Raw genomic sequence first — 55,510 nt, 5'->3', positions numbered from 1 at the left:
ACTTCCACCAGGGCGCTGCGTGAACAGGCCACCGGCCGATCAACCGCGCCGCCCCACCAGTCGCTCATCGTCCGAATCCCGCCACGACCGACATGCTCCCAGAGCTTCAACGACTCATACGTGGGGCGGCTCGCGGAGGCCGACGCAGTCGTGGTCCCAGAAGGTGGCCGAGTAGACGAACGTGCCGGTCATCCAGGGCTCGTAGGCGGACAGTCGCACGACCTGGAAGCCCTGGTCGGGGATGCGCAGGGACGGCTTGCGGAAGCCGTGGTCGCCGGCGGGGGCGAAGCCGGCGCGGGAGTAGTAGCCGGGGTCGCCCTCCAGGAACACCAGCGGGACGCCGCGCTCGTCGAGCCGGCGCAGGCCGGCCTGGATGAGGGCGGCGCCGATCCCGCGGCGCTGCCGGTGCGGCGCGACGGCGAGCGGGCTCAGCGACTGCACCGCGACCAGCCGGTGCGGGGCGTCCAGCAGGCAGCGGCTGAACATGACGTGCCCCGCGATCTCGCCGTCCTCCTCGGCCACCAGCGAGAGGGTGGCGGGGTCGTCGCGGCGGAGGGCGTCCACCAGGCCGGCCACCGTGCCGCCGTGCCCGCCGCCGAAGGCGGCCCGGTGCAGCGCACCGACGGCGGCATGGTCGCTGGGCTGCTCGGTGCGGATCGGCATGGTCGGCAACGTAGCGGCCCGCACCCCACCACGCCTACGGATTTTCAGCGCAGCTCGACCTGCACGCCGTCGTCGGTGAGCCAGGAGACCAGGCGGTCGAAGGTGATGGCCTCCCTCCAGGCCTTGCGGTCGTAGCCGGGGACCAGGTGGGTGCGGGCGACCTCGGCGTCGTGCCAGACGAGGCGGAAGCCGGGGGTGGCGCCGGCGTCGCCGGTGACGCACTCGTGCAGCAAGAAGGCGTCGCCGCCGAACCAGCCGCCGGGGCCGTTGATCGCCTCGCCGATCGCGCAGTAGAAGGCGTCGTAGTCGGTGACGTGCCGGCCGTCCAGGTGGTACACCGTGCCGTCGGGCTTGTCCGGGCGTGGATCCGGTGCGCCAGGGCGGCCCGCACCCAGAGGTAACGGTCGCTGCGCTCCAGTCCGGCCCACTCGTTGGGCCCGGCCGGACCACCGGCGCGCCACATGTCGTAGAGCGGCCGTTGATTGGCCGCCAGGGGTGCCTCGAGCCGCGCGTCCAGCTCGACGTCGACCAGGCCGTCGCCCAGCGCGGACGGGCGCGTCGCCACGACGTCGCCGTACACCCACTGGTCCAGCACGTGGACCGTGCCGTCGACGCGGACGTGCGCGAGCTTGGCGTTGAGCAGGCCGGAGGGGGCGGCGCGGCAGCCCAGCAGGGTCAACGGCGGACCCGGCGGGCAGGGGTCGGGCCGCTCGTGGAACACGCCCGCGACGTCACGGCAGTCGCCGGCCGGCAGAAGCTCCTCCGAGCCGTCCGGCGCGGGCCAGACGGTGAGCCGGTAGCCGGAGACGGCCGGCGCGCGGGTGCCGCGGTCGTTGTTGAGCTCGTCGCTGCGATGACCCTCGAGCTCGACGTCGAGGAGCCCGTCGGCGGCCGGCGTGTGGCCGACGACCCGGACGTCCAGCAGTTCCTCACCGGTGTTGTAGCAGGTCGTGCAGTTGGCGAGCCCGGAGCACAGGGCGTGGGCGCCTTGGAGGTAGACGTTGCCGAGCCAGGCGGGGCCCGTGCCGTCGACCGCGGCGCGCAGCGGGCCTTCCGGCGCGCAGCCCAGCAGCGTGTACCGCTCGTACACCGGCGGCACGGGAAACACGCGATCGGTGAACAGCCCGTCGATGTCGCCGCACTCGGCGATGACGGCGTCGGTGTCGTAGTCGAGCAGGCGCCAGCGGGAGGGGGTCGGCACGTCGTCACCCTATCCGGTGGCCCGCAGATGAAATCTTCGTGCATCCATTGATATCAGTGGATCGGATGGATAGCCTCGACGGACTCACGCCGACGGGGGAGGGCGACCGGATGATGCGGCCCAGGGTTGCACCCTGCTGCGGTGGTGACGAGCAGCCGGCCGGCGGTCTCAGCCGCCGCGGTGTGCTGCGCGGGGCGGCGCTCGCGGCGGGCGGCGGCGTGATCGTCGGCCTGCCCGGCACCGCGTACGCGGCGCCGGTGATCGACAATCCGTTCGCCGGGTACACCATCACGCAGACGTGGGCGCAGCACCGCGCGAACGGGTCGCTCGGCGGGATCGACTTCGCCATGGCGGTCGGCACCGGACTGCCCGCCTGCGGCGCCGGCACGGTCACGAACATCCCGAACAACGGCACCGGCGGGCACACCGTGACGATCGCCCACGCCGACGGGTACAAGAGCCAGTATCTGCACCTGTCGGCGTTCGTCCTCGCGAACGGCGCGCCGGTGGCCCGCGGTGCGATCGTCGGCCGGTCCGGCGGCGCGGTCGGCGCGCCCGGGTCCGGCTCCTCGACCGGCCCGCACCTGCACTGGCACATGATCGAACCGGGCGGCACCCGGATCAACCCGCTCGAATACGTCGCGCAGCATCCGCCGGCGGGTGCGCTGCCGAAGACCGCCACCGAGACGACCGGCACGCCGGACGTGACGTGCTACAAGCGGATGCAGCACTGGCTCCGCCTCACGAACGGCTACACCGGCCCGATCGACGGCGTCCCCGGCACCGCCACGTACGCCGCCCTGCAGCGGGCGATGCGCGGCTACGGGTACACCGGACCCGTCGACGGCGTCATGGGCGCCAACTCGTGGCGTGCCGTGCAGAACCTCGCCGCCGGCTACGGGTACACCGGTCCGCTCGACGGCGTGATGGGCCCCAACTCGTGGCGCGGCTTCGCCCGGTTCCTCAACCAGGACGCCTGGGACTGATCAACCGGCGTGCTGCCGCAGGAACGACGTGATCAGGTCGTCGACCTTCGAGGCCTGGCCGCCGCCGAGCAGCCCCGTGCCGTGCTCCGCGCCGATCGGCAGGAACGCCTCGTGCGCGACGGACTGCGGGGCGGTGGCGGCGAACTGCTGGGCGGCCTCGGCGAACGGGTGGTCGTTCTCCGCCGCGAGGAACAGCGCCGGCGACTTCAGCCGCGGCACCGCATCCGCGGCCGAGATGCCCGCGAACAGCTGCGGTGCCGACAACGTGATCACCGCGGCCGGCGCCGGCGTCAGCGCGACCGCGGCCGCCAGGGATGCGGTGCCGCCCTTGGAGGCCCCCATCAGCACGATGGTGTTCGCGCCTCTGGTACGCAGGTGCGCCGCGGCCGCGGTCACGTCGTCGTCGAGGCGGTCGTCGCCGGCGTGCGGGCCGGATCCGCCGTCGCCGGCGAAGTCGAACGCGAGGACCCGGTATCCCCGTTCGGCGAGGCGCTTGCCGTACGGCAGCCACTCGCACAACGACGACTCGTTCTGGTGCGCGAGGACGATGCCCTTCGCCCCGGTGCCGAGCTCGACACCCACCAGCTGCGTGCCCGCCGGCGTGGCGAACCGCACCTGCTTCCCGGCCGCCGCGAGGTCGGCGCAGTCCGCCCCGGCCTTGATCTCGGCAGCGGACGGCGCCGCCGCGGGCGAACCGTCGGAGCACGCGGTGACCAGCAGCAGGCCGAGCAGCGGCAGCGCGAAGCGGCGCATGGAAGACCTCCTTGGGAGCGCTCCCGGAGATGGTACCGGCGGCGCCGGCGCCACGATGCCCCGTATTGGATACTGCCGGGCTTCGACGGAAGAATTCGACGGACCCAACTTCGGCGGCATGACGACAGGGATCGATCGCCGCACCGTCCTGCGCGGGCTGGCCTGCTGCTGGAGCGGGAGTTCGGCGCGGGCCTCGGCGGCCGCACGGTCCTGGCGCCCGCGCCGGAGAGCCGGGCGGGCACGGTGCAGGCGGCGGGCGGCGTGCTGGCCGTCGAGCGGTTCGCCGTCCGCCGCCGATGAGTCTGCGCACGCTGTTCGGTCACAACCCGACGGTGTTCGAGGCGCGCGCCGTCGGCGACGTCGTCGTCAACGGCGCGCAGCTCCCGGCGGTCGGCTACTGCTGAGCGAGATTGTGAGCAAGGTCGGCGAACGGGCCCGGCACGGCGGCCAGCGCGTGGTGGGTGCCGGACTGGACGAGGCGGCCCGCGGAGAAGACCAGGATGCGGTCTGCCGTCTCCGCGGTGAGCATCCGGTGGGCGATGGAGATCGTCGTCCGGCCCTGGGTCAGGACCGCCAGCGCCCGCTGCACCGCGACGTCGGTCGCGGGGTCGACGCCGGACGTCGCCTCGTCCAGGATGACGAGGTCCGGGTCGACGAGCGCGGTGCGGGCCAGCGCGACCAGCTGCCGCTCGCCCACGGAGAGCCGCTCGCCGCGCAGGCCGACCGGGGTGTCCAGGCCCTGGGGCAGGGTGGCGGACCAGTCGCCCAGGCCCAGGTCGTGCAGGACCCGCAGGGCGTCGGCCGGCGAGGCGGTGGGCCTGCCGATGGTGATGTTGTGCCCGACGGTGCCGTCGAACAGGAACGGGTCCTGCGGGACGATGACGACCCGGCCGGCCAGGGAACCGAGCCGGTCGAGCGGCACGCCGTTGAGCAGGATCGCGCCCGCCGCCGGCTCGAGGCGGCGGGTGAGGAGCTTCGCGAACGTGGACTTGCCGGAGCCCGTGCGCCCGACGACCGCGACGTGCGAGCCGCGCTCGACGGTGACGGTCAGGTCGTGCAGGACGAGCGGGCCGTCGCCGTAGCGGGCCGAGACGTGCGAGACGCGGACGTCGACGGGGCCGGGCGGGAGCGGGGCGCCGTCGGAGACGGCGGCGCTCGGCGTGGTTGCCAGCGCCGTGGCGCGGCGCCAGCCGGTGAGGGCGTTCTGCGCCTCGCCGAGGCTCTGCACCAGAAACTGCAGCGGGCGGACGAAGAACCCGACAAGGAACACCATCGCGACGACCTGCCCCGGAGTGAGCGGGCCGCCCGACAGCGCCCACCACACGCCGCCGAGCAGGACCGTGACGGTCATCGTGGAGATCGCGAGCTCGCCGAGCGCGTTGTTGGAGTGCAGCGGCGCGAGGGTGCGGATCAGGCTGTCCCGGGCCCGGTCGACGGCGGTGTCGAGCTGCCCGCGGGTGCGGGCGGCGGTGCCGGTGGAGCGGATGACCGGCGCGCCCAGGACCGCCTCCGTCACCGCGCCCTGCAGGTCGGCCAGGTCGCGGCGGGCCCGGTCGTACCGGCGGGCGATGACCCGGTGCATGCCGAGCAGACCGGCGAAGGCGATGGCCGCGATGACGAGCACGGGCACCGCGAGCTGCCAGCTGTACGCGAGCATGATCACGGTGGCGATGACCAGCTGGGCGACGTTGCTGAGCAGCTGGATGCCGCCGCCCTGCGCGAACGTGGTCACCTGGTCCACGTCGCTGGTCAGCCGCGCGGTCAGGTCCGCGCTCGACCTCGTGTCCGCGTCGGCGGCCGCCATGTCGTGGACCCGGCGCAGCCCCGCGCGGCGCAGCTCGGCGAGGGTCCGGCCGATGTGGTCGTGCAGGCGCCGGTTGAGCACGATCGACGCGGCACCCGCGACGACGACGGCCGCGGCGCCGACGGCGACAGCGGGCACGACGGTCGCGGGGGAGAGGCCGGCGTCGACGGCGTGCTGGACGCTCAGCGGCGCGATCACCCGGCCGGCGCCGGCGAGCAGCGCCAGCGCGCCGAACCCCAGCAGGCGTCGACGGTCAGCCGCGGTCACCGCCGACCACCTCCTCGTCGTGGTCGTAGGCGTTGACGATCCGCCGGAAGTCCTCGACGTCGTGGAGCTCGGCGGGGGTACCGGCGGCGACGACCCGGCCGCCGTGCAGCAGCACCACCTGGTCGGCGATGTCCACGGCCCGCGGGCGGCTGGTCGCCAGCAGCACGGTCGGGCCGCCGGCGGCGATCGCGCGGAGGACGGCGGCCTCGACGCGTGGGTCGAGCGCGGAGGTGACGTCGTCCAGGACGAGCAGCCGGGGCCGGCGCAGGACCGCGCGGGCGAGGCAGACGCGCTGTCGCTGGCCGCCGGACAGGGTGGCGCCGCGCTCGCCGACGACGGTGTCGAGCCCGTCGGGCAGCTCCCGGACGGCGTCGTCGACGGCGGCGTAGCGCAGCGCCTGCCAGAGCTCGTCGTCGGTGAACGGGGCGCCGAGGCTGAGATTGTCGCGGATGGACTCGGCGAACAGGAACGACGTCTGCGACACGACGGCCACGTGCCGCGGGACGGTGCCCGGGGCGAGGTCGCGCACGTCCACGCCGTCGAGGCACACCGTGCCGCGGGTCGGGTGGTCCTGCCCGCCGGCGAGGTCCAGCAGCGTCGTCTTGCCCGCGCCGACGGTGCCGACGACGGCCGTCACCGTGCCCGGCCGCAGGGTCAGGTCGACGCCGTCGAGCAGCGTCTGGCCGTCGCGGACCACCGCGGCGCCGCGGATCTCCACACCCAGCGGGTGCGGGCCGGCCAGCGTGCGGGTGCCGCCGCCGATGGAGGAAGGGTTGTCGAGGACGGCGTCGACCCGGGCACGGCCCGCCTCCGACATCGGCAGCATCGACAGGAACCGGCTGATGACGTTCAGCGGGATGGCGACGGTGATCAACAGGTACACCACGCCGACGAGGTCGCCCACGGTGAAGCCGGTCCCGACCCGCGGCGCGCCGACGGCGAGGACGGCGAGCACCGCGGCGGTCGGCAGCAGCTCCAGCAGCGGGTCGAACACGGAGCTGACCGTCGCCATCCGCAGGTCCGCGATCCGCAGCCGCTCGACGGCGACGCCGAAGCGGGCGTCCTCGGCGGCACCGAGCCCGAGGCTGCGGACCACCGGCCCGCCCTCGATCGACTCGTGCGCGACCCCGCCGACCGTGCCGCGGGCCGCCTGCGCCTCCCTGGCCCGCGGCGCGAGCAGCCGCTGGTACACGACGTTGAGCGCGAGGACCAGCACGACCAGCACCAGCCCGACGAGCCCGAGGGCGGGGTCGCGGACGAACAGCTCGGTGAGGGCGAGCAGCAGCATGAACACCATGCCGAGCGCGAAGTACGCGAACTGCGTCGGCGACCACAGCGCGTCCACATCGGACATGGCGCGCGAGAGCAGCTCGCCGGGGGAGCGTCGCCGGAACCAGGCGGCCTCGCGCTCCAGGTAGCGGTGCACGACGGCACGCCGGGTCTCGGCCTGTGCGTGGTACTGGACCCGGCCGGTGGCGAGCCCCCGCACAAGGATGGTGCCCCACCGGACCAGCGAGACGCCCATGATGAGGCCCGCGCTGGTCCACCAGACCCGCGCGGGGACCGGCTCGTGCGCCAGGGCGGGCACCACGAGGCGGTCGGTGGACCACCCGACCGCGGCGGCGGCCACCACCATCGTCGCGCCGTTGAGCAGCCCGGTCGCGGTGGCGAGTGCGGCGGCCGCGGGGTTGGCCCGGGCGCCGGCGATCTGGGCGAGGAGGGCGGAGCCGCGCCGAATGTCCGGAAGCGTCATGCGCGCAGGAGGGGCAGCAGCTGCTCGCCCTGCCGCTTGATCTCCGGCAGGTACGGCGTGTCCGACAGCACGAAGTGCGTGATGCCGAGGTTCGCGTACCGGCGCAACGACTTCGCGACGTCCTCGGCGGAGCCGACGAGCCAGGTCGTGCCGGCACCACCGCCGCCGTACCGTCCGGGCGCGGTGTACAGGTTGTCGTCGAGGATGTCGCCGCGGGCGGCGAGGTCCAGCAGTCGCTGCTGGCCGACGGCCGGGTGCCGGTTCGGGTCGGCGACGCCGCCGTCCGCCGCCATCTGCGCGACCTTCGCCTCGGCGTCCGCCCACGCCTGCTCGGTGGTGTCGCGGACCAGGGTGGTGATCCGCAGCCCGTACTGCAGCGGCGCGTGCTCCCGGCCCAGGCGCTCGGCGAGCCCGTTGAGCCGGTCGATCCGTTCGGCGACGCCGTCCAGCGGCTCGCCCCAGAACAGCTGCACGTCCGCCTCGGTGGCGGCGACGGCCTCCGCCGCGGGGGAGGCACCGCCGAAGTACAGCCGGGGGTGACGCGCGAGCGGGCGGGGCACCACGGTGGCGTCGGTGACGGTGAAGTGCTCGCCGTGGTAGGTGACGCGCTCCTCGGTCCACAGCCGTCGGACGATCTGGAGGAACTCCTTCGTTCGGCTGTAGCGGTGCGCCTGGTCGCCCTCGCTGTCCCCGTACGCGGCGAGGTTGTCCTTGCCCGACACGATGTTGACGAGCACCCTGCCGCTGCTGAGGTGGTCGAGGGTCGCGGCGGCGGAGGCGAAGTTCGCCGGTCGCCAGTAGCCGGGGCGGACCGCGATGAGCGGCCGGAACGTGGTGGTGCGCGCGGCGAGCGCGGTCGCGACGGTGAACGTGTCGGGCCGCCCCCATCCGGTGCCGATGAGCGCTCCGCCCCACCCGTGCGCCTCGAGCGCGAGGGCGTGGCCGGTCAGGGTCTCGAGGCTGTTGTGGCCGGCGCCGGCGTCGTCGCCGCGGTGACCTGGGCGGACCTCGTTCGGGATGTACCAGAGGAACTCGGCGGCGGTCGCTGTCATCGATCTCCTTCAGGTGCACCTGTGGCCCGCGTCACGATGCAAATCCTATCAATCCCATAGGTACAGTAGAGTCGACATGGGAGTGAGGCCGGTCTCGATTTCCCGACATTCATGGAGGGATCACCGATGACCTACACCGCCGCCGACGACCGGTACGCCACCGCGGAGTTCCGCAGGGCCGGCCACTCCGGCCTGGACCTGCCGGTGTTCTCCTTCGGGCTGTGGCAGAAGTTCGGCACCGACCACCCGTTCCAGACCCAGCGCGACATCGTGCTGCGCGCCTTCGACCTGGGCATCACCCACTTCGACAACGCCGACCGGTACGGCCCGCCGCCCCGCGCCGCGCAGCAGCTCTTCGGCCGGATTCTGCAACGCGACCTCGCCCCGTACCGCGACGAGCTGATCCTGTCGACGAAGGCCGGCAACCCGATCGGGGCGAGCCCGTACCTGCGCGGCGCTTCCCGCAAGTCGCTGCTCACGTCGCTGGAGCACAGCCTGCGCGACCTCGGCACCGACCACGTCGACATCTTCTACAGCCACAGCCCCGACCTCAGCACCCCGCTCGAGGAGACCGTCGGCGCCCTCGTCCGCGCTGTCGAGCAGGGCAAGGCGCTCTACGTCGGCGTGTCGAACTACGCCCCAGAGCGCGCCCACGAGGCCGCACTACTGCTGCGGCAGGCCGGCGTGCCGCTGCTGGTCCACCAGCCGCGCTACTCGATCTTCGACCGCCGGCCCGAGCTCAACGGCCTGCTGAAGCTCGCCGCGGAGGACGGCTTCGGCCTGGTCGTGTACTCGCCGCTGGCGCAGGGCCTGCTCACGGACAAGTACCTCGACGGCATCCCGGCCGGGGCGCGCGCCCAGGACGGCGCCTTCCTGTCACCGGGCGACATCGACGACACGTACCGGCGCCGCGCCGCCGCACTCAACCAGCTGGCCGTCGAACGTGGACAGTCGCTGGCGCAGCTCGCGCTGCAGTGGGTGCTGCGCCAGCCACAGGTCACCTCCGCGCTGATCGGCGCCAGCTCCACCTGGCAGCTGGAGCACAACGTGAAGGCGCTGGACTTCCCGGCGCTGACCGAACAGGAGCTCGCGCTCATCGACGAGCACGGCGTCCACGGCACGGGACTGCGGCTGTGATCAGCGCCGGCAACGGCCCGCACCTGCCTACGTCCGAGGAGATCCCGGTATGACGAGTGCCGCCATCCGATACGCCGACCCCGCCGCGACCCTCGGCGCGCTCAACGACGTCATCAACCTCCAGCTCGCGCACCGCTCCGTCCGGAGGTTCCAGCCGGTCGACGTCTCCGGCGAGACGCTCGCCGCGCTCGTCGCCGCCGCCCAGTCCGCGCCCACGTCGTCGAACCTGCAGCCGTGGAGCGTCGTCGCCATCCGCGACCCCGCGCGCAAAGCGAGGCTGGCCGTGCTCGCCGGCAATCAGGCGTTCATCGAGCAGGCGCCGCTGTTCCTCGTCTGGGTCGCCGACCTCGACCGCGCCCGCCGCCTCGCGGTGCGGGCCGGCACGGTCGTCGCCGCCACCGACTACCTGGAGACCACCGTCATCGGCTTCGTCGACACCGCGCTCGCCGCGCAGAACGCGGTCGTCGCTGCCGCGTCGCTCGGTCTGGGCACCGTCTTCGTCGGCGGGATCCGCAACCATCCCGCCGAGGTCGCCGCCGAGCTGGGCCTGCCGCCGCACGCGGTCGCGGCCTTCGGCCTCGCCGTCGGCGTCCCCGACCCGACGGAGCCGGCGGGCGTCAAGCCGCGCCTGCCGCAGGAGGCGGTGCTGCACCACGAGCGGTACGACGCCGACGCCGCGGACAAGCACATCCCCGTCTACGACGAGCGGCTCGCGGCGTACAACACCCGCTTCGGCCTGACGGGGGACTGGAGCAGCCGGGTGCTGGACCGCCTGCGCGGCCCCGAGTCGATGGCCGGCCGTCACCGGCTCCGGCAGGTCCTGGAGCGCCTGGGCCTGCCGTCCCGCTGACGCGCCGGTAGCATGCGCCGGGTGATCGAAGACCTGATCCGGAGGACGGCCGCCGATGACGAGGACGCGGCCGAGGAGCTGACCGCGATCGCGGCCGCCGACCCGCGGCGCCTGGTGCCGCACCACCCCCTGATGCTGGACCTCGACCTGCTGTGGCCGCCCACGCTGTACCGGGGAGCCGACGCCGGCGTCGTGGGCCGCGTCGTCGAGCGGGTCGACGGCGGGCAGACCCCTGACGCGCTCAACCATCTCCTGCTCGTCCTCGCGCACAGCGGTCATCCGCTCGCGGAGCAGGCGATGCGCCGCTGGGAGACCGCTCCGCCGGCCGGCTCGGCCGGGCTGCACACCGGTCCGCTGCGCTACGCGGAGCAGGCCGGCTGGACCGTCGCCCCTGACGGCACCCGGCGCTCGTTGTGCGGCGACGTCGCCTACGAGTGGCACCTGAGCCCGGCCCCGCCCGCGGCCGACGACGCGACCTGCCCGTGGTGCACGTCGCCGCTGTGGACGGCCGCCGACCTCGCCGAAGCCGGTGCCGCCCTGGCGCACACCGGCTGGGCCGGCCGCCTCGCCGTCCGGACCTGCCACTTCTGCTCCTGCTACACGACGCTCTACAGCGCCGTCACCCCCGACGGCGGTAGCACGTGGTGGACCGGCAACCAGCGCCCGGACCACATCGGCGCCGACGCCGGCCCGGAGGACCCGCCGGCGCTGCTGCCGGTCATGGGCCCGCAGCGGCAGAGCCCGTTCCAGGCGAGCGCGTGGAACGACGGCGGCTCGACGCTCGGCGGCCACCCCGAGTGGATCCAGGACGCCAACCACCCGGCCTGCCCCGGCTGCGGCGAGGTGATGGACTACGTCGGCCAGCTGTACGGCGGGGACCTCGACGAGTACGGGGAAGGCGCCTACTACCTGCACCTGCACGCGCCGTGCGGGTTCGCCGCGGTCAACTACCAGCAGAGCTGACGTCAGATCGGCTGCTCCCACGGCACCAGCTGGTGGAAGGCCCGGCCGAGGAGGAGCCGCAGGCCGGTCGCCTGCGCCGTCAGGTGCGGCAGTAGGGGTGTGGCCGGGTCGCGGGGAGCGGGCAGGTCCGCCGGGTCCAGCCCGCACAGCTCCAGCAGCGGCCCGGGGCGGTCTCCATCGAAGGCGGCGAGCGCCGAACGCAGCGCGGCCGGGTCTGGCGGGCACGGCTGATCGTCGCACCACCACTCGATCGTCAGCCAGTCCCCTGGAGACCACTGCAGCCCCTGGCGGAGCAGGTCGGTGTGGGTCGTCACGGGCGGGCCGAACATCCGGCCGAGCGCCGGGACCGCCGCCGCGAGGTTGGCCACGCCGCGCTCACGCCCCACCACCGGCGCGCAGACCGGCCCCCACGGTGTGTCGCCCACGCTGACGTCACCCGCGCGGAACAGGGCGAGCCACAGCAACGGCACCGCGTCGTCGGCCATCGCCGCGACCTGCTCGGCCTCGAAGTCCGTGTCCTGCTCCATCGGGTAGATCCCGGGCCGGCCGGCGGCGCACAGGTACACGGTCGTCGCGCTCACCAGGTGTACGCTACCGACCTGTGCAGCCGCCCGGGGATCGCGCCGCTGTTCGAGGCGAAGTTCCGGCAGACCTGCCTCTGGCTGCTCGGCACCGACCTGTTCGGCGGGGGAGGCGGATTCCCGATCCACCCGAACCTCCTGGCGCGGGCGCTGTCGGTCCCCGGTGTCGCCACGGCGCTCACGGCCGAGGTCGACGCGCACACCGCTGCTGCCGGCTCATCGTCCACGGACCGGTCCCCGACCGCCCCGGCCTGCGGGTGGTGGAGCGGACGCCGCTCGGCGGCTGGGGCACCGCCGGCACGGTGCGCCGGTTCGTCGACGTGCTCGCCGAGCGCGGGCCGGTCACCTGGCGACCCGAGTGGGCCGCGTCGTTCCCCTACCTCCCTGCCGAGACGGCGACGGTCCTGCTCACCGGGGCGACGTACTGCGCCGCCGCCGATGAGGTCACCGTGCCGCCCTCGTACCTGGAGGTGACGGGCCTGAGCGCGCCGGCCGCTCGTACGGCATCGGACGCCATCGCGGCGCTGCCGAAGGGCCGGCTGCTCCACCTGCTCAACGCCGCGATGCCGCTGGAGCCCGCTGCGCTGTGGGAGTCCGGCCCCGACACCGCCCGCCTCGCGTCCGCGTGGAGCGAGCCGTCCCCGACGCCCTACGAGTTCCAACCCTGGCTGGAGTGACCGATGCCGACCACCCCGCTACCACCCGTCGACGTCACGGCGCTGGTGCCCGCGCTCGCGGCGTACGCGCGGCAGGCCGTCCGCCTGCACCCGCGCCCCGGCGCCCCGACCGTCGCCGACAGCTCGCTCGGCGGCCCGCTCGCGTGGCCCCTCGGCGAGCCCTGGCCGTACTGTCACCCCGGCCGGTGGGACCACACCTTCGACGGCGCCCCGCACGCTCCGGTGCCGTACGTCCCGGTCCTGCAGATCTACGCCCGCGACGTCCCGCAACTGCCGTACCCGCCGGGGACGGACGTGCTGCAGGTCGCGTGGTGCCCGTTCGACCACGACCCGTACAGCGCCCCGGTTCCGCGCGTCGACTGGCGCGACAGCGCCGGGCTCGACCTGCTCGCGGCGATCCCCGCGCCGCACCACGCCAGCCCCCGTGCCACTGTGCCGAGCCCGTGCGTCGTCAGTCCCGAGCCGGTCCTCGAATACCCGAACTGGGACCTGCCCCGCGACCTGTACTACGCCATCCGGTCGGCCACCCGCCACGACTTCGACGCCGAGCTGTCCGTCGCCCCCGGCACGAAGCTCGGCGGCTACCCCAGCTGGTGCCAGCTCCCGGAGTGGCCGGCCTGCCCGTCCTGCGCCACCACCATGACCCACCTGGCGACGCTGGCGAGCTTGGAGCACGACCCCGGTCAGGAGCGCTGGCTGCCGGTCGAGGACCGCTCACCGACTTCGACGGCGGACCGCCTCCGCCAGCCGGCCGGCCTCATGCTCGGCGACGTCGGCAGCATCCACGTCTTCACCTGTACCGCCTGCCCGCACCGCCCGTACGAATCGGTCTTCCAGAACTCGTGAGGCACGCTTCAAGGGCGCGGCCCCGTCCAGGTAGGACGGGACCGCGCCTTACACCCCGCGACGGGTGGATTCGCGCGCCTCAGCTGCCTCAGCTGCTTCAGTTGACTCAGCTGACTCAGTTGACGAACACCAGCGGGCTGCCGGCGACGGTGGTGTCCTTCACCGGGCCGTAGGCGGCGCTGAAGTAGCCGTTCGGGAAGCACGCCGACGGGCCCGAGAAGCGGTTGAACTTCTGGTTCGTGAACGTGATGGACTGCCCGACGTTGTTCGCCACGCCCAGCACCTGGTTGAGGTCGGCACGGTAGACGCAGGTGATGGTGCCGAGGCCCGACGTGAGCTTCATGGTCGTCTGGATCGGGAATGTCGCGGTGCCCGTCACCTTGACCTGGTTGCTCGGCGGCGAGGTCACGGTCGTGGCGTACGGCAGGTTGTTCACCACGATGCTCTGCACCGCGGTGACGGTCGGGATGCCCGTAGGCGTGCACGACGAGAAGTTCTGCAGGGTCAGCGACTCGCCGGCGGTGCCGGGCGCGGGCACGTTGCTCGTCACGGTGGCGCCGAAGTTCGACACCGTGCACGTGATGAAGCTCGAGCTGCCCGGCGTGCTGTAGAACGTGGCCGTGGTGCCGGTCTTCAGCGGCGCGCTGACCGCGTCGCCGTTGGCCACGTTGGGGCCGCCGACGCTGACGGTGGTCAGCACGTTGACGGTCGCGGCGTGCGCCGCGGCGGGGAGCAGCCCGGCCGCCAGGACCGCGGTGAGCGCGGCGGCGGACAGGGTCCAGAGCTTGCGCATGGAGGGGCCTTTCTCGTGCGGGATTCCGCGGCCGTTCAGTGCGCGGACGCGGCGATGGCCTGCTTGAGGTCGCCGAGGCTCGAGTCGACGGCCAGCGACGTGTTCGTCTGACTGAACACGACGGTGTTGCGTCCGGCCGCGGCGGGCAGACCGAACACGGTGTTGATGACCCAGTCCAGCGAACCGCCGATGCCGCAGCCGTTGGCCACCGGCACCCTGACGCTGTTGTCCACCAGCGTCGCGCCGGAGAACGACACGACGAAGGCGCCGTAGCCGTTCGGGTCCGAGGCGAGGTCGATGACGCCGGCGTCCCCGGTGATCGGGCCGTTGGGCGGCGGCGGGCTGGTCGTGCCGGTGGTCGGGCCGAGCACGATCGGGCTGCTGTTCGAGCCGATGTAGCAGCGCAGCCCGAAGAGCGCGTTGAACAGGTGGAGCTTGATGGGCAGGCGGAACACCGGGGCGGGCTCGCCGGTGGCGAGCGGGATGAACTCGGTGATCGGCCCGGCCAGCTCGACCTGGGCGAACGCGCTGGTGACGCCGGGCAGGAAGTTGGCCAGCCCGGGGATCGGGACCTGCAGCGGCGACGAGGTCAGCGTCTTGCCGTCGGCGGACGGCACGGTGCTGAACACGTTGGCCACGGTGCCGTCCGGGAACTCGACCGTGGGTCCGCTCGCCGGCCAGTACACGCCGAACTGCAGCGTGATCGGCTGGGTGAGCGCGACCGTGGTGGAGCCGATCGTGACGCTGCCGCCGCGGGTCACCGAGATGACGCAGCCGACCTGCTGGTTGCCCGGGTCGGCGAGGACCGGGCTGGACAGCGGGCAGTTGCCCATCCCGGCGTAGATGCCGGTCGGCTTCGCGGCCGCCACCGGATGTGCACTTGCCGGGGTGCCGAAGACCGCGAGGACGCCGGCGGCCATCACCGCGGTCGCGGCGGACACACGTTTGGAGCGCATGGAACCTCCTGCTGGATTTCGGCGGGGTGTGACGAGTTGTAAACCCGTCGAGTATCTAACGTCAAGAAATCGGTCGGCGATGATCTGTTCATAGAGATCAAAACCGCCGGAGTTTTCAATCCGTGAAATACGTGCGACCAGGGTTGACCTGATCAATACCCGCGAGTAACTTCCGGGTGACTGCCGTCCGTCGAGTGCGTGGAGGTCCCGCCATGACCCAGGCCGAAGATCAGGAAGAACAGCCGCAGGGAAAAACCCGCTGGCGCCGATTCGCATTGACCATGGGCATTTCCACCGCAGTCACCGCCGCCCTTGTGGTGCTCACCGGGCAAGGCGTCATCGCCGCCTCCTTCTCGGTGTCCGGGCTGCCGTTCGTGGTGACCGCGGACGAGCTGCAGGGCACGGGCTTCGAGCAGTACGCGGTGCTCGACACGATGGAGCCCGGCAGCCCCAACGAGGGCGACACCGGGGGTCAGCTGATCCTCATCGTCTCGGCGGTCGACAACGCCAAGCTGACCAATCTGTGCCAGAGCATCAACCTGGGCGGGACGAACCTGAAGCTGACCGCGGGCGACGCCCAGCATCCGGTCACCGCCACCAAGCTCATCGTCGACTCCGACCTCATCTCCGGCGACGCCAGCTTCACCTCGATCGACATCGGCCAGGACGCCAGCACGCTGACCCGGGTGCCCGGCGCCACCGGCGGGATCGGCATCTTCGGCCAGCAGGCCGAGACCGTGCGCATCCAGCACCTGCGGCAGAACAACTACGCCACCACGGCCGCCACCTTCATCCTGCCCAACCTGCACATGAGCTTCAGCGACGAGGGCTGCTGAGTTGCGCCGCTCCTTCCGTCGCTGGCGGAGCAGCAGGCCCTTCTGGGGCGGGCTGTTCATCGTCGTCGCCGCCGTGGAGATCTTCCTGACGGTCAAGGCCCCGCTGCCGGTGGTGCTGCACATCGGCATGCAGGGCCTGGCCGGCTATCTCGTGCCCATCATCATGCTGCTGTGCGGGGTGCTGCTCTGGTTCAGCCCGGAGAACCGCACGTTCTACTCGATCCTGGCCCTGCTCATGGCCTTCGCCTCCTGGGTCACATCCAACCTCGGCGGCTTCCTGATCGGGCTGCTCCTAGGCATGATCGGCGGCTCCCTGGCCTTCTCCTGGCAGCAGGTGCCGCCACGAAAGCCCGCACCCGCTCCGACACCGCCCGACGCGGACGCCGCCGCCGAACCGGACGCGCTCCCGGCCGACCCGGACCACGCCGCCGACACGTCGCGGGAGGCCGAAACGCGCTGAGTGGTAGCCGGCCCACGATGATCGAGAAGCCGCACGCGTGCCATCCACCGGCATCGGACGGCACGCGAAGACTATGTCCAGATGGGTCTGCCGCGAAGCTCGGTGACGCCGGCGATCCGGCGTGGCCATCGGCCCGAACGGGCTGAGAAGTGTCACGAAGTCAACGAACTGACCGCGACCGTACGTTCCGAGCAGGACCTTGTAGTCGTCCGGCAGGGCCAATCCGAGCGCGGCCTGGACCCGGTCCCAGTCGCCGGTGGCATCGACGGGTCGGGCCGGCGGCGGCACGAGCCGCGTCAGCCTGGCTATCGACACGCGCGGACCACATCAGCGTCGTCTCCGCTGCCCACGACGCGGTGCCGGGTGCTCAAGTCGACAGATGGCAGCAGCTGAGCCTCCGGTTTGTGGAATTGTCTACTCCATGACCGATCTGAATGCGGAGCATGCCCGGCGGGCGATCGTCGAACACACCCGGCGGTTGGCGGAGTCAGCCACCGCGGCCGGGCCTGACGCCGCCGTGCCGACAGCGCCGGATTGGACCATCCGTGACCTGGTCGGGCACGTGGGTCAGACCCAGCACTGGGTCGCGGAGATCATCGAGCGGCGCATCACCGACCCCACGCAGCTGCCCACGGAGATGGCCGCGCTCCCGGCCGATCCCCGCGAATGGCAGGCGTGGCTGTCGGAGTCCGCGCAGCGGGTCGCGAGCGCATGCTCCGACGACGCGCTCGACGCGCCGGTCTTCAACGCGGCGGGCGACGAGCGGACCGGGACGCGCTTCTGGATGTTCAGCATGCTCAACGAGGCGGTCGTCCACGGCTTCGACGCGGCGGCCGCGGCGGACCGGCCGGTCGACATCGACGCCGGCATCGCGGCCGCGCTCATCAGCAACCACCTCGCGATGCTCACCTCCCCGACGTGGGAGATGCGGCGGCCCGAGTCCGCCCACGCCCTCCGCGGCACCGGACAGACCCTGCAGTGGCTGGCCACCGACACCATGGACGGCACAGGCGCCTGGTTCGTCGAACGGCGTCCCGACGGCGCGACGTGGAAGCTCGGAACCCAGCAGGCCGATGTGACGATGACCGGCCCGGCGGGATCGCTGCTGCTGACCCTGACCCGGCGACTCGCTCTCACCGACCACGACGCCACCGGCATCAGCATCGACGGCGACACCGGCCTCGCCCAGCACTGGCTCGACCACACCGCCCACGTGAGCGGCTGACCGGCACCGACCGGCCTGCCCATATGCTCTACGGCGCCGGTGACCGGACGGCTCGGCGTGAGTGTGGCCTGGACCGTGGGAGATGGAGTGGGCGAGCAGGACGTCATCTACGTGGTTCACCCCGACCCGGTCGCTCGGGGGCGGGAGAACTACATCGCCCACGCCGATCTCGGTGCATTCGGTTTGCCCGGTCAGCTTGAACAGCTGTGGCTGAAGCCGCTGGAGGACGGCGACTGCCGTCCTGGCCGTCAGGAGAAGGCGTCCTTCAAGCCGTCGACGGTCAGCGGAACATAGGGTTCGACCGTCTGCACCTGGAACATCCGGGCGATTTGCATGGCAAACCGCCACACGATCTGGGCGTACGTGTGGTCGAGGCGGAGCGTCATGAGGCCGAAGAGCCCCTCCGCCTGGTGCTCGCGCCGCGCCTCCGGATCGAGATCTGCGCCGAATACGTAGCCGGCCACCGCTCCGTTCGGCAGCACCAGAAGCTCGTTGACGTTCATCGCCAGGTCGTCGAAGAACCGCCGCACGTGGCGGATCACCGCCACCATCGAGGGCGAGAACATCTCCGACGAGACTGTCCGCCAGGCTCTCGAACGGTTCGGGTAGCCGGCGGTCACTCGCCGCAGCGGCCGCCAGTATCGCTGCGGCACGACGACCTCAGACGCAATCGGCTTCACTCCGCAGTCAGCTGGAGGGCTCAGCCGCACAGTGGAATCGGGGAGACACCCGGGGCATACTTCGCCCACAGTTCGCCGGGCATGGTCGCCCCGGTGAACTCGCACGCCATGGCTATCGGGTCCTGGATTGCCGTGAGCACCCCGGCGACATTCCACAGCCAGATGCCACCGTTGTCGGCGGTGGCAAGGGTGTGCTGGTCGGGGCTGAGGGCCATGGCGTTGACACTGGCCGGCGTGTCCACGGTCAAGACCCTTGCTGGTGTGGTCGTGCCACGCGCGTCCCAGACGGTGAGGGTGTCGTCCTCCGCGGCCTGGAGAAAGACATTGCCGGCGGTGAACAGCGTTGCCGGCGCCTGTACCGCAGTGTCCAGCCGCATCGAATCGAACGGCTCGGTGGGCTTGCTCCGGTCGAGCTGCCACAGATCGGTGAAGCCGTTGGGATAGGACATGGCGAGCACCTCGCCGTCGGTGGAGACCGCCTTGCCGATCAGCGGCGTGATCGCGTGGTACTCGAAATGCGCGGTTCGGGTCAGGACCTGCATGCGTGACTTCGGGGATCGCGGCCGCCGCACGTCCCATACGGTGCTTTCGACGTCGCTGACGGCGAGGAGGGACTGCCCATCTCGCCGGAACGTGAGCAGCTTGACGATGTCGTCATCAGGCCCGGGTACGTCGGCCATCGCGACCGGTGCGGCGTTCTGCTGCATCCGCCACAGTCGCAGACCCTCGACGGTGCTCGTTGCCAGTAAGGTGCCGCTTGGGCTGAACGCGGCGGCGTAGACCGGCCCTTCCGGTATCGGCCACGCTGCGGTCTGGGTCGGCCGGGCAGGATCGGTCAGGTCCCAGAGCGCGGCTGATTCGCCCGCGACGAGGATGCGGTGGTCGTCCGGGGCGAACGCCACCGCGTGGACCTCCGCGACTCCGGTGCGTGGCGCCGCGACGAGGACCGGCCGGGCCGGATCGGCGACCCGCCATACGGCGATGGTGGTGTCGTCGCCGAAGCGGGCGCCGTCAACGGAGACGAGCAGACTGCCGTCGTGATTGAACACCGGTGGCCTGGCGATCGGGCCCGGCCGGTCCAGGCGAGCGAGCAGGTTTGGCACCCCGACATCGACCAGAGTCGTGCCGTTGCGACCGGACGCGATCACAGTTCGGCCATCGGTGGCGAACCGGACGAACTCGGCGCTTGTGGCGGTCACGCTGCCGAGCGGCACCATCGTTGCCGGCGGACGCACGGACCAGATTTGGACCTCGCCCGTGTCCGTTCCGGCGGCCAGCAACGTACCGTTGGCGTTGAATGCCACCGTGCGGAATGTCCGCGCGCCGCCGCTGAGCGCCGCAAGCTGGACTGGTCGCTTCGGCTCGTCGAGGTTCCACAGCTGCACCACATGGTCGGCGCCGACCGCGACGGTCCGGCTGGCAGGCTGGAACGCGACCGAGTACGCCCCGGTCGCCCGGCTCCCGGTGGCGATCTTGATCGTGGCCGTCAGCGCCGGCGTGCCCGGGCGTGACACGTCGTACACGACAAGGAAGGAGTCATCGACGATCGCGGAGAGACCGCCTTCGTCGTACAGGGCGGCGAGCGTCGTTCCGTCCGGGCTGAACGCCGCCGCGGCGAACATGCCTGCCGAGTCCAGCGCTTTCGGCAGTTGGAGCCTGAAAGCCGACCGGCCGGCCACGTCGACGAGCGTCAGCGGACCGCCGTAGCTGTGCGCAGCGGCGATCCAGCGGCCGTCCGGACTGAAGGTCGCGTTCTCCGCGGCGAAGCCGTACCGAAAATTGAGTTCGCGGACCCCGTCGATTCTGGTGGCGCTCAGCGGGGGAGCGCCGGGCCGGCCAAGTTCGCAGACGACGAGTTCCTCGGCGCCGATCTTGAGTGTTTCCACTTGGGTGGGGACAAGGCGGGGCTCGGCACCCTGGAAGTACGCGATGAGGTGCCCGCCTGGACCGATCGCCACGGCGTCTTCGGGGTCGCTGCACGTCGAGGGCGCCACGACCTGCGGATGAACCGGATCGGCGAGGTTCCAGGTCTGGCTGGGTTCGGTCAATTCAGGTTTCACGAGCGCGGTCGCGCTGTCCGGGTCGAATGCCTGCACAGGGGCCGTGAACCCGCCGGCGTAGTGCGGGCCGGTGAGCGTCGTGCGCAGCGACTGCAGGGCCGGTTGGCCGCCGCCCAGCCGCAAGGCCGCGACGCCGAGCTGGAGCGCGGTTCGCGAGTCGGTGCCGCGCAGCAGCGCCTGAGTGGACAGCAGGGCCTGGAGCGTCGCCGCGGCCCGCTGGTCCCGGACGGTCTGCCGCTGTTGCAGCGCATACCCAGCCGCCCCTACTACCACCAGCACGGCGGTCGCCAGACCGACGATGACGGTGTACAACCGGCGGATGCGCCGCCGGCTCAGCCGGATGCTCGCCTTCAGGAAGTCCCGCTCAAGCGCAGTCAGCTCCTGCCCAAGGCGGGGATCCTCGACCCGGTGCCTGGCACCGGCGAGCCGGGGGCCGGCGTAGAGGGCCGCATCATGGCGGCCTTCGGCGTTCCACGCATTCGCCGCGGCGCCCAGCTGGCGGCGGAGTGCGAGGTCGGCCCCGTCTTCGCGGATCCAGGCGTCCAGGCGTACCCACTCGCGGATGAGCGCCTCGTGCGCGATCTCGACGTACGCGTCGCTGGCGGTGACCAGCCGCAGCTCGATGAGCCGGTCGAGCAGGCGATGGTCGGCGACGTCCGCACGGGGCACCCGGTTCCGCGCGGGTAGCGCCCCGTCGGTGACCGCCACCATCCGCAACAGCAGCCGGCGCAGGTCGGCTCGCTCGCTCTCCAGAAGCGATCCGTACAGCGACTCCGCCGTCTGCGCGATCGCGCCGCCGATGCCTCCGGTGGATTGGTAGCCCTCGACGGTCAGCAGGTTGCCGCGGCGGGCCTGCCAGGTGCCGAGCATCGCGTGGGACAGCAGCGGCAGCACGCCGACCTCGCCGGTGCCCTCGCCGCCGACCGCTCCCGCATCGCGCAGCACAACCTCCGTCAAACCACGCTCGAGCCGCAGTCCCGCGGTCTCGGCCGGCCGGACGACGACTTCGCGCAGCTGCTCCCGGGTCATCGGCGTGACGAGTACCTGGGAGTCCCGCAGCGCATCGGCCAGCCAGGAATAGGCCGTGCATCGGGCATAGAAGTCCGCCCGGACGCTGACCACCAGCAGCGTCGGCGGGTCGGTGCCGTCGGGCGCCGGGTCACTGAGGGCCCGCAGTGCCAGCACGAACGCCCGTCGGGCCGCAGCGTCGGCGCACAGCGTGAACATCTCCTCGAACTGGTCGACGACGAGCAGCATCCGGGACGGCAACGGCCCACCCGCGGACAGTGCCTCACCAAGCCGCCGAGCCGTGTGCCGTGGCGCGGTGCGCAGCTTGGCGGCGACTTCGCTGATGGCGGTGGCCAGCAGCGGGCCGAGCGGCCGGGCCAACGCCGTCAAGGGATCGGCTCCAGGGGTCACGACCGCCCATGGCCACCGCGCCGAGCCTGGGACCTCGAGCTCGCCCCGGCGGACCCCGCTGAGCAGCCCGGCCCGCAGCAACGACGACTTCCCCGAACCGGACGGGCCGACCAGCACCAGCGGGCCCGGCCGATACACCCGTGCCGCGGCCAGCTGCAGGATCGTCCGGGTCAGCTCGGCCCGGCCGAAGTACACGGCCGCGTCGTCGATGCCGTAACTGGTGAGGCCCCGATAGGGTGACTCGGCATCGACCGGCTCCACGGGGCGAGGCGTCCGCTCGCCGAGGCTCCCGTCGTCGGCGACCGGGTACGCGGCATTGCGGGCAACCGTCAGGTCGGCGCCGGCGCCGACGCTGAGCACGCGCGGCACAGGGTGACCGGCCGATTCGTGCCGGCGGCGCAGCCACCGCGCGGCGTAGCCGACGGTCAGCCAGCGTGGCCCGGTCGGGTCGCCGCGTTCCAGGAGCTCGATGAGCCCACCGGTGAAGGTCGTCAGCTCCGCGCCCTCCGGCGCGAGTGCGACTTCCTCGCCGCCCGCGGAGGCGAGGACCACGCAGTCCCGCCGCCGGGGCGGCCCGGCCCGTCCGGAGAAGCAGCAGTCGAGCACCACGACGACCGACCGGGCCGGCGAGGCCACGAGCGCGTCGCACACGGCCGAGTACGGCAGCGCCTCGTACGCCGCGACTGCTCCGGGCCGCAGCGCGTCCGTGACCTGCACGGCCAGGTGCAGGTCACCGCCGGGGGACAGGACGCCGTGCCCGATGTAGTACACCACCAGCACGTCGTCGGCCTGGGCCGCGGCCGCCATGATCGCCGCTGCGGCGTCACGCGGGTCGAGCGGGTCGTGCACGATGCTCAGTGCTTCGACCGGGAGACCACACCGCTCGACCAGGGCACGTCCGAGCCGCTCTGCGCTCGTGGCGGCCGACGGCACCGACGGCAACGTGGAGCTGTCCGGGTGCGTCGCCGTCGCCAGGATCACCGCCCGGCAGCCCGCTGACGACAGATCGGGCAGCACGCCGGCGGCCACCGGTCAGTCCCGTCCCGACGGCTGGTCTCCGGGTTGCTCGTCCGTTGGCGGGGCCTCCAGACCGGCTCGCATCCGGCTGATCTCGGCCAGCAGATCCTCGGACCGCAAACCACGGACCCGCTTGGCCGAGACCGTGACGCTACGGCCGTCGGCGGCGGTGAGCTCGACGTCGATATCGGTGCTGCGGTGCCGTATCCAGGTGACGACAGCGGCCGCAACGGGGGACAGGACCGCTCCCGAGCCGAACACCACCTGCAGCGCATCGACGACCGGGCCGAGGGTGCCCGGATCCGGCGGTCGCTGCGTCAGAGAGACGTCGACCACGTCACGTTCCAGGAGTTCCGCCCGCAACGCGCGATAGTCGTCGCTGGTGGCCGGTTCACCGAGACGCAGGACAATCTCCACGCGGACTCCTGACGCCGATCATTGACTTCGATCGCACAACGGTAGCGCCGTGGTCATCGGCAGCGGCATCGGTCGATCACCCCTGCGACTCGGGCGAAGCGCCCAGAAGACCGTCAGCCTATCCGACACACCTCACCGGAAAGATATTGTGCTACGTGCAAGCGCCGCTTGGACCGCATCAACACCGGCGGCCGCAAGCACAACATGCGGCAGCGCCCTCGGACTTCGCCGCCGCTGTATGCAGGCGGGCAAGCCTTGATAGAGAGTGGTTGGACGTGGCCGGTGTGCGCTATGCGAAGAGCGACCCTCCGGCGCCCGAAGCTGACGTTCGTCGGCTGGAGGCGCTCGTCGGGCGGGACTTGCCCGGTGAGTATCGCGCCTATCTGGCAGCGCAGGACGGGGGATGGCTCGAAGACAACGTGTATGCAGTCAACGCGATCTTCGGTGTCTGTGAGGGCGCGTCCTATCCGACGAACATTTGGAAGAAGATCCAGGTTTTTGATGGACGGCTGCCCGCGTGGATGCTTCCGGTGGCGTCGGACGTCGGTGGTAACCTCTACGCGTTCGACCTGGTTGACGCCGTGCTGGCGGAGACGCGGGCAGTGCAGCAGCGGCTGCGGTAGACCCTGGCCGAGACGACCTACGCCTCGATCAAAGCCGTCATCCTCGATGGACGCGTCGCCGTCAGATATCGAGACCAGTCAACAACACGCCGGTCAGCTCCTCGCGATATGTCGGCCGTTCAACCTCTGCCGCGTTAGCCTGATCGCCTGATCCGCGAACCTATGCCGGAGAGCCCAGTGCCGATCGCCGCCGCCCACGACGGATACAAGCTGTGGTACGACGTGGTAGGCGACGGTCCCGCAATCATCATGCCGGCCAGGCTTCGGAACGAGTTCGCGGCTCTCGGCGCGGCGCTGAGCGACCAGCACCGAGTCGTCCGGTACAAGCCACGGCAAGTCGTCGGTGTCATGGAGCCTGAGCCGGATGCCAGCGGCCAGTGGGAGCCGACATCCTGGGCCCAGTACCCTCTGGACGTCGAAATCGCCGACCTGCACGCGGTCGCCGACGCGGCTGGCGTGACGGACTTCGTACTCGCCGGCTATTCCGGCATGGCCGCTCTGGCTGCCTTTCTCGGACCAATCAGCCACCGGGTCATCGGCCTCATGATCGGAGGCTTCCCGCTCCTCGCCAGCTGCGACTACTGGCTCGGGTTCGAGGAAGGAGCACGCGCTGCTCTCATCCAGGCGGGACTTCCCGACAGCGCCGCCGACCACCACCTCGGCCGGTTGCTCTACCGGGAATGGGGCAGCCGCGACGACATGGTCGCGCTGACCGCCATGACCGGACCCAAGATCCTCTGGTACGGCAGCCGGGACTGCGAACCGGACTGCCGCATGTACGACTTCGTGGGCGGAGCCGCCATCGCCCGCAACATCCGCAACCACGCCGACGAGCTGCGTCGAGCCGGCTTCGAACTCATTGAACTCGAGGGCCACGACCACATCGGAGCCCTGGCCGACGCAGACCTGATCGCCCCGCAACTGTCAGCCGCACTGGCGAAGGCAGGCTGGTGATGGCCCGCCGCGAACCACGCCGGGACACTCTTGTGTTCGATGTCGCAGACGACACCGAACGCGACGCGATCTTGAGAAACGTCACTGAGGTTGCGAACCTACATCTCTGACCCGCCAACGTCGTTCGCCGCAGCCAGTGCCGCTTGACCGATCCACCCGGCGCTTGACGCAACGGCGTTTGTCAGCCAGTGGCGGTGCGGAGAACCTGCGGCACTTCGCCGGCGAGTACCTGTCGGGTGGCCTGCACCGCCTGGACGGCATCGTGGCCCGGCCCTCGCAACGGTGAGGCGTTCGGTGAGCGCGACGACGTCGGGCAGGATCTGCGGGACGCGGTGACGTTCTCGTTGTGCGAGCGACGCGGCGGGAACGACAGCTGCACCGCCACCGGCCCCATCTGTCCATAGCCGGGTGGTCAGGCGGCGCCGGTGCGGTGGGCGTAGATGACGGCGTGGATGCGGTCGCGGAGGCCGAGCTTGGCCAGGATGCGGCTGACGTGGGTCTTGACCGTGCCTTCGGAGATGGTCAGGCGGGTGGCGATCTCCTGGTTGGACATGCCCTGGGCGATCAGTGCCAGCACGTCGCGTTCGCGGGCGGTCAGGACGTCGATGGGCACCAGGTCCAAGGGGCGCGGGTCGGTGGAGACGAAGTGCTGGACCAGGCGTCGGGTCACCGTCGGGGCGGCGACGTTGTGGCCGCCGGCGACGGCGCGGACCGCCTGCGTCAGCTCGGTGTCGAGGGCGTCCTTGAGCAGGAAGCCGGCGGCGCCCGCGCGGAGGCCGGCGTAGACGTACTCGTCGAGGTCGAACGTGGTCAGGATGATCACATGGGGTGGGGCGGACGGGGGGAGGGCGGTCCGGAGGCGGCGGGTGGCCTCGATGCCGTCGACGCCTGGCATGCGGACGTCCATCAGGATCACGTCCGGGGACACCGACGCGGCGACGGAGAGCGCCTGCAGACCGTCGGCGGCCTCGCCGACCACGAGCAGGTCGTCGGTGCCGTCGAGGATCATGCGGAAGCCGGCGCGGACGAGGGACTGGTCGTCGGCGAGCAGGACGCGGATCATGCGACGAGCTCCAGTGGCAGGAACGCCGACACCTCGAACCCGCCGTCGGGGGCCGGGCCGGCGGCCAGGACGCCGTTGAGGGCGGCGACCCGTTCCGCGATGCCCCGCAAGCCGTTGCCGGGCATCGAGGACGCGGCGGCGCGGCCGTCGTCGCAGACGAGGATCCGCAGGCCGGACGGGTCGAAGGTGAGCCGCACCGTACAGGAGGCGCCCGGCGTGGCGTGTTTGAGCGTGTTCGTCAGAGCCTCTTGCACGATCCGGTAGGCAGCCAGCTCGATCACCGCGGGCAGGGTCGCCGGCGCACCGGCCACGCTGAAGGTGACAGGCACGCCGCTGGCTCGGACGCGGTCGATCAGCTCGGGCAGCGTGGCGAGGCTCGGCTGTGGCACCAGCAACGTGTCGGAGGGGGAGCGGACCAGGTTGAGCAGCCGGCGCATCTCGGCGAGCGAGGCGCGGCCGGTGGTGACGATCGTGGCGAGCGCGGCGTCGGAGCGCTCGGGGGAGCGGTGCAGCATCGCCTTCGCGCCCTGGGCCTGGATGACCATCACCGACAGGCCGTGCGCGACGACGTCGTGCAGCTCGCGGGTGATGCGGCCGCGTTCGGAGGCGACGGCGAGGGCGGTGCGCTGCTCCTGCTCGCGCTCCAGGTCGTCGGTGCGGGCCTGCAGGACCGCGACGTGCAGCCGCCGGGTGCGGGCGCTGTCCGCGACGGCCCAGGTGGCGGCGAGCAGCAGGGCGGGCACGGCCGCGGACTGCAGCGCGCGCACCACCATCGGCACCGCGTCGCCGTGGGCGGCGGCGTAGAAGACCTTCGACACCCGGCCGAAGGAGTCCCACAGCGACGGTGTGATGCCGGCCCCGTTGACCAGGGCACCGGTGAACAGCAGCGCCTCGGTCGCGACCAGTGTCGCCAGCACCGTCTGGCGACGGTGTTCCGAGCTGGTCAGGGCGTACATGGTGATCAGGACCGCGACGTCGGTCGGCGGCGACTTCAGGACCGGGTCGAGCAGGTGCACCACGGCCGCGCAGATCGCCAGGATCGTCGCGGTCAGCGGCCAGCGGTGCCGCAGGACGATCGCGACCGCCGACGGGATGGCGGCGAGGCTCCACCACAGCGTGTGCAGGCGCCAGGCGGCGGCGCTGCCGAACGTCGAGAGCACCTTGAAGTCCGGCTCGCCGAACAGCAGGAGCGCGTCGCTCCACAGCAACGTGGCGACGACCAGCAAGGCGATGAGCGACGCGTCCAGCAGGCGTTGCATCGTCCGAGCGTACGTGTGACGCGCCCACTGCGGATCTGTCGCACGACAGACCCCGAAGATCGGTCCGCGGCCAGACGCGGGAGGCCGGCTCCGCGCGGGAGCGTTGGCGCATGACACCGAGACCGTTCCTGGCGCTGGCCCTGGTGGCGCTCCTGGCCGGCTGCTCCCCGGCGGCCGAGCAGCCGGACCCCAGCGTGGTCAGCACCCAGCAGGCCCTGGACGTGGGCCGCCGCCTCGCCCAGTGCGCCCGCGATCACGGATACCCCGACATGCCCGACCCGCAGATAGAGGCCAACGGCGACCGCCTCGTCTGGCCGGGTGACGGGCGCGACGTCAAGGAGCAGCTGAGGGCGCTGCAGGAGCAGGTCCCCGAGTGCAAGGCGATCATGGACGAGATGGCGGCGCTCGGCACGCCCCGCTCCGCCGAGCCGCCCAGCGCCGCGGACATGGAGAAGCTCAAGGCGTTCGCCAAGTGCATGCGGGACCACGGCATCGACGGCTTTCCCGACCCGAAGGCGGACGGCACGTTCCCGCTCGTCGGTACACCGCTGGAGAACGAAGGCAAGAGCGAGCGGGTCTTGACCGCCATGGACGCCTGCAAGGGCATCTACGACAAGAAGATCGCCGTCTCATGAGCCGTCTCACGAGCCGTCTCATGAACGGTCGCATGAACGGTCGCATGAGGGGACGGACGACGGTCGCGGCCGGCAGCGCGCTGCTGGCGGCGGGAGTGGCCGGCTGGGCGATGACCCGCCCGCAGAAGCCCGAAAGCGTCGCCGCGCCCCAGGTACGCACGACGACGGCACCGGTGACCCGCGGCGACGTGACCACCCGCGTCCAGGTCGCCGGCGTGCTGGGCTTCGACGGCGCGTACACCGTCGTGAACCAGCTCCCGGGTGGCGTCGTCACCGCCGTGCCGGCGCCCGGGACCGCGGTCGTCCGCGGCGCCGACCTCTACGCGGTGGCCGGCGTCCCGGCGACGCTGCTCTACGGTGCCGTGCCCGCGTACCGGGAGCTGGCCGCAGGCATGAGCGACGGCGCCGACGTGCTGCAGCTGGAGCAGAACCTGGTCGCCCTGGGGATGGACCCCGGCCACGGCATCACCGTCGACCGGCACTTCACCGACGCCACCGCGACGGCGGTCCGGCGCTGGCAGGCGGCCCGCGGCCTGCCGGTCGCGCAGCGCACCGGACGGCTGCCGCTCGGGCAGGTCGCGTTCCTGCCCGGCGCGGTGCGGGTCGGCGCGGCCCTCGTCCAGGTCGGCGCGTCCGCCGGGCCCGGCGAGCCGATGCTGTCGGCGACGACGACCGCCCGCGTGGTCCGCGTCGCGCTGACCGCCGGCCGGCAGGGCACCGTCCACGCCGGCGACCCGGTCATCGTCAACGTGCCCGGCCTGAACACCCCTGTCCCGGGCACCGTCCGCGAGGTCGGCACGGTCGCGACCGCGGCGGAGCAGGGCGACAACGGCCGGCCGGCGCCGGCGACCGTGCCGATGGTGGTCACCCTGACGATGCCGGCCGACGCGCCCGCGCTCGACCAGGCGCCCGTCCAGGTGTCGATCACGGGGTCGCAGCGCAGGAACGTGCTGCGGCTGCCGGTGACCGCCCTGCTCGCCGACGCCGCCGGCGGCTACCAGGTCGCGGTCGTCGACGAGTCCGGCCGGCGCCTGGTCACGGTCACGACGGGGCTCTTCGACGAGAACGGCGGCATGGTCGAGATCACCGGCGGCGACCTCACCGAGGGCATGCGCGTCGAGGTGCCCACGACATGACCGATGCCGTTCTGGCTCTGGTACGGGCAGCGCGCACGTACCCCGGCACCCCGCCCGTCGAGTCGTTGCGGGGCGTGGACCTGACCGTCGCCGCCGGGGAGATGGTCGCCGTGGTGGGACCGTCGGGGTCCGGCAAGACGACGCTGCTGAACCTCGCCGCGGGGCTGGACCGGCCGACGAGCGGCTCGGTGCGCCTGGCGGGCCAGGCCGTGGAGGGCCTGACGGACGGGCAGCTGTCCGGCCTGCGGGCGCACACGCTCGGCGTCGTGTTCCAGCAGTTCTTCCTGATGGACCACCGGTCCGCGGCCGACAACGTGGCCGACGGCCTGCTGTACCGCGGCGTGCGCGCCTCGTCGAGAAGGCGGGCGGCGGCCGACGCCCTCGACCGCGTCGGTCTCGCGCACCGCGTCGACCACCCGGCCGGCAAGCTGTCCGGCGGGGAACGGCAGCGCGTCGCCATCGCCCGCGCGCTCGTGGGCCGCCCCGCGCTGATCCTCGCCGACGAGCCCACCGGCAACCTCGACAGCACGACCGGCGGGCAGATCCTCGCGCTGCTGCGGCAACTGCACGCGGACGGCGTGACCTTGCTCGTCATCACCCACGACGCCGTCGTCGCGGAGGCCTGCCCGCGCCGGGTCGACCTCCGCGACGGCCGGATCGTCGCCGACACGCTGACTGGACGGACCGGATGAGATCCCGTGTACGCGCCGCCGACCTGCTCCCGCTGGCAAGCATCGGCATGCGCAGCCGCCCCATGCGCGCCGCACTGTCCACATTGGGCATCGCGATCGGCGTCGCCGCCATCGTCGGTGTCCTCGGCATCACCCGCTCCAGCCAGGCCGACCTCCTCGCCCGCATCGACCGCCTCGGCACCAACCTGCTCACCGTCGCCAACGGCACCCGCATCGGCGGCGACGAGGCGAAGCTGCCCGTGTCCTCGGTGACCGGCGCCGCCCGCACCGACGGCGTCCTGAAGGTGACCGCGACCGCGGGCGTGCCGCGCCTGCAGGTGTTCCGCACCGACATGGTGCCCGCCTACCGCGGCGGCGGTGTCGAGGTCCGCGCCACCGAACCGTCGCTGCTCGACACGCTCGACGGCCACCTGGCCATCGGCGTCTTCCTCAACGACGCCACCGCCCGGTATCCCGTCGTTGTCCTCGGTCACGACGCGGCGACGGTGCTCGGCATCGCCCAGGTCGACGCCGGTACGCGCGTCTGGCTGGGTGAGCACTGGTTCACCGTCGCGGGGGTGCTGCGCCCGTTCGAGCTCGCCCCCGAGATCGACCGGGCCGCGCTGATCGGCCTGCCGGCGGCCGCCTCGTACTTCGGCTACGACGGCCACCCGACGCGCCTGTACGTCCGCGCGGACACCGCCCGGACGGCCCCGGTCGCCGGGATGCTGGCCCGGGCCGTCAACCCCGCCGAGCCGAACAGCGTCAACGTGAGCCGCCCCTCCGACGCCCTGGCCTCCCGGCTGCTCGTCGCGGACTCCATCACGTCCCTGCTGCTCGGCCTCGGCGCGGTGGCCCTGCTCGTCGGCGGCGTCGGCGTCGCCAACGTCATGGTCATCTCGGTCCTGGAGCGTCGCACCGAGATCGGCCTGCGCCGCGCCCTGGGCGCCGCCCGCCGCCACATCACCGCCCAGTTCATGACCGAGTCCCTTCTGCTGTCCCTGCTGGGCGGCCTCACCGGCGTCATCCTCGGCGCGGCCGTCACGCACGCCGTCGCCGCGTACCGCGACTGGCATCCGCTCGTGCCGCTGTCAGCGGTCGCCGGCGGCTTCGCCGCCACCCTGCTGATCGGCGTCGCCGCGGGCGTCTACCCGGCGGTCAGGGCCGCCCGCCTCAACCCGACCGACGCTCTGCGGACCGCGTGAGCTGCTCGCGGAGGATGTCGCCATGGCCGGCGTGGCGGGCGAAGTCCTCGATCAGCAGCAGGTGGACGAACCGGAGGCTGACGTCGCCGGCGGCGGGGTGGGGCCTGGTGTCGTCGAGGTCGAAGCCGGCGGCGATCGTGCGGGAGCGCTCGCCGGCCCGTTCGAACTCGGCGATCACGCCGGCCAGGGTCTCGTCGCCGGCGACGACGAAGCTGCTGTCACCGCCGACGGCGGGCCCGTCGCACCCGGCGGTGTCGAGGCCGAGGGCATCCCGGGCGCCGCCACCCTCGCCGCCGCCCGCTACCAGGGCCACCGCCTCGCCGTCACCGCCGCCCGCCTCGTCGGCACCCTCGCCGCCGCTCGGTAGGTCCGTGCGCCATGAGGCGGGCTGGGTGTCAGTCGAGCGGCTGGCGGGACAGGGCCGGGGCCTCCTTCCCAGCCAGGAGCCAGCCGCCGGCGTACGCGATCGCCGGGAGCCCGGCCAGGATCGTCGCGAGCGCGATCGACGGTGGGTGGCCGAGCCAGTGCAGCGCCCGGTGGTGCCAGGTGAGCAGCGCCAGGTAGGCGCCGGCCGTGCCGAGCAGCGCGCCGAGGAGGGCGAGCGCTCCGGCGGTCGCGGCGGTCAGCGCCCGGCGGGTCCGGCGCGGCGCGCCTGTCGCGGTGAGGGTGCGCAGGTCGCGGGCGGTCTCGCTGCGGATCAGGCCGACCGTCACGGCGAGCACGCCGAGGGCGACCGCGATCCCGATGATGGTCGTGTAGAGCGCCACCCGGGCCACGTCCGCGCCCGTCGGGCGGGTCTCCACGGTGAGCCCGGCGCGCTCGGCCGTCTCCTCGGCCCGGTCGATCTGGGCCTGGGTCAGCGGGCGCGGGGCGTGGATCAGCCAGCCGCCCGGGACCGCCTGCAGCCGCAGCGTGGCCATGGCGTGGGCGGTGATCAGCGAGCCGGGCAGCGACGGGTACGCCGGCAGGTCCGCGTGCTGCACCTTCGGGCGCCAGTCGTGCTGGTCGCTGGGGAACAGGTTCCACCCGTCGTAGCCGGCGCGGAAGGTGATGATGTCGGTGTCGGCGGCGACGCTCGACGGGTCGATCCCGTAGTGGCGCAGGACCTCCGGCGTCGCCACGTACAGCGGGTCGGCCTCGGAGCTGCTGTAGTGGGTCCTCGTGCGGCCGTCGATCGTCTCGCGGCGGGGGATGCCCATCTGGGACACCGGACGCCCGCCGCCGGGGTCGCCGGCCTGCGGCCCGTTCGGGTCCATCGCCGCCTGCAGCGGCAGCACCGACGTGGCGTGGAGCGCGGCGGCGATCGCGTCGGCCTGCTGCCGGGCGGCGGCTTCCTGTTCCGGTGTCGTCGCCGGTACCGGTCCGTCGAGGCCGGACGGTGCGAGCCACACGACGAGCTGGTCGGCCGGCAGGTTGCCGCCGGTCGGCGCGGCCGCCTTGGCGACGGACACGGCGGCGGCGATCGCGAGGGCGGCCGCGATGCCGACGGCGAGGGTGATCGCGGCGACCGCCGCGCTCGACCGGGCCCGGTAGCGGGCCAGGTCGCGCAGCGCCAGCCGGGGCGCCAGCGGGGCGAACCGCGCCAGCCGACCGGCGGCGGCCACGCCCAGCGGGGCGAGCAGGAGCAGACCGGCGGCGACGCCGAGGACGCCACCGATGAGGTACGGAGCCTCGTCGTGGTGCGACGTCGAGAGCGCGCCGAGCCCGGCCGCGAGCAGCGCCAGGCCGAGCAGCGCGAAGCGGTGGGCCGGCCGGGGCGGCACCGGACGCGCCGACAGCGCGGCGACGACCGGGACGCGGGCGGCGGCCCGGGCCGGCCACCACGCGGCACCCACGGCGGTGAGGACCGCCAGCAGCACCATGGCGGCGAACGCGGACCAGGGCAGGTCGAAGCGGTCGATGCGGCGCCCGATCAGCGGCTCCAGCCGGGGGCTGAAGGCGGTCCATCCGGTGAGCCCGGCCACCGCGCCGATGAGGGCACCGGTCGCGCCGATGACGGCGCCGTTGGCCACCAGCACGAGCCGGATGTGCCGGTGGCTCGCGCCGATGGCGCCGAGCATGCCGAGCGCCCGCATCCGCCGCTGGGCCATCACGGTGAACCCGGCCACGGCGAGCAGACCCACGAACAGCAGGCCGATGGTGGCGAGGGCGAGGACCGTGACCGTGCCCGGATCCGTCTGCGTGCCACGGAACTGGGCCGACATCCCGTCCGGCTTGCGGGCGTCGCGGAACTCCTGCTCGGTCGACCGGATCAGCACGGCGGTCTGCGCGTCGGCGCCGGCCTGCCCGGGCGCGACGAGCGCGAAGTGGTCGAGCAGGTTGAGCGGGTTCTCGACCAGGCCGACCACCGTGCGGCGCCGGCCGCCCTGGTCCCAGGTGCCGCCGACGCGGAGCCCGAACGTCTTCGCCACCCGCGCGGTGACCGCGACCTCGTCCGCGCCCTGCGGGTAGCGGCCGGCGGTCAGGCGCAGCATCGAGCGACCGAACGGACCGTCCGGGTCCTGGGCGCGCAGGTCGAACGCGGTGGCCGATCCGGGCACCGGGATCTTCTGATGGTTGATGACCTCGATCGTGCCGAACGCGGTCCGCAGCGTGGCGAGGTCGGCGTCGGCCTGCGCGCCGGTGCTGCCGATCGTGGCCAGGCGGTTGGCGGTGCCGAAGGTCGCGGCCTGCGGATCGCCGGCGCTGCCGGCATAGCCGAGCCCGGCCGTGGTCGCGGCGACCGCGATCACCAGCAGCACCAGCACCAGCGACTGCTGGCGCCACTCCCGGCGGAACAGCCGCCACGCCCACCGCACGACCGCCCTGCGCGCCGGCATGCCGCCGTGGCCCTTGCCCAGCGCCGGCGGCGGCCTCTCCTGCACGGCTGTGCTCATCGGGCCGGCTCGCCGGTCAGCAGGGACTCGGGTCCGGGGCGCGGCGCCGTCCGGTCGACGATGCGCCCGTCGCGGATGAACACGACCTGGTCCGCCCACGAGGCGAGCTGCGCGTCGTGGGTCACGATGATCGCGGCCAGCCCCCGCTTGCAGGCGGCGAGCATCATGCGCATGACCGTCTCGCCGTTGGCCGAGTCGAGGGCGCCGGTGGGCTCGTCGGCGAGCAGCAGCCGCCGGTCGCCGACGACGGCCCGCGCGATCGCGACCCGCTGCCGCTCACCACCGGACAGCTGGTCGGGGAAGCGTGCCGCCCGGTCGGCGAGCCCGAGCTCGTCGAGCGCCTTGTGGCCGGCGGCGCGTGCCCTGCCCGCCGGGACGCCGTCGAGCTCGAGCGGCAGCGCCACGTTCTCCGCCGCGGTCAGGCCGGGCAGCAGGTTGAAGTCCTGGAAGACGTACCCGATGGCGCGCCGCCGCAGCCGGCTCCTGTCGTCACGCGACAGCCCGCCCAGCGACTGCCCCGCGACGAGCACGTCGCCGCTCGTCGGCGACTCCAGCGCCCCGGCGATCGTGAGCAGCGTGCTCTTGCCCGACCCGCTGGGCCCCATCACCGCGACCATCTTCCCGGGCTCGACCGCCAGGGACACCTCGCGCAGGGCGTGGACCTCGTCGCCGCCGTCGAGGTAGGTCTTCGACACGCCTTCCAGGCGCAGCACGTCGCTCATCGCCGCACCCCCGTCCGGCGCCGGATGAGCGGTGCCGCGGGCCGCTCCCTGGGTGGCTCGAGCGCGGCGCGCTTCAGCCGGCCGTCGGCGGTGTCCAGCCACTGGACGACCGAGTCGAGCCGGTACAGCTCGGCGTCCACGACGAGCGCGAGCCCGAGGTCGAGGTCGGCCTCCTCCTCCTTGAGCCGGGTCCACTGCTGCATCAGCTCGACCAGGTACCGCCGGTGCGTCTGGATGACCTCGTGCACGTCGACGCCGGGCAGCCGGACCGCGACGAGCACCTTGATGACCAGCTCGTCGCGCGGCGGCGACTCCAGGTTGGGCGGGGTGCGCAGCCACCCGGCGAGCTCCTCGGCCCCGTCGTCGGTGATCCGGAACCCCCGCTGCGGCCCGGGCTCGGCGTCGCCGTCGGACTCCACCAGGCCGTCCCGCTCCAGCCGCTGCAGGGTCGTGTAGACCTGCCCGACGTTGAGCGGCCACACCTCACCGGTGCGCGCCTCGAACTCCTCGCGCAGCTGCAGCCCGTACTTCGGACCCTCGCTGAGCAGCGCCAGTAGCGCGTGCCGGACGCTCACCGCTTCGACTTCCTCGATATCATGCCCCGTATAATACTCAGTATACTGCACTTGTCGAGGACCGCGTGCGCGCTGCTTTCCCATCGCGTGAAGGGGCCTCGATGTCCCGTGTTTCGGGCCATCCCGGTTGGGGAACACATGATGCATGCAGCCAGGTGCGTCCGCGCGGGACGAGATCGTCGTTGACACCCAGCCGTTCCTGCGGGTGGGTGTGGGCATGCCGGTCGTGGACGAGGCCGGAGGGCAGATCGGCATCGTGGCGGCGATCCAGCGGCCGGGGACCGATGTCCGGCCCGACACGATCGCCGGGATCGCCGAGCACCTGATGGCCACCGGCTATGCGCGCATCGACGGCACCGGCTACCTGTCCAACGACGTCTACGCCGCCGGGAACCAGATCAGCGGGGTCACCGATGGCGTCGTCGAGCTGCACGTCGGCCGCGAGGAACTGCACCGAGCCGCGAGCTGAACGCCCGGGCCGGGCGCCCCGTGCGGGATGATGCTGCCGTGGATGAACGCACGGTGGACTTCGTCACGGCATTCAAGGCGTTCCTGGAAGAGGTCGTCAGCGACCACCGGGAGCGGCAGGACACCGAAGGACAGCTCGTCCCGGTCCTGACCGAGCATCTCGGCACCGACCCGCGGCGGCTGCCCGTCGTCACCGAGGACGTCGCGGCGCACCAGTTCGTCGACCTCGACATCGCGCTCGACGAGGTGCAGCGCCGCGGCGGGCGGCACGCGCTCATCGGGGTCGGCGGTGGCGAGCAGCGCCGGCACCAGTCGCTGAGCGAGATCCTGCAGCACGCCGGGAGGTATGGGCAGTTCGGCGTGGCCGCCGTCGACTACGCCAGCGTCGCCACAGGGCCGGACACCGCGCGCCAGGCGATCTCGTTCGGGCTCCGGCTGCTCATGTACGACGGGGCGCCCGTCGCGGTCCTGCAGCGCTCGCCCGACATGCGCGTCGGCCAGCCGATGGCCCGGATGGAGGTCGTCACGCCGGCCGAGGGTGTCGCGGCCCAGCTGATCGAAGAGATCGGCGCCTTGATGCTGCGGCGCTCGGTGCTGCGCGGGCAGGTCCTGTCGCTGGGCGGCTCGGCGTACGAACGCGGCGTCGGCCAGATCTCGTTCCACCGCAGGCCGGACGTCACCACCGCCGACATCATCCTCCCCGACGGCGTGCTCGCCCGCGTCCACCGTCACGTCGCCGGCATCGCCGAGCACCGCGACCGCCTGCGCGCCGCCGGCCAGCACCTCAAGCGTGGACTGCTGCTCTACGGCCCACCCGGCACGGGCAAGACCCACACCGTCCGGTACCTGCTGTCCGCGCTGCCGGACGTCACGGTCGTCCTGCTGGCCGGCCCGGCGATCGCGTTCGTCGCCGAGGCCGCCAGGATGGCCCGCGCGCTGCAACCGGCGCTCGTCGTCCTGGAGGACTGCGACCTCGTCGCCGAGAGCCGCGAGCTGCACCACGGCCCGCAGCCGCTGCTGTTCACCGTCCTGGAGACCCTCGACGGCCTCGGCGACGACGCCGACGTCGCGTTCCTGCTCACCACCAACCGGATCAACGTCCTCGAACCCGCCCTCGCCCAGCGCCCCGGCCGCGTCGACCTGGCGGTGGAGATCCCCCTGCCCGACGAGGACGCCCGTCGTCGCCTGCTCCGCCTGTACGCCCGAGATCTCCCGTTCACGGAGCCGGCCCTCGACCAGGCCGCCGCCGGCGCGGCAGGCGTCACCGCCTCGTTCGTCAAGGAGCTCCTCCGCCGCGCCGTCCTCATCGCCGCCGAGGAGGGAGCCGACCCGACCGACGCCCACCTCGCCACCGCCCTCGACGAGATGCTCTCCCAGACCGAGTCCGTGACCCGGTCCCTGCTCGGCACCACCGCCTGACGGCCTACGCGGTGAGGGGCGAACGGGCAGTTGGGAAACACGATCCGTCCGTTCGCCGTCGTGCGCATCCGGGTGCCGGCACCGACACGCTCGACGCATCAGCTCAACCGAGCGCCCGCCCTGTCGAAGTCTGCAGTCCTATGCACGAGTGACCGAGGGTGTGTGCACTGGGAATACCATGCCGCGCGGTTATGCCACGGCGCGCGGGCGCACGTAGCCCTCTGCCGCAGGAGCGACAGAGGGCGTAAATGCTGGGCTTATAGGGGCGGCTTGTCAGGCGACTGGCATTTTATAGATCATCCGACCAGGTGTGCCGCTACTTGAAGTAAGGTGTTCGGTCACGGACCATAGGCTGTTGTCGCTGCGGAGCAGGGAGAGGTCCTCGGGGCCGACGGGTGTGTTCTGTGGACTGCCGCTGACTGTCAAGGTACCCGAACCAATGGTGGTCTTGTAGAGCTTGCCGTTGTCGTAACCGTTGCTCTGATTCAAGTACATATGACCACCTGCTATGGCGGCGCCTTGAATATTGCTTTCGGGGAGGTTCCAGGCGGCGTCTGGCCTGCCATCGTTCGGTTTGTGCGTGACTGTGCTGCCGTTGTTCATGTTGTATGCCACGACGCGACCTTTTGAAGTATCGGTTGACTTGCACCATTCGCCGACGATCAACCGGTCAGGTGTGGCGGCGCGGTCGAGGCTGATGTAGGAGAAGCGGGGATTGCCGGATCCGCCATTGCAGAAGGCGCTACTGCTGCTCGCGCTCGGCCGCTGCCAGAACCCTATCTGCGTCATTACGTACTTATAGGTAGAGGCGCAGTAACTGTCTGCGACGCCGTTGTTGTTGGTGTCGACGTAGCCGATGCCGCTGCAGGAGGTGGTGCCGTTGGTGGAAGCGCCAAGATCGAAAATATATTTGGTACTAAAGACCCGGATGCCCCAGTTGGTATCCACCACGTACAGGTAGTCCCCGTACCAGACCATTCCGCCGATGTGCAGGTTTGTCAACGCCTTGAAAGTGGCCCGCGTTCCGTCGTAGTAGGGGTTGGCCAGCAGGATATGTCGGTATTTCTGGTAGTAGGCAGAGCTTTGGTTGAGATTCAGCAACGAGACCCGGGCACCGCTGGAGCCCTCGTGATACCAGCCGATCAACATACCGCTGTTGCCGTTCCAGTCCTCGTCGTCGAGGGCGTCGGAGACTCCTGTCATAGCTTGCGGGATCCATGCTTCTGGATCAATGTCCGGGCCTAGGCGGTTGCTGCTTGTGTCGGAACTCGCGAAGCAGTACCAGCCTCCCGGGTTGGAACTTTTCTTGGCTCCGCTACATGCGCTGCCGTTGGGGACAACCGCATGGTTGCCGTCCTGAAAAACGGCGGTCATCGTTGCCTTCACTAGCGGAATGTCATTGGCAGCACCGTAGAATGGTGACTCGCTCAACGTGAAGTCGCTGATCGTATCGGCGTACGCCGGCGACGCGGTAACGACGGCTGATCCGACACTCGCGGTCACGAGTACCGTAAGGGCTACGGAGCAGCGCTGCAATCTGCTACGCCAGGGGCTGTACTTCAAGATATGTCCTTTCGTTCCCGGGCTGTCGGCAGCGCCGTTCCATGGCGCCGCCGGACATGTCATGTACGACATGCATTTTTTCCACAAAGGATCACATTGAGCCTTTTTCAATCTGATCCTGCTGGTCGGACGCGCGAGTCGCGATCACCTGCGTTAGCCTGGGTGTTCGCTGAGCGTGAAGGGGGTGTCCGGTTCACTGCTGCCGTTGCCGAAGCAGCTGAGGGACTCGGCGCCGTACGTCTCGGTCCAGACCTTGGCCGGAGAGGACGCCTGGCCGTTCCAGAAGCGCAGCTTGCCGTAGTTATCCTGAATCGTCTCGGAGCACGCTTAACTCCTTCCTCGGGTGCTCGGTAACGAGCCGCCATCGAAAGCCATTCCATCAATGGCGACTACTGTCGAAGAGGACATCGTCGTGCGGGCCGGTCGGGCGCACGGTGAGACGGCCTGACTCACCCTGGTGCACCCGCCCGGAAGGCCGACGTCTCCGCGAACAGCTGACGGTTGGACAGTTGCTCGGACTCGATGATGCCGGCGCCCACCGCGAAGTAGCGTTCGACGAGTTCCGGCCGGGTGCTCAGGAACCGCAGCACCTCCAGCCGGTACGGCGACACGTCCAGCGACCCGGCGAGCAGCGCCATCTTGTACAGCGGGGTGAAGCGGGCCCTGCGTTGCTCGGCGAATCGGTGCAGCCCGTCACGCAACCGCGCCTCGTCATGCAGACCGTCAGCCACGCAGACGGCGAGCATCGCGGCCTGTTCGAACGCGTCGGTGATACCGCGTGCGGTGATGGAATCCTTGTGGTGACCGGCGTCGCCGACGAGAACCCAGCCCGGTCCACAGGCCTGACGAAAGAAGTTCCGCTGGTCGTTGGTCCCGCGCAACCGTTCGGTACGGGTACCGGCGGCAACCCGTTCGAACAGACCGGGCGCGGTGGCGCGGCACCGCGTCGAGCACCTGGCGGCGCGGCGCGCAGCTGAACCCGACCCAGTCCGCCGTCGGCGCCATCGCCTCGAGCCGCACGTCGCCGACCTGGTGCGAGATCCGTTGGATCGGGGGACAGCCGGTGGCCATCAAGGAATCCAGGAGCCCCCACCGGGCCAACAGCGCCAGCCCGCCCGGGTGGATGTAGTGCGTCGACAGCGTGTCGCTCGGCAGGCTCGCCCGGTCCAGCAGCAGCACACGATAGCCGCGACGGGCCAGCAGCAGGGCGGTCGAAGCCCCGGCGCAGCGAGCCCCGACGACCACGACGTCGTACCGTTCTCCCGTCACGGCGCACCGGCAAGACGCTGCCCGGCCGCGCTCGCATTGACCGACACAGACACCTCCAGACGTTGGGCCGGAACATGACACCGGTCGCCTGTCCAGCCCCGTCCGCGGTGGCCGGCTGAGCGCCGATGCTGGCCAAGGGTGTCCCTCGGACCCTGCGCGAATCTTGTAGGAAGCTTGAATCCGCTGCTCACCCCGGCGTCACCGGTCCAGCGGGAGGGTCTGCTCGACAACGTCGGGCGCCGGTGACTTCGGCGCTGCGAGAGGCGCCGTCCGGCAACGCCGGTCCGAGTCCGCCTCCGGGGCACCGCGGGCCTCACGGTCCTGCTTCACCCAGTTGGCCACGGTGCCGCCGTTGATCCCCAGGGGTCGCGGCGACAGCCACAGCGGACGCTGCAAGGAGTGTCTTCATTCGCATGATTGCGAGCGTATGTGCCGACGTATCTACCGAACGGATCTTCGGAGTTGCCCCCTGATCTTGGACGCCTGGAACCTGGATCTTGCGTGGTCCGGGTGGATGGGAGTCCTGCAAGACTATGGCTATGAAGCATTACCAGCCTGAGTTCAAGGCTGATGCGGTGGCGTTGTACCGGTCCCGGCCCGGCGTGACGATCGCGCAGATCGCTGCGGATCTGGGTGTGAACTCCGAGACGTTGCGGAACTGGATCCGGATCGATGACCGGCGGCGCGGCACGGCGCCTGCGGCAAAGCCGACGGCACGGCCGGCCGCGGGTGACCCGGCTGATCCGGCCGAGGCCGTCGCGGCGGAGAACGCGGCGTTGCGGCGGCGGGTGCGGGAACTGGAAGAGGAACGCGACATCCTGCGCAAGGCAGCCCGGTATATCGCCGGGGAGACGCGCTGGTGAGGACGCGTAAGGAATTAACTGTCGGGTTCATCGATACCCGGTGTCCACTGTGGTAGGTGGCGTGGGTGACGATCTCGGGAGCGGTCATAGCGGTTCTGGATGTGAAGATCGCCGCCTTGTTGCCGCATCTGAATGAGCGGCAGCGCCGGTTGTTTCTGGCGGCCGAGGCGGGAACGCTCGGGCATGGTGGGATCGCAGCGGTGGCCCGACTTGCTGATCACTGCCGACTCCGGGGGCGCGAATTCTGCCGACTCGCACCTGTTCAAATACGACCTGGCCGCATTCGCCGACGAGGCGGGCATGACCGTCACCGTCCTGCACTTCCCACCCGGGACCTCCAAATGGAACAAGGTCGAGCACCGCCTGTTCTCCCGCATCACCCACAGCCTGCGCGGACGACCACTGACCAGCTACGACGTATTACTGCGGAGCATCTCGGCCACCCGGACCGGCACGGGCCTGACCGTCAGTGCCGTGCTGGATGACAACGACTACCCGACCGGACGCACGCTCACCAAAGACGAACGCACCGCGATCCTGGACCGGGTCGAACGCGACGACTTCCACGGCGAGTGAGCCATTCCGCGCAACGGCGTGCTGACGCTGGGTGATCTCCGGTTGCGTGGCGGGTGACACGCCGGAACCTGTTGTGGTGCAACGAAAAGACGCAGAACCCCGGTATGAAGGTGGTCCTCTCACAGATCAACTTCACTTGGGGCTCTGCGCCGACGATGAGTGTCACATACACCGCGACCCTGCCGGTACGCGACGAGACGATGGACTTCCTGGCCGGTCTGCTGACAGCCGAACGCACCCGGCGCGGCACCCGGCAGCGAACCAGATCGCTGTCCTGCCACGAGCAGGCGGTCCTCGTCCTGCGCTGGTTCCATGACGGCACCCGGATGGGTCAACTGGCCGTGGACAACGCGATCAGCGTCTCGACCGGCTACGACTACCTGCACGAAGGTGTCGACGTCCTCGCCGCGCGCTCGCCCGGCCTGCACGGCGCGGGCCGGCGTGGCCGACGTCGACGTTGCCCAGGACCGGGATGTCGCGGTTGCCGAGGGCGTCGAGGACGATGTCGGCCAAGGTCGGGGACGCGTCGAGGCCGGCAATGTCGCGTGGGACGCCCACGACCATGCCGGAGATGCGGTCGAGGATGCCGGCGTGGCGTAGCACCTGGAGGTAGGTCCACACGTAGGACGCCTCGCCGCCCAACTCTTCCCAGAACAGCACGGCGCCGTCGTACCGGTCGAGCGGCACAGCGACCGGCGTCGCCTGCACCAGGGCGATGCGGTTGATCACGCCGCCGATCAGGTGGCCTTCGGCGCAGCCGGGGCGCCAGCATTCCCACGGCGACGCAGCGGGCAGCGCACCGAGCGCCGTGGCGTCGGTCAGCAGCCTCGAATACAGCGGTGCTGCCGCCGACGGAGCCGGCAGCCACCGACGCGGGAGGACAATGCGCTGCTCGCCGAGCTCGCGAGGGACGGCCGCGCTCCACTGGCCGGGCTGGCGGCGGCGACCGGCTGGTCGGAGACCACGGTCCGGCGGCGCCTCGAGGACCTGTGCCGGGGCGGTGTGCTGTATTTCGATGTGGAGATCGAGCCGGCGCTGGTCGGCTACCACGCGGAGGCGATGATGTGGCTGACCGTGGCCCCGGCCGCACTGACCGCCACCACCCGGGCGCTCGCCGGCCATTCGCAGATCGCGTACGCCGCGGCGACCACCGGCCCGGCCAATGTCGCGGCCGCGGTGATCTGCCGTGACCTGGGCGACCTCTACGAGTACATCGCCACTGACATCGGTGCCCTGGACGGGGTGACGTCGGTCGAGACCGCGCCGGTCGTGCGCCGCGTCAAGGCCGGCGGGGCGCTCCTCGTGCCATGATCGCCTCGGGGCAGCGTGGTCCGACGAAGATCAGTATGGTGTCGCCGTGCGCCGTCTTCGTCTCATTCTGCCCCTCGTCGTTGCTCTCGCCGGCGATGCTGCCTGCACCGGATCATCAGATCCGGTCGCGGCCCCGTCCTCGACCTCCGCTTCCTCCCCTTCCACCTCACCGTCAGCCTCGCCGTCCGCGGTTGCCAGCAGCCCGAGCGGGCCGCTCGTGCTGCAATTCACGGCGAAAACCCTGGCCGGCGCCGACTTCGCCGGTGCCGGCCTCGCCGGAAAGGCCGCCCTGCTGTGGTTCTGGTCGCCGTCCAGCATGACCTGCGCCGAGCAGGCCGTGGGCGTCAGGAGGGTCGCGACGGGCTACGCGGGCAAGATCAACGTCGTCGGCATCGCGGTCGACGGAGATGCCGCCGCGCAGCGCCAGTTCATCGACAAATGGGAGCTCGACAAGGTGACGCACCTGTCCGGCGCCGACGGCGCGGTGGCGAAGCGGTTCATGACCACGGGAGCGGGGATCTACGTCATGATCGACAGCGCCGGTGAGCTCAAGGACGTCGGGACGTTGAACAACGACCGCCTGCTCTCGAGAATCGACCGGCTGGTCGGGCCCATCCCCGTGGGTTAAGACCGTGTGGTGCTGGCAGTTTCGGTAGCACGTCGCCGTATTTGGAAACATCGCATGAATGCTTCTTCGCCGTCTTCGACGACCTGGCGGATGTGGGTATGAATAGTCAGGACAACGTTGGAGCTGTGGCTGGTGGCGATGGCGTGCGAAGCCTCCCCGCGGCGCCTGGCTGGCCGGGGCGCTGCGGGGCACGGCGCCGAGCCGGCGCGCTAGGTCGGGTGGTTGATCCAGTTCTGATCTCTCGGTGGCTGACCTGACCTACTTGCGCGAGTCCGTGCGTGAGATATTCAGGTGACGTGATTGGGGGTTCGTCATCTCCATCAACTGGGACCAGCTGACCCAGCCGGATTTCGATCGGCGGGTAGAGGCTGTGCTGTGCCGGCTGTACGCCGGGCCGGAGGATGAGGTCCGACCGTACGACGGCCGCGGCGGCGACGGTGGACGTGACGTGGTGGTGCGCCAGGGGCGACGCCTGCGCATCTTCCAGCTGAAGTACTTTCGGGACGGGTTCGGGACTGAACGCAGAACGCAGCGTCGGCAGATCACCAAGTCGTTCGAGAAGGCCATGGCACACCGGCCCCACGAGTGGATCTTGGTTGTCCCTACCAATCCAACCCCCAGCGAGGAACAGTTCGTTCGGGACCTCGGTGCGGACTACCCCGATGTCAAGATCCGGATTGTCGGCAGGGCCGAGCTGGACGACTGGTTCGCCCGACATCCTGATCTGGTCGCCTACTTCACGAAGGACCAGCTCCAGGAAGCCGCGAAAATCTTCCGGCAGGAGACCGCGATCCTCGCGGGCGGGCTAGCGGATCTGACCGAAAGAAGTCGAGCGCTTGCCGGCGTCGCGGATACCTTGGATCCGCATTGGACGGTCCGGACGACGGTGGACGGCAACGAGGTCACACACCGGATCGTGGCGAAACATCCGCATGCGCAGGTCGTCTCGCCAATGGTGCTGTCGGTCGCGGCCGATGCGATCGGACCTGATCACGCCGACCTGCGACCGGTGGTGCGCCGGGTGATCGGGTTCGGCGCCGCCGACCGGCTGATACTTCCGCCTGACGTCTCGCGCAACCTCACCTACACCGGGCCTGCTTGGCTGCCAGCGCCGGGCGGGTATCTGGAGATCAAGGCGGTCGCAGCCGACCTGCCAACCGACCGCGGAGTCCCCGCGCGATTGACCACGCTCGCCGCTGGCGGCCGTCGAACCGGCTCGTTTCAGGGCACGGTGTCGCGGGTCGGCAGGGGACAGCTCGGAGACTCGCTGACGTTGGAGTTCGACGACGCTGCTGTCGTCGAGCTGCTCATCGGGAACGACCACCAGACCGACTTGGGCGGAAACTTCAAGTTCAACCGGGCCAGCCCGGCAACGGTGCTGCGAACGATCGCCATGTACCGAAGTCTGCAGGACAGCGCGTTCGTGGAACTCGAGCTCGACGGGCAGCCAGCCGGCATCTTCCATCGGGACGCCGTGCATGAGGTCGACGATGAGCACCGCCGCCTCCTTCGCATCAGCGAACTGCTGGCGGAAGACCTGGACGTCGTCCAGCGCCACTGCCACACCTACTTCCCTGTCCCGGACGACATCTCTGTGGACGATCGCATCGACCTCAGAATCGCTCGGCTCCTCATCGAAGGACACTGTGTCGCGCTGCGTTCGTCGAACGCGTTCACGATGACCTTGAACGGCCTGCTCGACGACACCCTGCGGGATCTGCTGCACCGTGAGACCTCGACCATGCAACTCACCAGCGACGTCATCATGGAGATCTTCGGCATGAGGCTGGAGATGGGACCGATCGCGTACTTCCACACACGCGTCGAGATCGTCGACCGGCGCGGTCTGCTGGCTGAACTCGAAGCGGGCCGCGGAGACGGGGCGACCATGAAAGTGCGGCCAGCAGACGGAGAGCCATTCCGGGCATACATGCCTGATCAGCGGACCGGTCGGGACGACGAGCCGCTCGTGCCCACGGGGTGGGGACTTCCGGGTCTCGACGGTCCGCGATAGCGCCGGGGTCGACAGTGAGCCATTCCGCGCAACCAGTTGATCACTGAAGGTTGTCATGTGGTGCGGTCGTGGTCGGTGTGGAGCAGGACGAGGGCGGCGGCGACGATTCTGCCGATCCGCCAAGGGCACAGACTGATGTTGCGGAGCGCTTTGAATGTGCCTTTGAGCAGGGCGTTGCCGCGTTCGGCGATGGCCCGCACGGCGTTGTGGGCGTGGTTGAGCTGCTGTTGGTGCAGGGCGAGCCGACCGTCCTTGGGTTTCTTGAACGCGATGGTGATGGTGTCGGCTTCGCCTTCGTAGCCCAGGTCGCCCAGGCTGCGCAGATCCCCCGCGGCGACGGTGAGAGCGGGCAGGATCTCCGCGTGGGCGCGGACCGCGGTGGTGTCGTGTTCCCGGCCGGGTCGTACGTCGGAGGTCCAGATGGGCCAGCCGTCCGGTGCGGTGACGACCTGGATGTTGCCGCCGTGCTGGTGGTGTTTGCCCGACCACCACAGGTCCACGCCCGGGGTCGGGCCAGGGGTGCGGCACCGGTCCGTCTCGATCAGGGTGCCGTCGATGGCGACGTGGCCGTAGCCGGCGGCCTTCGCCGCGATGAGCGCGCCGTGCAGGCCAGGTGACCGCTCGGCGAGGACGTCGATACCTTCGTGCAGATAGTCGTAGCCGGTCGAGACGCTGATCGCGTTGTCCACGGCCAGCTGGCTCATCCGGGTGCCGTCGCAGAACCAGCGCAGGAAAAGTACTGCCTGGTCATGACACGACAACGACCTGGTCCGCTGCCGGGTGCCACGGCGGGCGCGTTCGGCTGACAGCAGCCTGGTCAGGAAGTCCACCGTCTCGTCGCGTACCGGCAGGGACGCGGTGTATGTGACACTCATCGTCGGCGCAGAGCCCCATATGAAGTTGATCTGTGAGAGGACCACCTTCATACCGGGGTTCTGCGTCTTTTCGTTGCACCGCAACAGGTTCCGGCGTGTCGACCACCGCACCACCGAAGATCACCCAGCGTCAGCACCTCATTGCGCGGAATGGCTCAGTGGAACTCCACGATCGCCCCCTACGACCCTCAGACGACACCGGCGGCAGAACCCGACCGCGCTGCCTCAGCCCCGGCACCGATCCCGGCCGAGGCCACCCACCTGCTCACCCACCCCGCTCTGACCGGGATGTCCCGCGAGCAGTTCGACCAACTCGTCGCCGACCTCGAGCCCTGGCGCCGGACGCTGGCCGAAGCCGAACGACAGAAAAGGAAAGGCATCAACCGACGTGGTTACAACCCTGGCTTCGGTTTCCTCGACCACCGCCACCGCGTCCTGGCCGCGATCCTGAGCCGCCGCAACACCATCACACTCACTCTCGCGGCCCGGCTACTCGGCCGCGACCGCAACACACTCAGCTACCACGCTCACCGAACGATGCCCCTACTCAGCCTCGCCGGCGGACCTGCCGCCACCAAGATCCCCACAGAGCCCCGCAACACCCACCCGCCCCGCACGATCGAGGCCCTCCACAACACGATCGCCGCCGCAACAACCCCACGAAGCCACGCAGTAGTTACTTCGACCTGAAAAAGCGGTTTCGGCCGGTCGGTCGCTGAAGAGGTTCTGACCGGTCGGAGCCAGGTTGGTGTTGCCTGGCTTGTGTTTCAGGTGCTGGCGGCGGCGAGGATGGTGATCTTGTTGAGGTTGTGGGCGAGGACGCCGTATCCGCACCAGATCCGCGCACCGGTGAGCCCGTCGAGGCGGGTGCGGTCCCAGCCGTAGCGGTGTTTGAGGTGGCTGATCCGTCCTTCGCAGCCGGTTCGCCATTTGACGAGGCGACGGAAGCTGGGTTGTCGTTCGTGCGCTTGGCGGGCGGTGCCGGGTCTGCCTTTGCGTGGAATGGCAACGGTTTTCACGCCGAGGTCGTGCAGGTCGGTCTCGATGCCGGCTTCGCCGTAACCGCGGTCCGCGGTCGCCGCGCGGGGTGCCCGGCCGGTCCGGGCGGTGATCCGTTGGACCGCCGGCGCCAGCTGCGGGCCGTCGGCTGGGTTGCCCTCCTCGACGGTGTAGTCCAGGACGATGCCGTCCTCGTTGTCGACGACCTGGGCCTTGTACCCGAACTCGACGGGTTTGCCGAGGCGTCCCTTGGCGATCGGGCGAGCGTCGGGGTCGTGCAGACTCACCAGACGGGTCGCGGCGTCGGGTTTCGCGCCGGCCAGCCGGACCCGGGCCTGGGCGATCACCCGGTCGGTGCGCTCGATCATGACGGCGAGTTCGTTGACCGCGCGGCGCAGTCGGCCTTTCGCCCGGCCGGTCACCCGGGTCAGGGCGCGGCGGGCGTTGCGCAGCACCGTCTGCGCGTCGGTGGCGGTTCGCTGGGCCAGGCCGGCGAGTTCCCCGGTAATGCGGGCCACGGTGGCCTGCGCCTGTTCGCGGGCCTGCGCGCTCCGCAGCCGCAGATGGGCTGCGATCGCGCGGACCCGCCGCCCAGCCGAGCGGGTGCGGTCCCGGAACGGGGTCCGTGGCGCGGCGCCGACGGCCTTGATCCGACCGACGAGCCGGGACATGCGACTCACCGCGCGGGCCAGCAGCCCGGAGTCGGTCGGATAGTCAACGTTCGCCGACACCACGGTGGTGTCGGCGCGGACTTTTCCCGTCTTCACCACCCTCGCCTCGACCGCCTTGGCCAGCAGCTCGTCGTTGAGCGTGGCGATCGCCTCCTCCCCGCACCGGGTAGTGAGCTTCATCAGTGTGGTCGGGTGCGGCAACCGGCCGTCGATGTCGATACGGCAGAACCGCCGCCACGAGATCGAGTCGGACACCTCCGCGCACAGCGACTCGTAACCGAGGCGGTAGCGGTGCTTGAGGAACATCAACCGCAGATAGGTCTCCATCGGGATGCTCGGCCGGCCCATCCGCGCCGAGAAGTGCGGCACGAACGGGGCGAAGAACCGCTCATCGTCCAGCCAGGCATCGACGCGTTCCAGCTCCGCCGGTAGCCGCAGGCACACCTCCGGTAACACGGACTCCCACAACGACGGCTGCACGTTCCGCGTCCGCAGCATGACCGCAATCCCTTGCACGCCAACGACTTCCTGTCACCCACATGGTGACAGCCCGGCGCGTCCGGCACCGCCGGACGCGCCGACAACCATCTATCTACTTTTTCAGGTCGAAGTAGTTAGTTGACGCGTCCTGAACCGCTTCCAGTTCGTCGCCGACCACTCCGAACGCTACGGCGTGAAGCGGTTGTGCCAGGTCCTGGGCGTCGCCCGGTCCAGCTTCTACCACTGGAAGGCCTCCGCGGCCGCCCGCGCCGAGCGCGCCGCAGCCGACGCTCGGTTGGCTCAGCAGATCCGGACGGTGCATGCCGCGTTCGACGGCACCTACGGCGTGCCACGCATCACCCGCGAGCTGCGCGACACCGGCGTGCCGGTCAACCACAAACGGGTCGCCCGGGTGATGCGCCGCATCGGCCTGCAAAGGCTGCGGCTGCGCCGCCGGCACCGCACCACCGTCCCGGACCCGGCCGCCGCGAAGGCGCCGGACCTGATCGGCCGGGACTTCACCGCCGAGACCGTCAACCAGCGCTACGTCGGTGACATCACCTACCTCCCGTACGGCGACCGCGGGTTCCTCTACCTCGCCACCGTCATCGACCTGCACTCCCGCCGGCTCGCCGGATGGGCGATCGTCGATCACATGCGCACCGAACTCGTCCTGCACGCCCTGACCGCAGCTCAACGCACCCGCAGCAACCTCGGCGGCCTCAACGGTGCGATCCTGCACACCGACCACGGCGCCCAAACACGCATCGAAGGCATTCGCTGCCGCCTGCACCGCTGCCGGGGTCCGGCAGTCGATGAGCGCCATCGGCAGCAGCGCCGACAACGCCGCCGCCGAATCGTCAACGCCACCCTCAACGAGAAACCCTACAAGGCCGCCGCGCCTACACCGACGAACACGACGCCCGGCTCACCACCTTCCGCTGGCTGACCCGCTACAACACCGTCCGGCGCCACTCACGCCTCGGACATCGATCACCAATCGCCTACGAGACCATGCAAACGACATCAGCTACCCTGCCCCAAGCCGCATAATCGAGTGTCCAAGATCAGGGGGTGAAGCCCCGTGGCCGTCATCTCGGTGTCGGTGATCGTGGCGTCGGTGGTGACCACGTTGGTGATGATCCGTGGCATGTCCGGGTCACAGGTCTCGCTCAGGTGCACCTTGTAGCCGGGCCAGCCGTTGCCACGTTTGAGGCCGTAGCGGGCGTCGGTGTCATAGGGCGAGGCCAGCCGGTCTCTGCTCGGCGGGAGGTCTTTGCCCTCCCGCCAGCGCACCTCCTGACCGTCTCGCTGGTACTGCTGCTCCCATGCCTGGGCCAGGACCTGCACCGCCGGGATCTCTTGCAGCCACGCCGGGGCACTGGACGCGGCGACCGCGTCCAGGATCAGGTAGCCGTCCCGGCCCACCTGTTCAGCCCAGCGACGGCGCACGTCCTCGCCTTTCGGGAAGTGGTAGGAATCGATCCGTGTCCCGTATCGCTCGGCCCACCCCGCGTCGATCATCGGGGCCAGCCAGTCCGGTGCGGCGGCGGCCAGGGCTTCCAGGGCCGCCCGCAGTGTCTCGCCGACGAACTCCATTCGGTTCAGCGTGCGCACCGCGGCGAGTACATGCGTGGAATCGGTGCGCTGCCGACCACCGGCGCGCAGCAGCCCGTGCCGCGCGCATCGGTCCAGGATCACGTCCAGGACCTTCTCCTCCAGGTCATGCTTGATCAGCCGGGCCCGGAAATCGGCCAGCACCGTGAAGTCGAACCCGGCATCGTCGAGTTCCAGACCGAGCAGGTACTTCCAATCGATCCTCGCCCGGACCTGGTCGGCGGCCTGCCTGTCGCTGAGCCCTTCGGCGTACTGCAACACCGATACCAGCGCCGACGCTCCCGGAGAGGCCGCCGGACGGCCCACCGCCGAGAACGCCCGCACGAACAACTCGTCAGTGAACAACGGGCCGAGCGCGTCGCGGATCCGGACCGCGAGAGTGCCCTTCGGGAACGACGCCCGGACCACCCGCGCGGTCAACTCCGGCACGCCACGGTCACCCCACGCTTCCAGCGACACGCTCGACCCGTTCCACCCGACGAATCCGACAATCATGCCAACAGAGGGGTTCGAGTTCTCTGGCCATTCGCCAACGGAGTCATTCACGGGCGGGTAGTTGACGCGTACATCTCCTCAATGACGGCGGCGTGCTTCGAGGCGACGACGCGGCGGCGGAGCTTCAGGGACGGGGTGATCTCGCCGGTTTCGGGGGTCCAGGCGGACGGCATGATGCGGAAGGTCTTGATCTGCTCGGGGCGGGACAGGCGCTCGTTGACCGAGGCGACCACCGCCGACACCGCCGCGTGGACCGCCGGGTCGGAGGCGAGCGCGGCGAGGCTGACGTCGGCCAGGCCCTGTGATGCGGCCCAGATGGGGGCCACCTCCTCGTCGAGGACGATGAGCGCGGTGATGTACGGGCGCCGGTCGCCGATCGTGACGGCCTGGCCGATCAGCGGGCTGACCCGCAGCAGGTTCTCGATCTGTGCGGGGGAGATGTTCTTCCCGCTGGACGTGATGATGAGCTCCTTCTTGCGGTCGGTGATGGTGAGGAACCCGTCCGCGTCGACGGCGCCGACGTCGCCGGTGGAGAGCCAGCCGTCGGTGTCCACAATGGACTGCGTCGAGCCGTCGGGGTCGAGGTACCCGAGGCAGACCAGCGGGCCGCGGACCTGGATCTCGCCGTCGTCGAGCAGGCGCAGCTCCATGCCGGCGTTGGCCCGGCCGACGGTGCCGGGGCGGAAGGTCGTGGGCGTGTTGATGGTCGCGGTGCCGGTCGTCTCCGTCATGCCCCACACCTCGAGCACGTCGACGCCGAGGCCGGCCAGGAACAGCAGCACCTCCACGGGGATCGGCGCGGCGCCGCTGCCGGCCCAGCGCATCTCGTCGAGGCCGAGCAGGGCACGCATCGGTGCCAGTACCGCGGCGTCCATGGCGGCGAGCTGCGCTGTCTGCTCCTCGGTGAGGATCTTCCCGTCGGCGCGGGCGTGGAAGCTCTCCCGGGCCAGGCCGCTGGCGGTCTCGAACGCGGCCCGGACGGCGGGGTCGGCGGCGCCAAGCTGGGCCTGCACGCCGGCGGCCATCTTCTCCCAGACGCGGGGGACGCCGAAGAACGAGTGCGGCCGGACCGCGCGCAGCGCGGCGACGAGCTGCTTGCCGTCGGTGACGATCGTGGCGTGCCCGACGCGGTAGAGCAGGTTGTAGATGCCCAGGACGCGTTCGGCGATGTGCGCGAGCGGCAGGTACGCGAGGGTGCGCGGGTGGTCGGGCACCTCCACCTGCCCTTCCAGGACCGCGCACTGGTAGACGACGTTGCGGTGCGACAGCAGCACGCCCTTGGGGTCGCCGGTGGTGCCGGAGGTGTAGAGCAGCGTGACGGGCTGCTCGGTGCGCACCTGCCGCCAGGCCTGCTCGAACACGGACGGGTCGGCGGCGTGCAGCGCGGCCCCGTCGGAGGCCACTGTGGACAGTGCGGTCGTCCCCGCCTGTACCGCGTCCTCCTCGACGACGATGACGTGTTCGACGCCGGGAAGCTCCCCGAGGACGGCCTGCCAGCGGCGCAGCTCGGGCAGTCCGTTGACCACGAGGATCTTCGCCGCGCTGTGCTGGGCGATGTACCGCAGCTGTTCGGCGCTGAGGGTGGCGTACGCGGTGCAGGGGACGGCGCCGAGGTGCACGGCGGCGAGGTCGGCGACCCAGTGCTCGATGCGGCTCGGCAGGCTCATGATCATGCGGTCGCCGGGGGAGAGGCCGAGGGCGCTCAGCCCGCGGGCCATGGCGGCGACCCGGTCACGCAGCTCCAGCCAGGTGGCGGAGTCGTCGGTGCCGAAGGTGCTCAGCGCCACCAGGTCGGGGTGTTCGGTGGCGTTGCGGTGCAGTAGTGCGGGAATGCTCGTGCCGGCGGCGATGTCCGCGCAGCGCGTCGCGAGGTCCAGGTTGGCGGTCATGGACTCAGCCTCCTCGGCCGACGGATCAGCTCTGGGAGGGACTGTAACTCGCGACTAACTTATTGGGAAGAGACCCGACGTCAGGCGCGTGAACCGTGACTCACGCGTGCAAAGCCGCCAGTGCAAGACCGGCGGTCTGCGAGGAGTAGCCCGGGGTGCGGTCGAAGCCGCCCAGGCGGCCGATGTCGGTGACCACGTTGAGCGCCGCGTGCACGAGGACCCGCGCGTCGGCGACCGGCAGCTCCGGCCGGACCGCTCCGACGAGCCGCACCCACTCCTCGACGTGCAGGCGCTGCGCCCCGCGCAGCTGGTGCCGGTCGGTGTCGGGCAGGTTGTTGTTCTCGGCCAGGTAGACCGCGACCAGGTCGCTCTGGCCGAACGCGAAGTCGACGTAGGCCGCCACGACCCGCCGCAGCGCGTCGGCGGGGTCGCTCGCCTCCGCGATCGCCGTGCTCGTCGCGCCGGTGAGCCGGTCCGTGGCCCGGTAGTAGGCGGCCGCGAGCAGGTCGGCCTTGCTCGGGAAGTACCGGTAGACGCTGGACGCCTGCATGCCCGCCGCGCGGCCGATGTCCTCGACGGGGACGGCGTGGAAGCCGTGCCGGTGGAAGAGCCGGATCGCCTCGATGAGCAGCAGCTCGCGGCGCGACGCCGGCTTGATCACCGCGGGTGTGTCCACGCCGCCCGCCGGCAGCTGCGGCGGGTCGGCGCGCAGGAGGGTCCACGCGACCCGGGTCAGCAGCCGCGCGGTGTCGGTGCCGGTGGCCGCCACGCGGTGCGTGGTGACGCTGCCGAACGCGCTGAGCGCGGCGTTGACCAGCAGCTCCGCCTGGCCCGCGGCCAGTTCGGGCCGCTCGGCGCGCAGCGGCCCGGCGAGCCGGCCGACCAGCTCGGCGAGGCCGGCGCCGAACTCGCGGCGGTGCTCCCCGGTGAGGTACCGCCGCTCCCACTGGTACAGCCCGGCGGCGCGGCGCTTGGCCACGGCGACGTCGGCGACCGCGGCGAGCAGCTCGTCCAGGGTGCCCTCGGTGGTGGCGGCGAGCAGCGCGTTGACGACGTCCCGGGTGGCGTGCACGAGGATCGCGTACTTGTTCGGGAAGTGGCGGTAGACCGCGGGGCCGCTGATGCCGACGACCGCGGCGATCTCGTCGACGGACACCCCGTGGTAGCCCCGCTCGCAGAACAGCTCGGCGCCGGCCAGGGCGATGCGGTCCTTGCGGTCCTTGGGCCGCTTCGCCGGCGTGGCGGATCCCGCGCTGTTCGCTGCTGTTCGCACGGGGTACAGGTTAGCGCTGCCGCGACAACGCTTGACAACAGAGCGCACCGGCACAGAAAGTTAGGCGGGATTCGCATCAGAGAGCGTCTAGGCGAGGAGCGGCCATGGCACCCGAGGCGTACATCTACGACGCGCTGCGCACGCCGCGCGGCCGCGGCAAGCCCACCGGAGCACTGCACTCGGTGAAGCCGGTGTCGCTCGTCAGCGGCCTGATCGAGGAGGCGCTGCGCCGCGCGCCGGGCCTGGACCCGGCCCGGATCGACGACGTCGTGCTCGGCGTCGTGTCACCGCTCGGCGACCAGGGCGCCGACATCGCCAAGACCGCCGCCCTCGCCGCCGGGCTGCCCGACACGGTCGCCGGCGTGCAGCTCAACCGGTTCTGCGCCTCCGGCCTCGAGGCGGTGAACCTCGCCGCGCAGAAGGTCCGGTCCGGCTGGGAGGACCTCGTCCTCGCCGGCGGCGTCGAGTCGATGTCGCGGGTGCCGATGGGCTCCGACGGCGGCGCCTGGGCCCTCGACCCGGAGACCAACTACGACACCGGCTTCGTGCCGCAGGGCATCGGCGCCGACCTGATCGCCACCCTCGACGGGTACAGCCGCGAAGACGTCGACCGCTACGCGTTGCAGTCGCAGACCCGCGCCGCGAAGGCATGGGCCAACGGCTACTTCGCCCGGTCCGTGGTGCCGGTGAAGGACCGAAACGGGCTGGTCGTCCTCGACCGCGACGAGCACCTGCGAGCGTCCACGTTGGAGGGTCTCGGGCAGCTGCCGGCGTCGTTCGCGACGATCGGTGAGATGGGCGGCTTCGACGCGGTGGCGCTGCAGCGGTACCACTGGGTCGAGCGGATCGAGCACGTGCACACCGCCGGCAACTCCTCCGGCATCGTCGACGGCGCGTCGCTCGTCGTCATCGGCAACGAGGCGGCCGGCACCGCCGCCGGCCTCACGCCACGCGCCCGCGTCGTCGCCACCGCGGTCAGCGGCGCCGACCCGACCATCATGCTCACCGGCCCGGCACCCGCCGCCCGCAAGGCCCTCGCGAAGGCCGGCCTCGGCGTCGACGACCTGGATCTCGTCGAGATCAATGAGGCGTTCGCGGCCGTGGTACTGCGGTTCGTCGCCGACCTGGGGCTCAGCATGGACATCGTCAACGTCAACGGGGGCGCCATCGCCATGGGCCACCCGCTCGGCGCGACCGGCGCCATGATCCTCGGCACCCTCACCGACGAGCTGGAGCGGCGCGGCGGCCGCTACGGCCTCGCCACGCTCTGCGTCGGCGGCGGCATGGGCATCGCAACCGTCATCGAACGCCTGTAGGGGGACACAGACATGGCTGACACCATCCGCTGGGAGCGCGGCGAGGACGGGATCGTCCTGCTGACCCTCGACCACCCGGGGCGCTCCGCGAACGTGATGAACGACGAGTTCGGCGAGAGCCTCGTCGCCACCGTGGACCGGCTGGAACGCGAGCGCGACGACATCACCGGCGTCATCCTCACCTCCGCCAAGCAGACGTTCTTCGCCGGCGGCGACCTCGAGTCGCTGCTGCGGCTCGACGACGCCGCGGCGATCGACGCCGACACGCGCCGCCTCAAGCAGGCGCTGCGCCGCCTCGAGACGCTCGGCCGGCCGGTGGTCGCCGCGATCAACGGCTCCGCGCTCGGCGGTGGGCTGGAGATCGCGCTCGCCTGCCACCACCGGGTCGCCGCCGACGACGCCCGCGTCGAGATCGGGTTCCCCGAGGTGACGCTCGGGCTGCTGCCCGGCGCCGGCGGGGTCGTGCGCACCGTGCGGCTGCTCGGCATCGCCGACGCGCTCACCAACTGGCTCGTGCGCGGGCAGCGGCACCGGCCCTCCGCCGCGCTCGAACACGGCCTGGTGCACGAGGTCGCGCCCCGCGAGGAGCTCCTCGACCGGGCGAAGGCGTGGATTCTCGCGAACCCGGGCGCGGTCCAGCCGTACGACGTGAAGGGCTACCGCATCCCC

Annotated in this window: 56 protein-coding genes and 3 pseudogenes (2 of these 59 only partly in view); 31 read left to right on the top strand and 28 right to left on the bottom strand. The window is 71.1% G+C overall.

What is annotated here, in order from left to right; translation table 11 throughout:
- The 3 genes in view from ACFY3L_RS39975 to ACFY3L_RS39965 are tightly spaced (at most 46 nt apart) and all read right to left on the bottom strand, a layout consistent with a single transcriptional unit that may run on beyond the window.
- On the bottom strand, positions 1–68 hold the start of the coding sequence (locus tag ACFY3L_RS39975; protein ID WP_389336802.1) for a hypothetical protein. 94 nt of this gene lie to the left of the window's left edge; 68 of the gene's 162 nt are visible here — the first part of the coding sequence; it begins with the start codon at positions 66–68; the stop codon falls past the left edge of the window.
- 46 nt (positions 69–114) lie between these two features.
- Positions 115–663, bottom strand: coding sequence for a GNAT family N-acetyltransferase (locus ACFY3L_RS39970; RefSeq protein ID WP_389336799.1), 549 nt, complete (start codon positions 661–663; stop codon positions 115–117).
- Positions 664–697: 34 nt separating this feature from the next.
- The gene (locus tag ACFY3L_RS39965; protein ID WP_389336796.1) at positions 698–1,864 is read right to left on the bottom strand and encodes a hypothetical protein; all 1,167 of its coding nucleotides are present in this window, start codon (positions 1,862–1,864) and stop codon (positions 698–700) included.
- Between the two features lie 65 nt (positions 1,865–1,929).
- On the opposite strand from ACFY3L_RS39965, the gene ACFY3L_RS39960 reads away from it, so the two are divergent.
- Positions 1,930–2,850, top strand: coding sequence for a peptidoglycan DD-metalloendopeptidase family protein (locus ACFY3L_RS39960; protein ID WP_389336793.1), 921 nt, complete (start codon positions 1,930–1,932; stop codon positions 2,848–2,850).
- Here ACFY3L_RS39960 and ACFY3L_RS39955 read toward each other — a convergent pair whose 3' ends face one another.
- The 4 genes from ACFY3L_RS39955 to ACFY3L_RS39940 all read right to left on the bottom strand — a co-directional run bounded on the left by ACFY3L_RS39955 (position 2,851) and on the right by ACFY3L_RS39940 (position 8,479).
- Positions 2,851–3,603 (bottom strand): alpha/beta hydrolase, encoded by a 753-nt coding sequence (locus tag ACFY3L_RS39955; RefSeq protein ID WP_389336790.1) that lies wholly within the window; start codon positions 3,601–3,603, stop codon positions 2,851–2,853. It abuts the gene before it with no gap.
- Between the two features lie 394 nt (positions 3,604–3,997).
- Complete coding sequence (locus ACFY3L_RS39950) at positions 3,998–5,674, bottom strand: ABC transporter ATP-binding protein (protein ID WP_389336787.1); 1,677 nt, start codon at positions 5,672–5,674, stop codon at positions 3,998–4,000.
- Positions 5,661–7,427: an ABC transporter ATP-binding protein gene (locus ACFY3L_RS39945; protein ID WP_389336784.1), complete on the bottom strand. Its 1,767-nt coding sequence runs from the start codon at positions 7,425–7,427 to the stop codon at positions 5,661–5,663. The genes ACFY3L_RS39950 and ACFY3L_RS39945 overlap by 14 nt, the downstream gene beginning before the upstream one ends.
- Positions 7,424–8,479, bottom strand: a complete 1,056-nt coding sequence (locus ACFY3L_RS39940; RefSeq protein ID WP_389336781.1) for an LLM class flavin-dependent oxidoreductase — start codon at positions 8,477–8,479, stop codon at positions 7,424–7,426. The genes ACFY3L_RS39945 and ACFY3L_RS39940 overlap by 4 nt, the downstream gene beginning before the upstream one ends.
- A gap of 126 nt (positions 8,480–8,605) precedes the next feature.
- Here ACFY3L_RS39940 and ACFY3L_RS39935 point away from each other — a divergent pair, with 126 nt between their 5' ends.
- The 3 genes from ACFY3L_RS39935 to ACFY3L_RS39925 are packed head-to-tail and all read left to right on the top strand — an operon-like array spanning position 8,606 to position 11,429.
- The gene (locus tag ACFY3L_RS39935) at positions 8,606–9,616 is read left to right on the top strand and encodes an aldo/keto reductase (RefSeq protein WP_389336778.1); all 1,011 of its coding nucleotides are present in this window, start codon (positions 8,606–8,608) and stop codon (positions 9,614–9,616) included.
- Between the two features lie 49 nt (positions 9,617–9,665).
- Positions 9,666–10,466, top strand: a complete 801-nt coding sequence (locus tag ACFY3L_RS39930; RefSeq protein ID WP_389336775.1) for an NADPH-dependent oxidoreductase — start codon at positions 9,666–9,668, stop codon at positions 10,464–10,466.
- A 21-nt stretch (positions 10,467–10,487) separates the two neighbouring features.
- Positions 10,488–11,429 carry a hypothetical protein gene (locus ACFY3L_RS39925; RefSeq protein ID WP_389336772.1) on the top strand — a complete coding sequence of 314 codons (942 nt, stop codon included), beginning with the start codon at positions 10,488–10,490 and terminating at the stop codon, positions 11,427–11,429.
- 2 nt (positions 11,430–11,431) lie between these two features.
- Here the strand turns inward: ACFY3L_RS39925 and ACFY3L_RS39920 are convergent, their stop codons facing one another.
- Complete coding sequence (locus tag ACFY3L_RS39920; protein WP_389336769.1) at positions 11,432–12,010, bottom strand: hypothetical protein; 579 nt, start codon at positions 12,008–12,010, stop codon at positions 11,432–11,434.
- A 260-nt stretch (positions 12,011–12,270) separates the two neighbouring features.
- On the opposite strand from ACFY3L_RS39920, the gene ACFY3L_RS39915 reads away from it, so the two are divergent.
- Entirely contained in the window at positions 12,271–12,687 is a 417-nt protein-coding gene (locus ACFY3L_RS39915; RefSeq protein ID WP_389336766.1) for a hypothetical protein, read from the top strand.
- Between the two features lie 3 nt (positions 12,688–12,690).
- Positions 12,691–13,533, top strand: a complete 843-nt coding sequence (locus tag ACFY3L_RS39910; protein ID WP_389336764.1) for a hypothetical protein — start codon at positions 12,691–12,693, stop codon at positions 13,531–13,533.
- Between the two features lie 115 nt (positions 13,534–13,648).
- Here ACFY3L_RS39910 and ACFY3L_RS39905 read toward each other — a convergent pair whose 3' ends face one another.
- A complete protein-coding gene (locus tag ACFY3L_RS39905; protein WP_389336761.1) occupies positions 13,649–14,326 on the bottom strand; it encodes a Tat pathway signal sequence domain protein in 678 nt (225 codons plus the stop codon).
- Between the two features lie 35 nt (positions 14,327–14,361).
- The gene (locus ACFY3L_RS39900; protein ID WP_389336759.1) at positions 14,362–15,282 is read right to left on the bottom strand and encodes a hypothetical protein; all 921 of its coding nucleotides are present in this window, start codon (positions 15,280–15,282) and stop codon (positions 14,362–14,364) included.
- 281 nt (positions 15,283–15,563) lie between these two features.
- On the opposite strand from ACFY3L_RS39900, the gene ACFY3L_RS39895 reads away from it, so the two are divergent.
- The 4 genes from ACFY3L_RS39895 to ACFY3L_RS39880 all read left to right on the top strand — a co-directional run bounded on the left by ACFY3L_RS39895 (position 15,564) and on the right by ACFY3L_RS39880 (position 18,097).
- Entirely contained in the window at positions 15,564–16,118 is a 555-nt protein-coding gene (locus ACFY3L_RS39895) for a DUF6230 family protein (protein ID WP_389336756.1), read from the top strand.
- Position 16,119: 1 nt separating this feature from the next.
- The gene (locus tag ACFY3L_RS39890) at positions 16,120–16,578 is read left to right on the top strand and encodes a DUF6114 domain-containing protein (RefSeq protein ID WP_389336753.1); all 459 of its coding nucleotides are present in this window, start codon (positions 16,120–16,122) and stop codon (positions 16,576–16,578) included.
- A gap of 421 nt (positions 16,579–16,999) precedes the next feature.
- Complete coding sequence (locus tag ACFY3L_RS39885) at positions 17,000–17,803, top strand: maleylpyruvate isomerase family mycothiol-dependent enzyme (RefSeq protein ID WP_389336750.1); 804 nt, start codon at positions 17,000–17,002, stop codon at positions 17,801–17,803.
- A 39-nt stretch (positions 17,804–17,842) separates the two neighbouring features.
- Positions 17,843–18,097 (top strand): hypothetical protein, encoded by a 255-nt coding sequence (locus ACFY3L_RS39880; protein WP_389336747.1) that lies wholly within the window; start codon positions 17,843–17,845, stop codon positions 18,095–18,097.
- Here ACFY3L_RS39880 and ACFY3L_RS39875 read toward each other — a convergent pair.
- Positions 18,052–18,483, bottom strand: coding sequence for a hypothetical protein (locus tag ACFY3L_RS39875; RefSeq protein WP_389336744.1), 432 nt, complete (start codon positions 18,481–18,483; stop codon positions 18,052–18,054). The two genes, ACFY3L_RS39880 and ACFY3L_RS39875, sit on opposite strands and share 46 nt — an antisense overlap.
- A gap of 20 nt (positions 18,484–18,503) precedes the next feature.
- Entirely contained in the window at positions 18,504–22,223 is a 3,720-nt protein-coding gene (locus ACFY3L_RS39870) for a hypothetical protein (RefSeq protein ID WP_389337064.1), read from the bottom strand.
- A gap of 208 nt (positions 22,224–22,431) precedes the next feature.
- On the opposite strand from ACFY3L_RS39870, the gene ACFY3L_RS39865 reads away from it, so the two are divergent.
- Positions 22,432–22,728, top strand: coding sequence for a hypothetical protein (locus ACFY3L_RS39865; RefSeq protein WP_389337076.1), 297 nt, complete (start codon positions 22,432–22,434; stop codon positions 22,726–22,728).
- Positions 22,729–22,994: 266 nt separating this feature from the next.
- Here the strand turns inward: ACFY3L_RS39865 and ACFY3L_RS39860 are convergent, their stop codons facing one another.
- The gene (locus ACFY3L_RS39860; RefSeq protein ID WP_389336742.1) at positions 22,995–23,396 is read right to left on the bottom strand and encodes a hypothetical protein; all 402 of its coding nucleotides are present in this window, start codon (positions 23,394–23,396) and stop codon (positions 22,995–22,997) included.
- 275 nt (positions 23,397–23,671) lie between these two features.
- On the opposite strand from ACFY3L_RS39860, the gene ACFY3L_RS39855 reads away from it, so the two are divergent.
- Entirely contained in the window at positions 23,672–24,019 is a 348-nt protein-coding gene (locus ACFY3L_RS39855; RefSeq protein WP_389336739.1) for an SMI1/KNR4 family protein, read from the top strand.
- Positions 24,020–24,196: 177 nt separating this feature from the next.
- The gene (locus tag ACFY3L_RS39850) at positions 24,197–24,973 is read left to right on the top strand and encodes an alpha/beta fold hydrolase (protein ID WP_389336736.1); all 777 of its coding nucleotides are present in this window, start codon (positions 24,197–24,199) and stop codon (positions 24,971–24,973) included.
- A 412-nt stretch (positions 24,974–25,385) separates the two neighbouring features.
- Here the strand turns inward: ACFY3L_RS39850 and ACFY3L_RS39845 are convergent, their stop codons facing one another.
- Both ACFY3L_RS39845 and ACFY3L_RS39840 read right to left on the bottom strand, forming a co-directional pair.
- Entirely contained in the window at positions 25,386–26,036 is a 651-nt protein-coding gene (locus tag ACFY3L_RS39845) for a response regulator (RefSeq protein ID WP_389336733.1), read from the bottom strand.
- Positions 26,033–27,295 (bottom strand): sensor histidine kinase, encoded by a 1,263-nt coding sequence (locus ACFY3L_RS39840; RefSeq protein WP_389336730.1) that lies wholly within the window; start codon positions 27,293–27,295, stop codon positions 26,033–26,035. Before ACFY3L_RS39840 ends, ACFY3L_RS39845 begins: the two co-directional genes overlap by 4 nt.
- A 110-nt stretch (positions 27,296–27,405) precedes the next feature.
- Here ACFY3L_RS39840 and ACFY3L_RS39835 point away from each other — a divergent pair, with 110 nt between their 5' ends.
- Genes ACFY3L_RS39835 through ACFY3L_RS39820 form a run of 4 tightly spaced genes read left to right on the top strand, consistent with a single transcriptional unit; the run spans position 27,406 to position 30,942 of the window.
- Positions 27,406–27,930: a hypothetical protein gene (locus ACFY3L_RS39835; RefSeq protein ID WP_389336727.1), complete on the top strand. Its 525-nt coding sequence runs from the start codon at positions 27,406–27,408 to the stop codon at positions 27,928–27,930.
- Positions 27,931–27,974: 44 nt separating this feature from the next.
- On the top strand, positions 27,975–29,066 hold the full coding sequence (locus ACFY3L_RS39830) for a peptidoglycan-binding protein (RefSeq protein ID WP_389336724.1): 1,092 nt from the start codon (positions 27,975–27,977) through the stop codon (positions 29,064–29,066).
- Positions 29,063–29,758, top strand: a complete 696-nt coding sequence (locus tag ACFY3L_RS39825; protein WP_389336721.1) for an ABC transporter ATP-binding protein — start codon at positions 29,063–29,065, stop codon at positions 29,756–29,758. Before ACFY3L_RS39830 ends, ACFY3L_RS39825 begins: the two co-directional genes overlap by 4 nt.
- On the top strand, positions 29,755–30,942 hold the full coding sequence (locus ACFY3L_RS39820) for an ABC transporter permease (protein WP_389336718.1): 1,188 nt from the start codon (positions 29,755–29,757) through the stop codon (positions 30,940–30,942). The genes ACFY3L_RS39825 and ACFY3L_RS39820 overlap by 4 nt, the downstream gene beginning before the upstream one ends.
- Here ACFY3L_RS39820 and ACFY3L_RS39815 read toward each other — a convergent pair.
- The 4 genes from ACFY3L_RS39815 to ACFY3L_RS39800 all read right to left on the bottom strand — a co-directional run bounded on the left by ACFY3L_RS39815 (position 30,911) and on the right by ACFY3L_RS39800 (position 35,115).
- Entirely contained in the window at positions 30,911–31,120 is a 210-nt protein-coding gene (locus ACFY3L_RS39815; protein WP_389337061.1) for a DUF664 domain-containing protein, read from the bottom strand. The genes ACFY3L_RS39820 and ACFY3L_RS39815 overlap by 32 nt on opposite strands.
- Before the next feature lie 217 nt (positions 31,121–31,337).
- The gene (locus ACFY3L_RS39810) at positions 31,338–33,818 is read right to left on the bottom strand and encodes an FtsX-like permease family protein (protein WP_389336715.1); all 2,481 of its coding nucleotides are present in this window, start codon (positions 33,816–33,818) and stop codon (positions 31,338–31,340) included.
- Positions 33,815–34,540 carry an ABC transporter ATP-binding protein gene (locus ACFY3L_RS39805; RefSeq protein WP_389336712.1) on the bottom strand — a complete coding sequence of 242 codons (726 nt, stop codon included), beginning with the start codon at positions 34,538–34,540 and terminating at the stop codon, positions 33,815–33,817. The genes ACFY3L_RS39810 and ACFY3L_RS39805 overlap by 4 nt, the downstream gene beginning before the upstream one ends.
- Positions 34,537–35,115: a PadR family transcriptional regulator gene (locus ACFY3L_RS39800; protein ID WP_389336709.1), complete on the bottom strand. Its 579-nt coding sequence runs from the start codon at positions 35,113–35,115 to the stop codon at positions 34,537–34,539. Before ACFY3L_RS39800 ends, ACFY3L_RS39805 begins: the two co-directional genes overlap by 4 nt.
- A 145-nt stretch (positions 35,116–35,260) precedes the next feature.
- On the opposite strand from ACFY3L_RS39800, the gene ACFY3L_RS39795 reads away from it, so the two are divergent.
- Together ACFY3L_RS39795 and ACFY3L_RS39790 are read left to right on the top strand one after the other, a co-directional pair.
- A complete protein-coding gene (locus ACFY3L_RS39795) occupies positions 35,261–35,584 on the top strand; it encodes a hypothetical protein (protein WP_389336707.1) in 324 nt (107 codons plus the stop codon).
- 38 nt (positions 35,585–35,622) lie between these two features.
- Positions 35,623–37,002 carry an AAA family ATPase gene (locus ACFY3L_RS39790; RefSeq protein ID WP_389336705.1) on the top strand — a complete coding sequence of 460 codons (1,380 nt, stop codon included), beginning with the start codon at positions 35,623–35,625 and terminating at the stop codon, positions 37,000–37,002.
- Between the two features lie 273 nt (positions 37,003–37,275).
- Here the strand turns inward: ACFY3L_RS39790 and ACFY3L_RS39785 are convergent, their stop codons facing one another.
- From ACFY3L_RS39785 to ACFY3L_RS39775, 3 genes are all read right to left on the bottom strand, one after another.
- The gene (locus ACFY3L_RS39785) at positions 37,276–38,505 is read right to left on the bottom strand and encodes a hypothetical protein (protein ID WP_389336702.1); all 1,230 of its coding nucleotides are present in this window, start codon (positions 38,503–38,505) and stop codon (positions 37,276–37,278) included.
- Between the two features lie 509 nt (positions 38,506–39,014).
- Positions 39,015–39,296 carry a hypothetical protein gene (locus ACFY3L_RS39780; protein ID WP_389336699.1) on the bottom strand — a complete coding sequence of 94 codons (282 nt, stop codon included), beginning with the start codon at positions 39,294–39,296 and terminating at the stop codon, positions 39,015–39,017.
- A complete protein-coding gene (locus ACFY3L_RS39775) occupies positions 39,289–39,810 on the bottom strand; it encodes an FAD-dependent oxidoreductase (protein ID WP_389337058.1) in 522 nt (173 codons plus the stop codon). The genes ACFY3L_RS39780 and ACFY3L_RS39775 overlap by 8 nt, the downstream gene beginning before the upstream one ends.
- Positions 39,811–40,373: 563 nt before the next feature.
- On the opposite strand from ACFY3L_RS39775, the gene ACFY3L_RS39770 reads away from it, so the two are divergent.
- The 3 genes and pseudogenes from ACFY3L_RS39770 to ACFY3L_RS39760 all read left to right on the top strand — a co-directional run.
- Positions 40,374–40,697: a transposase gene (locus ACFY3L_RS39770; protein ID WP_389336697.1), complete on the top strand. Its 324-nt coding sequence runs from the start codon at positions 40,374–40,376 to the stop codon at positions 40,695–40,697.
- A 210-nt stretch (positions 40,698–40,907) separates the two neighbouring features.
- The gene (locus ACFY3L_RS39765) at positions 40,908–41,273 is read left to right on the top strand and encodes a hypothetical protein (RefSeq protein ID WP_389336695.1); all 366 of its coding nucleotides are present in this window, start codon (positions 40,908–40,910) and stop codon (positions 41,271–41,273) included.
- Between the two features lie 155 nt (positions 41,274–41,428).
- A pseudogene (locus tag ACFY3L_RS39760) lies at positions 41,429–41,722 on the top strand (IS5/IS1182 family transposase); the annotation flags it as partial.
- On the opposite strand, the gene ACFY3L_RS39755 reads toward ACFY3L_RS39760, so the two are convergent.
- A complete protein-coding gene (locus tag ACFY3L_RS39755) occupies positions 41,628–41,981 on the bottom strand; it encodes a hypothetical protein (RefSeq protein ID WP_389337055.1) in 354 nt (117 codons plus the stop codon). The pseudogene ACFY3L_RS39760 and the gene ACFY3L_RS39755 overlap by 95 nt on opposite strands.
- 33 nt (positions 41,982–42,014) lie before the next feature.
- Between ACFY3L_RS39755 and ACFY3L_RS39750 the strand changes: the two are divergent.
- The 4 genes and pseudogenes from ACFY3L_RS39750 to ACFY3L_RS39735 all read left to right on the top strand — a co-directional run.
- A pseudogene (locus ACFY3L_RS39750) lies at positions 42,015–42,269 on the top strand (AsnC family transcriptional regulator); the annotation flags it as partial.
- A gap of 6 nt (positions 42,270–42,275) precedes the next feature.
- On the top strand, positions 42,276–42,584 hold the full coding sequence (locus ACFY3L_RS39745; protein ID WP_389337052.1) for an Lrp/AsnC family transcriptional regulator: 309 nt from the start codon (positions 42,276–42,278) through the stop codon (positions 42,582–42,584).
- 217 nt (positions 42,585–42,801) lie between these two features.
- Positions 42,802–43,212, top strand: coding sequence for a TlpA family protein disulfide reductase (locus tag ACFY3L_RS39740; protein WP_380117079.1), 411 nt, complete (start codon positions 42,802–42,804; stop codon positions 43,210–43,212).
- Between the two features lie 370 nt (positions 43,213–43,582).
- Positions 43,583–45,226: a hypothetical protein gene (locus tag ACFY3L_RS39735; RefSeq protein ID WP_389336693.1), complete on the top strand. Its 1,644-nt coding sequence runs from the start codon at positions 43,583–43,585 to the stop codon at positions 45,224–45,226.
- Positions 45,227–45,279: 53 nt separating this feature from the next.
- Here the strand turns inward: ACFY3L_RS39735 and ACFY3L_RS39730 are convergent, their stop codons facing one another.
- On the bottom strand, positions 45,280–46,101 hold the full coding sequence (locus ACFY3L_RS39730) for a transposase family protein (RefSeq protein ID WP_389336690.1): 822 nt from the start codon (positions 46,099–46,101) through the stop codon (positions 45,280–45,282).
- Positions 46,102–46,251: 150 nt separating this feature from the next.
- Here ACFY3L_RS39730 and ACFY3L_RS39725 point away from each other — a divergent pair, with 150 nt between their 5' ends.
- Positions 46,252–46,791 (top strand): hypothetical protein, encoded by a 540-nt coding sequence (locus ACFY3L_RS39725; RefSeq protein WP_389336687.1) that lies wholly within the window; start codon positions 46,252–46,254, stop codon positions 46,789–46,791.
- A gap of 77 nt (positions 46,792–46,868) precedes the next feature.
- Here the strand turns inward: ACFY3L_RS39725 and ACFY3L_RS39720 are convergent, their stop codons facing one another.
- Positions 46,869–48,269 carry an ISNCY family transposase gene (locus ACFY3L_RS39720; RefSeq protein ID WP_389336684.1) on the bottom strand — a complete coding sequence of 467 codons (1,401 nt, stop codon included), beginning with the start codon at positions 48,267–48,269 and terminating at the stop codon, positions 46,869–46,871.
- A gap of 130 nt (positions 48,270–48,399) precedes the next feature.
- On the opposite strand from ACFY3L_RS39720, the gene ACFY3L_RS39715 reads away from it, so the two are divergent.
- Both ACFY3L_RS39715 and ACFY3L_RS39710 read left to right on the top strand, forming a co-directional pair.
- Positions 48,400–49,200, top strand: a complete 801-nt coding sequence (locus ACFY3L_RS39715) for an IS3 family transposase (protein ID WP_389337049.1) — start codon at positions 48,400–48,402, stop codon at positions 49,198–49,200.
- Positions 49,194–49,304: pseudogene (locus tag ACFY3L_RS39710) on the top strand (hypothetical protein); the annotation flags it as partial. The gene ACFY3L_RS39715 and the pseudogene ACFY3L_RS39710, both read left to right, overlap by 7 nt.
- Here ACFY3L_RS39710 and ACFY3L_RS39705 read toward each other — a convergent pair.
- From ACFY3L_RS39705 to ACFY3L_RS39695, 3 genes are all read right to left on the bottom strand, one after another.
- Positions 49,278–50,363 (bottom strand): transposase, encoded by a 1,086-nt coding sequence (locus ACFY3L_RS39705; protein WP_389336681.1) that lies wholly within the window; start codon positions 50,361–50,363, stop codon positions 49,278–49,280. The pseudogene ACFY3L_RS39710 and the gene ACFY3L_RS39705 sit on opposite strands and share 27 nt — an antisense overlap.
- Before the next feature lie 47 nt (positions 50,364–50,410).
- Positions 50,411–52,252 (bottom strand): AMP-dependent synthetase/ligase, encoded by a 1,842-nt coding sequence (locus tag ACFY3L_RS39700; protein ID WP_389336678.1) that lies wholly within the window; start codon positions 52,250–52,252, stop codon positions 50,411–50,413.
- Positions 52,253–52,352: 100 nt separating this feature from the next.
- On the bottom strand, positions 52,353–53,525 hold the full coding sequence (locus ACFY3L_RS39695; protein ID WP_389336675.1) for a TetR/AcrR family transcriptional regulator: 1,173 nt from the start codon (positions 53,523–53,525) through the stop codon (positions 52,353–52,355).
- Positions 53,526–53,629: 104 nt separating this feature from the next.
- On the opposite strand from ACFY3L_RS39695, the gene ACFY3L_RS39690 reads away from it, so the two are divergent.
- Positions 53,630–54,841 (top strand): acetyl-CoA C-acetyltransferase, encoded by a 1,212-nt coding sequence (locus ACFY3L_RS39690; RefSeq protein WP_389336672.1) that lies wholly within the window; start codon positions 53,630–53,632, stop codon positions 54,839–54,841.
- Positions 54,842–54,853: 12 nt separating this feature from the next.
- A protein-coding gene (locus tag ACFY3L_RS39685; RefSeq protein WP_389336669.1) for a 3-hydroxyacyl-CoA dehydrogenase NAD-binding domain-containing protein crosses the window boundary here: on the top strand, positions 54,854–55,510 show its 5' portion. 1,458 nt of this gene lie beyond the right edge of the window; the window shows 657 of its 2,115 coding nt (coding positions 1–657); it begins with the start codon at positions 54,854–54,856; its stop codon lies beyond the right edge, outside the window.

The sequence above is a fragment of the Dactylosporangium sp. NPDC000521 genome (assembly GCF_042898305.1).
GTDB lineage: Bacteria > Actinomycetota > Actinomycetes > Mycobacteriales > Micromonosporaceae > Dactylosporangium.
Note: the sequence above shows the minus strand (reverse complement) of the source record. Positions and strands in the feature narration are given on the sequence as shown.

Coding starts and splice junctions, on each gene's coding strand:
- ACFY3L_RS39865 (WP_389337076.1), top strand. CDS start 22,432: ATGAGCCCACCGGTGAAGGTCGTCAGCTCCGCGCCCTCCGGCGCGAGT.
- ACFY3L_RS39905 (WP_389336761.1), bottom strand. CDS start 14,326: ATGCGCAAGCTCTGGACCCTGTCCGCCGCCGCGCTCACCGCGGTCCTG.
- ACFY3L_RS39820 (WP_389336718.1), top strand. CDS start 29,755: ATGAGATCCCGTGTACGCGCCGCCGACCTGCTCCCGCTGGCAAGCATC.
- ACFY3L_RS39810 (WP_389336715.1), bottom strand. CDS start 33,818: ATGAGCACAGCCGTGCAGGAGAGGCCGCCGCCGGCGCTGGGCAAGGGC.
- ACFY3L_RS39930 (WP_389336775.1), top strand. CDS start 9,666: ATGACGAGTGCCGCCATCCGATACGCCGACCCCGCCGCGACCCTCGGC.
- ACFY3L_RS39970 (WP_389336799.1), bottom strand. CDS start 663: ATGCCGATCCGCACCGAGCAGCCCAGCGACCATGCCGCCGTCGGTGCG.
- ACFY3L_RS39795 (WP_389336707.1), top strand. CDS start 35,261: ATGCAGCCAGGTGCGTCCGCGCGGGACGAGATCGTCGTTGACACCCAG.
- ACFY3L_RS39770 (WP_389336697.1), top strand. CDS start 40,374: ATGAAGCATTACCAGCCTGAGTTCAAGGCTGATGCGGTGGCGTTGTAC.
- ACFY3L_RS39720 (WP_389336684.1), bottom strand. CDS start 48,269: ATGCTGCGGACGCGGAACGTGCAGCCGTCGTTGTGGGAGTCCGTGTTA.
- ACFY3L_RS39940 (WP_389336781.1), bottom strand. CDS start 8,479: ATGACAGCGACCGCCGCCGAGTTCCTCTGGTACATCCCGAACGAGGTC.
- ACFY3L_RS39910 (WP_389336764.1), top strand. CDS start 12,691: ATGCCGACCACCCCGCTACCACCCGTCGACGTCACGGCGCTGGTGCCC.
- ACFY3L_RS39895 (WP_389336756.1), top strand. CDS start 15,564: ATGGGCATTTCCACCGCAGTCACCGCCGCCCTTGTGGTGCTCACCGGG.
- ACFY3L_RS39835 (WP_389336727.1), top strand. CDS start 27,406: ATGACACCGAGACCGTTCCTGGCGCTGGCCCTGGTGGCGCTCCTGGCC.
- ACFY3L_RS39955 (WP_389336790.1), bottom strand. CDS start 3,603: ATGCGCCGCTTCGCGCTGCCGCTGCTCGGCCTGCTGCTGGTCACCGCG.
- ACFY3L_RS39845 (WP_389336733.1), bottom strand. CDS start 26,036: ATGATCCGCGTCCTGCTCGCCGACGACCAGTCCCTCGTCCGCGCCGGC.
- ACFY3L_RS39690 (WP_389336672.1), top strand. CDS start 53,630: ATGGCACCCGAGGCGTACATCTACGACGCGCTGCGCACGCCGCGCGGC.
- ACFY3L_RS39900 (WP_389336759.1), bottom strand. CDS start 15,282: ATGCGCTCCAAACGTGTGTCCGCCGCGACCGCGGTGATGGCCGCCGGC.
- ACFY3L_RS39805 (WP_389336712.1), bottom strand. CDS start 34,540: ATGAGCGACGTGCTGCGCCTGGAAGGCGTGTCGAAGACCTACCTCGAC.
- ACFY3L_RS39935 (WP_389336778.1), top strand. CDS start 8,606: ATGACCTACACCGCCGCCGACGACCGGTACGCCACCGCGGAGTTCCGC.
- ACFY3L_RS39700 (WP_389336678.1), bottom strand. CDS start 52,252: ATGACCGCCAACCTGGACCTCGCGACGCGCTGCGCGGACATCGCCGCC.
- ACFY3L_RS39705 (WP_389336681.1), bottom strand. CDS start 50,363: ATGATTGTCGGATTCGTCGGGTGGAACGGGTCGAGCGTGTCGCTGGAA.
- ACFY3L_RS39960 (WP_389336793.1), top strand. CDS start 1,930: ATGGATAGCCTCGACGGACTCACGCCGACGGGGGAGGGCGACCGGATG.
- ACFY3L_RS39945 (WP_389336784.1), bottom strand. CDS start 7,427: ATGACGCTTCCGGACATTCGGCGCGGCTCCGCCCTCCTCGCCCAGATC.
- ACFY3L_RS39725 (WP_389336687.1), top strand. CDS start 46,252: ATGGCTCAGTGGAACTCCACGATCGCCCCCTACGACCCTCAGACGACA.
- ACFY3L_RS39840 (WP_389336730.1), bottom strand. CDS start 27,295: ATGCAACGCCTGCTGGACGCGTCGCTCATCGCCTTGCTGGTCGTCGCC.
- ACFY3L_RS39885 (WP_389336750.1), top strand. CDS start 17,000: ATGACCGATCTGAATGCGGAGCATGCCCGGCGGGCGATCGTCGAACAC.
- ACFY3L_RS39825 (WP_389336721.1), top strand. CDS start 29,063: ATGACCGATGCCGTTCTGGCTCTGGTACGGGCAGCGCGCACGTACCCC.
- ACFY3L_RS39830 (WP_389336724.1), top strand. CDS start 27,975: ATGAGGGGACGGACGACGGTCGCGGCCGGCAGCGCGCTGCTGGCGGCG.
- ACFY3L_RS39730 (WP_389336690.1), bottom strand. CDS start 46,101: ATGAGTGTCACATACACCGCGTCCCTGCCGGTACGCGACGAGACGGTG.